At 62.6% G+C, this 48611-nt stretch carries 34 protein-coding genes; 18 read left to right on the top strand and 16 right to left on the bottom strand.

Translation table 11 applies throughout. The features are described 5' to 3' along the window. Window positions 1-138: 138 nt before the first annotated feature. On the bottom strand, window positions 139-1047 hold the full coding sequence (glsB, locus tag C9383_RS22510) for a glutaminase B (protein ID WP_090371624.1): 909 nt from the start codon (window positions 1045-1047) through the stop codon (window positions 139-141). A 110-nt stretch (window positions 1048-1157) separates the two neighbouring features. Further along, entirely contained in the window at window positions 1158-1568 is a 411-nt protein-coding gene (locus C9383_RS22505; protein ID WP_090371626.1) for a hypothetical protein, read from the bottom strand. Window positions 1569-1690: 122 nt separating this feature from the next. Here C9383_RS22505 and C9383_RS22500 point away from each other — a divergent pair, with 122 nt between their 5' ends. Further along, complete coding sequence (locus tag C9383_RS22500) at window positions 1691-2545, top strand: AraC family transcriptional regulator (RefSeq protein ID WP_090372439.1); 855 nt, start codon at window positions 1691-1693, stop codon at window positions 2543-2545. Window positions 2546-2719: 174 nt separating this feature from the next. Further along, window positions 2720-3796 (top strand): LLM class flavin-dependent oxidoreductase, encoded by a 1077-nt coding sequence (locus C9383_RS22495; protein WP_090371628.1) that lies wholly within the window; start codon window positions 2720-2722, stop codon window positions 3794-3796. A 120-nt stretch (window positions 3797-3916) separates the two neighbouring features. On the opposite strand, the gene C9383_RS22490 is transcribed toward C9383_RS22495, so the two are convergent. Together C9383_RS22490 and C9383_RS22485 are read right to left on the bottom strand one after the other, a co-directional pair. After that, entirely contained in the window at window positions 3917-4711 is a 795-nt protein-coding gene (locus C9383_RS22490; protein ID WP_090371630.1) for a class II aldolase/adducin family protein, read from the bottom strand. A 105-nt stretch (window positions 4712-4816) separates the two neighbouring features. Next, on the bottom strand, window positions 4817-5722 hold the full coding sequence (locus C9383_RS22485) for a LysR family transcriptional regulator (protein ID WP_060755301.1): 906 nt from the start codon (window positions 5720-5722) through the stop codon (window positions 4817-4819). Window positions 5723-5939: 217 nt separating this feature from the next. Here C9383_RS22485 and C9383_RS22480 point away from each other — a divergent pair, with 217 nt between their 5' ends. Beyond that, window positions 5940-6551, top strand: coding sequence for a cysteine dioxygenase family protein (locus tag C9383_RS22480; RefSeq protein WP_060755302.1), 612 nt, complete (start codon window positions 5940-5942; stop codon window positions 6549-6551). After that, window positions 6548-8131, top strand: a complete 1584-nt coding sequence (locus C9383_RS22475) for a rhodanese-related sulfurtransferase (RefSeq protein WP_090371632.1) — start codon at window positions 6548-6550, stop codon at window positions 8129-8131. The genes C9383_RS22480 and C9383_RS22475 overlap by 4 nt, the downstream gene beginning before the upstream one ends. A 7-nt stretch (window positions 8132-8138) precedes the next feature. On the opposite strand, the gene C9383_RS22470 is transcribed toward C9383_RS22475, so the two are convergent. Then, window positions 8139-8522, bottom strand: a complete 384-nt coding sequence (locus C9383_RS22470; protein ID WP_060755304.1) for a c-type cytochrome — start codon at window positions 8520-8522, stop codon at window positions 8139-8141. A 282-nt stretch (window positions 8523-8804) separates the two neighbouring features. On the opposite strand from C9383_RS22470, the gene C9383_RS22465 reads away from it, so the two are divergent. From C9383_RS22465 to C9383_RS22450, 4 genes are all read left to right on the top strand, one after another. Then, window positions 8805-9779 (top strand): ABC transporter substrate-binding protein, encoded by a 975-nt coding sequence (locus C9383_RS22465; protein ID WP_090371634.1) that lies wholly within the window; start codon window positions 8805-8807, stop codon window positions 9777-9779. A 14-nt stretch (window positions 9780-9793) separates the two neighbouring features. Further along, a complete protein-coding gene (locus C9383_RS22460; protein ID WP_090371636.1) occupies window positions 9794-11128 on the top strand; it encodes an LLM class flavin-dependent oxidoreductase in 1335 nt (444 codons plus the stop codon). A gap of 153 nt (window positions 11129-11281) precedes the next feature. Beyond that, window positions 11282-12451, top strand: a complete 1170-nt coding sequence (locus C9383_RS22455; protein WP_090371638.1) for an acyl-CoA dehydrogenase family protein — start codon at window positions 11282-11284, stop codon at window positions 12449-12451. After that, window positions 12448-13389 (top strand): D-isomer specific 2-hydroxyacid dehydrogenase family protein, encoded by a 942-nt coding sequence (locus C9383_RS22450; protein ID WP_090371640.1) that lies wholly within the window; start codon window positions 12448-12450, stop codon window positions 13387-13389. The genes C9383_RS22455 and C9383_RS22450 overlap by 4 nt, the downstream gene beginning before the upstream one ends. Here the strand turns inward: C9383_RS22450 and C9383_RS22445 are convergent. From C9383_RS22445 to C9383_RS22430, 4 genes are all read right to left on the bottom strand, one after another. Continuing rightward, window positions 13386-14273 carry a LysR family transcriptional regulator gene (locus C9383_RS22445; RefSeq protein WP_060755309.1) on the bottom strand — a complete coding sequence of 296 codons (888 nt, stop codon included), beginning with the start codon at window positions 14271-14273 and terminating at the stop codon, window positions 13386-13388. The genes C9383_RS22450 and C9383_RS22445 overlap by 4 nt on opposite strands. Window positions 14274-14441: 168 nt before the next feature. Continuing rightward, window positions 14442-15059 (bottom strand): isochorismate family cysteine hydrolase YcaC, encoded by a 618-nt coding sequence (gene ycaC, locus C9383_RS22440; RefSeq protein ID WP_060755310.1) that lies wholly within the window; start codon window positions 15057-15059, stop codon window positions 14442-14444. Between the two features lie 29 nt (window positions 15060-15088). Next, the gene (locus C9383_RS22435) at window positions 15089-16927 is read right to left on the bottom strand and encodes an amidohydrolase (RefSeq protein ID WP_090371642.1); all 1839 of its coding nucleotides are present in this window, start codon (window positions 16925-16927) and stop codon (window positions 15089-15091) included. After that, entirely contained in the window at window positions 16924-17514 is a 591-nt protein-coding gene (locus C9383_RS22430) for an antibiotic biosynthesis monooxygenase (protein ID WP_060755312.1), read from the bottom strand. The genes C9383_RS22435 and C9383_RS22430 overlap by 4 nt, the downstream gene beginning before the upstream one ends. Before the next feature lie 170 nt (window positions 17515-17684). Here C9383_RS22430 and C9383_RS22425 point away from each other — a divergent pair, with 170 nt between their 5' ends. The 3 genes from C9383_RS22425 to C9383_RS22415 all read left to right on the top strand — a co-directional run bounded on the left by C9383_RS22425 (window position 17685) and on the right by C9383_RS22415 (window position 19492). Further along, window positions 17685-18116, top strand: a complete 432-nt coding sequence (locus tag C9383_RS22425) for a helix-turn-helix domain-containing protein (protein WP_090371644.1) — start codon at window positions 17685-17687, stop codon at window positions 18114-18116. An 82-nt stretch (window positions 18117-18198) separates the two neighbouring features. Beyond that, window positions 18199-18921 (top strand): pirin family protein, encoded by a 723-nt coding sequence (locus tag C9383_RS22420; protein WP_090371646.1) that lies wholly within the window; start codon window positions 18199-18201, stop codon window positions 18919-18921. Between the two features lie 145 nt (window positions 18922-19066). Further along, window positions 19067-19492 carry a hypothetical protein gene (locus C9383_RS22415; RefSeq protein WP_090371648.1) on the top strand — a complete coding sequence of 142 codons (426 nt, stop codon included), beginning with the start codon at window positions 19067-19069 and terminating at the stop codon, window positions 19490-19492. Window positions 19493-19553: 61 nt separating this feature from the next. Here the strand turns inward: C9383_RS22415 and C9383_RS22410 are convergent, their stop codons facing one another. Continuing rightward, window positions 19554-20552 (bottom strand): quinone oxidoreductase family protein, encoded by a 999-nt coding sequence (locus tag C9383_RS22410; protein WP_090371650.1) that lies wholly within the window; start codon window positions 20550-20552, stop codon window positions 19554-19556. Between the two features lie 101 nt (window positions 20553-20653). On the opposite strand from C9383_RS22410, the gene C9383_RS22405 reads away from it, so the two are divergent. Further along, window positions 20654-21517, top strand: coding sequence for a LysR family transcriptional regulator (locus C9383_RS22405; protein WP_090371652.1), 864 nt, complete (start codon window positions 20654-20656; stop codon window positions 21515-21517). A 1-nt stretch (window position 21518) separates the two neighbouring features. Here the strand turns inward: C9383_RS22405 and C9383_RS22400 are convergent, their stop codons facing one another. Beyond that, window positions 21519-22478 carry a GlxA family transcriptional regulator gene (locus C9383_RS22400; RefSeq protein ID WP_090371654.1) on the bottom strand — a complete coding sequence of 320 codons (960 nt, stop codon included), beginning with the start codon at window positions 22476-22478 and terminating at the stop codon, window positions 21519-21521. A gap of 106 nt (window positions 22479-22584) precedes the next feature. Here C9383_RS22400 and C9383_RS22395 point away from each other — a divergent pair, with 106 nt between their 5' ends. Further along, a complete protein-coding gene (locus tag C9383_RS22395) occupies window positions 22585-23127 on the top strand; it encodes an acyl-CoA thioesterase (RefSeq protein ID WP_090371656.1) in 543 nt (180 codons plus the stop codon). 7 nt (window positions 23128-23134) lie between these two features. On the opposite strand, the gene C9383_RS22390 is transcribed toward C9383_RS22395, so the two are convergent. Together C9383_RS22390 and pvdP are read right to left on the bottom strand one after the other, a co-directional pair. Beyond that, window positions 23135-24487, bottom strand: coding sequence for a Fic family protein (locus tag C9383_RS22390; RefSeq protein WP_090371658.1), 1353 nt, complete (start codon window positions 24485-24487; stop codon window positions 23135-23137). 56 nt (window positions 24488-24543) lie between these two features. Continuing rightward, window positions 24544-26178, bottom strand: a complete 1635-nt coding sequence (gene pvdP / locus C9383_RS22385; RefSeq protein WP_090371660.1) for a pyoverdine maturation tyrosinase PvdP — start codon at window positions 26176-26178, stop codon at window positions 24544-24546. A 141-nt stretch (window positions 26179-26319) separates the two neighbouring features. On the opposite strand from pvdP, the gene pvdM reads away from it, so the two are divergent. From pvdM to pvdO, 3 genes are read left to right on the top strand one after another with little or no spacing between them, the layout of a single operon-like run. Continuing rightward, a complete protein-coding gene (gene pvdM / locus C9383_RS22380) occupies window positions 26320-27669 on the top strand; it encodes a pyoverdine-tailoring dipeptidase-like protein PvdM (RefSeq protein ID WP_090371662.1) in 1350 nt (449 codons plus the stop codon). Window positions 27670-27688: 19 nt separating this feature from the next. After that, on the top strand, window positions 27689-28957 hold the full coding sequence (gene pvdN / locus C9383_RS22375) for a pyoverdine-tailoring periplasmic protein PvdN (RefSeq protein ID WP_090371664.1): 1269 nt from the start codon (window positions 27689-27691) through the stop codon (window positions 28955-28957). Window positions 28958-28988: 31 nt separating this feature from the next. Next, a complete protein-coding gene (gene pvdO, locus C9383_RS22370; protein WP_090371665.1) occupies window positions 28989-29861 on the top strand; it encodes a dihydropyoverdine dehydrogenase in 873 nt (290 codons plus the stop codon). Between the two features lie 185 nt (window positions 29862-30046). Here the strand turns inward: pvdO and C9383_RS22365 are convergent, their stop codons facing one another. Beyond that, window positions 30047-30874, bottom strand: a complete 828-nt coding sequence (locus tag C9383_RS22365) for a formyl transferase (protein WP_090371667.1) — start codon at window positions 30872-30874, stop codon at window positions 30047-30049. A gap of 199 nt (window positions 30875-31073) precedes the next feature. Here C9383_RS22365 and C9383_RS22360 point away from each other — a divergent pair, with 199 nt between their 5' ends. Next, window positions 31074-32726 carry a cyclic peptide export ABC transporter gene (locus tag C9383_RS22360; RefSeq protein ID WP_060755324.1) on the top strand — a complete coding sequence of 551 codons (1653 nt, stop codon included), beginning with the start codon at window positions 31074-31076 and terminating at the stop codon, window positions 32724-32726. A gap of 110 nt (window positions 32727-32836) precedes the next feature. Beyond that, window positions 32837-35278, top strand: coding sequence for a TonB-dependent siderophore receptor (locus tag C9383_RS22355; RefSeq protein WP_090371669.1), 2442 nt, complete (start codon window positions 32837-32839; stop codon window positions 35276-35278). Window positions 35279-35513: 235 nt separating this feature from the next. On the opposite strand, the gene C9383_RS22350 is transcribed toward C9383_RS22355, so the two are convergent. Then, the gene (locus C9383_RS22350) at window positions 35514-47351 is read right to left on the bottom strand and encodes a non-ribosomal peptide synthetase (protein WP_090371671.1); all 11838 of its coding nucleotides are present in this window, start codon (window positions 47349-47351) and stop codon (window positions 35514-35516) included. Window positions 47352-47354: 3 nt separating this feature from the next. Then, on the bottom strand, window positions 47355-48611 hold a 1257-nt coding region (locus C9383_RS22345), incomplete at its 5' end, for an AMP-binding protein (RefSeq protein WP_146164718.1).

The following is a 48611-nucleotide window of genomic DNA, read 5'->3' as shown; positions in this document are numbered from 1 at the left end:
TCCCACGCTCTGCGTGGGAATGCCGCCTGGGACGCTCCGCGTCCCGTCGGTTAGTACGAGGTTCGAATCACGCGCAATGGTGACGCGGAGCGTCACGGGATGCGTTCCCACGCGGAGCGTGGGAACGCGCTCAACGACTCAAAACACCGACCACCCAATCCGCTCACTCAACAACTCCAGCGCCTTCATCCCCGCCAGCGAATTCCCCGCTGCATTCAACTCCGGCGACCATACGCACACCGTAAACTGCCCCGGCACGACGGCGACGATCCCGCCACCCACCCCGCTCTTGCCCGGCAAACCCACGCGATAAGCAAAGTTACCCGCCTCGTCATACAGCCCGCTGGTGGCCATGATCGAGTTGACCTGCTTGGTCTGGCGTGCGGTCAGGATCTGCTCGCCGCTGTGGGCACTAGTACCTTCGTTAGCCAGGAAGCTGAATGCCTTGGCCAAATCCAGGCAGCTCATCTGCAGCGCGCAATAGTTGAAGTAACTGTGCAGCACGGCGTCCACGTCGTTGTGGAAGTTGCCGAAGGATTTCATCAGGTAGGCCATGGCCGCGTTGCGGGCGCCGTGTTGGGCTTCGGAGTCGGCGACGATGCTGTTGACCAGGATCTGCGGGTTGCCCGACAGGCGTCGTACAAAGTCCCGCATCGACAGAATCGGCACGGCAAACCGCGATTGGTTGATGTCGCAGATCACCAGCGCACCCGCGTTGATGAAGGGGTTGCGTGGGCGGCCGCGTTCGAATTCCAGCTGTACCAGCGAGTTGAACGGTTGCCCGGAAGGCTCATGGCCCAGGCGTTCCCAGATGGTTTCACCACCGTGATCGATGGCTTGGACCAGGCTGAAGACCTTGGAAATGCTCTGTACCGAGAACAGGGTGTGGGCATCACCAGCGCAGTAGGCCGAGCCGTCGTTGCCGTATACCGCAATGCCGAGTTGGTTGGCGGGCACGTCGGCCAACGCGGGGATGTAGTCGGCGACTTTGCCGAGGCCGATCAGTGGGCGTACTTCGTCGAGAATCGACTCCAGCAGCGCCTGCATGTCTTGTCCTGTCATCTTTCTTGGAATCGGTGATAAGCGGGGCGCGGAGAATACCTGAAATGCCTGTGGCAAGGGAGCTACCCCCACGCCACAGGCCAGCCGGCACGCCCTCAAAAATGCGCCACATCCGACACCTCTTCATCCAGCACATCCCGCGCCAGCGCCCAGGCCCGGTCCCTGGATTCCACCACCAGCAACGGGTAACCCCAAGCCTTGCCGAATGTCACGGTAAACGGCTTGAGCGCCAGGCGCTTGGCCGCACTGGGTTCCACCTGGATCATGCCTCTGACGAACGCCTGCAGCGCCGGCTTGTTCTTCTTCATCCAGAGGGACGCGTGCTTGCGCTCTTCGTGGGAGTGCTCATAGTTGTTCTCGTCCACGGCTTTTTCGTGCAGCAGCAGGAACGGCTGCTGGCGGGCGAGCAGGCCTTCGAACACCAGGAAGGCATCCTCCGGCCCGCCATCGTTGGGGGCATCGAAAACGATTTTGACGATGGGGAATGTTGAACTGTCGAGTCGCATGGCATTGCTCCTTAAAACTCACCTTAATGAGAGTGACTCTCATCATAGAGCGCCAGGCACTGGACGGCATTGCACAGAATAGCCAAACTATTTCGCAATTCAGCCAATGTGCCAAGCCCACCATGAGACACCACCGCCTTGATATGCACGACCCTTCGATGTCCAGGGACGCCGACATTTTCCCTCGCGCCGTGGTGGGGGTGGGCGCCAGCAGCACCTCGGCCACCTGGGAACATCAGCAGCATGCCCACCGCAAAGGCCAGTTGATGTACACCTTGCGCGGGGTCATCCACTGCGAGATCGAAGCCGGTATCTGGATCGTGCCGCCGCAGTGCGCCCTGTGGATTCCCGGCGGCACCTTCCATGCGGCACGCGGGTCGGGTGAAGCGCAGATCTATTGCCTGTTGATCGACCCCGACGCCGCCCATGCCTTGCCTGAACAGTGCTGCACCCTGGCGGTGTCGCGGCTGTTGCACGAGCTGATCAGCAAGGCGGTGAGCTTCCCGCCGCTGTACGACGTCGACGGTGCCCAGGGGCGCCTGATCAATACATTGCTCGACGAACTGGCCGAAGCACCCATCGAAGACCTGCACCTGCCCATGCCCCAAGACGTTAGGCTGCGCCGCCTGGCCGACAGCCTGCTGGCGGATCCCGCTGACAAATCCAGCCTCGGCCAATGGGCCATCCGCATCGGCATGAGCGAGCGCAGCATGACGCGGTTGTTGCTGGAGGAACTGGGTTTGAGTTTTGGTCGCTGGCGCCGCCAGTTGCACGTGATCCTGTCCCTGCAACGCCTGGCCAAGGGCGACAGCGTGCAAACGGTGGCGCTGGACCTGGGTTATGAAAACGCCAGTGGCTTTATCACCATGTTCCGCAAGGCCGTGGGCCAACCGCCGGCGCGTTACCTGGCCGACCGCATGGGGGCCGGCGGCAATGTCGAGCAGCCGAGCATTGCGCTGGCGGATGCGCCTGCCTGACACCGATAAAATGCAAATTACTGATAAACACAATAAAGAGTAATTCTACTCTTTAATAATTAGGTTAGAACCAATCGGCATTTTACAAGGCGCGCTCCCCGCCCTACTTTTGACCCGGATAACCGACCCCTTGCCCGGTGGAGGTGTTGAACCCCAACCCAACAAGGAGTGACCATGAGCATCGAATTCATCGGCTATATCGGCGGCCATCACGCCTCCGAAATCCACCCGCGCAGCGGCCCGGTGCTGCAACCCGAGTATGTCGAAACCGTGGCCCGCGCCCACGAGGAGGCGAGTTTCGACCGCGCCCTGGTGGCCTTCCATTCCAACAGCCCGGACAGCACGCTGATTGCCTCCCATGCCGCCAGCGTCACTCGAAAGCTGCAGTTCCTCATCGCCCATCGCCCGGGCTTTGCCCAACCCACACTGGCCGCTCGCCAGTTCGCCACCCTGGATGTATTCAACGGCGGACGCACCGCCGTGCATATCATCACCGGCGGCGACGACCGCGAACTGCGTGCCGACGGCAGCCATATCGGCAAGGACGAGCGCTACGCGCGCACCGACGAATACCTGAGTGTGGTGCGCCAGGAATGGACGAGCGAAACACCCTTCGATTTCGCCGGCACCTACTATCAGGTCGAAGGCGCACACTCCTCGGTGAAGTCGCCGCAGCAGCCGCATATTCCGTTGTACTTTGGCGGCTCCTCTGCGGCGGCGATCGCGGTGGCGGGCAAACATGCCGACGTGTATGCGCTCTGGGGTGAAACCTACGAGCAGGTGCGCGAAACCGTGGCCCAGGTGCGTGCGGAAGCGGCCAGGCACGGGCGTACGATTCGCTTCAGTCTGTCGCTGCGGCCGATCCTCGCCGAAACCGAAGAGGCCGCCTGGGCACGTGCCGAAAGCATCTTGCAGCAGGCCACGGCACTGGCCGAGCAGACTGGCTTTGTGCGCCGCGACCCCCCGAATGAAGGCTCCCGTCGGTTGCTGGCGGCAGCGGCACAAGGGGCACGACTGGACAAGCGCTTGTGGACCGGGATCGCCGGCTTGCTGGGTGCGCAGGGCAACTCGACAGCGTTGGTGGGCACGCCTGAACAGGTCGCCGAAGCCTTGCTGGATTACTACGATCTGGGCATCACCACGTTCCTGATCCGTGGGTTTGATCCGCTCAATGATGCGATTGACTACGGCAAGCGCTTGATCCCCCTCACCCGTCAGTTGGTCGCACAACGAACGCAGCAAGTCGCCTAAGACATAAAGCCCGGAGGGGCTTGCTCCCGATGGTGGTGTATCAGTCAGCCAATGTATGACTGATACACCACCATCGGGAGCAAGCCCCCTCCCACATTTTGTTATCACTTAGCTTAAAGATCAGTTCTTGTAGTCGGTATCGCTGCGTTCCAACTGCCGGATCAACGCATTCCAATGCCGCGCCACGCCCGGGCCTTCACCGTTGCTGAACACCTTGGCCTGTTCCTCCACCTTGGCCACCACCTCTGCGGGCGGAAATATCAGTTCTTCATTCCCCGCCGCCTGCGCCGCGATCTGGATATTGCACGCACGCTCCAAGCTTTGCAGTTGCTGGAACGCATGCTCGACACTCACGCCAGCCGTCAGCAGCCCGTGATTACGCAAGATCATCACACTCTTGTCGCCCAGGTCCGCCACCAGCCGCTCGCGCTCGTCCAGGTCCAACGCCACGCCTTCATACCCGTGGTACGCCACGCGCCCGGAGAACGCGATGGAATGCTGGGAAATCGGCAGCAAGCCATTCTTTTGCGCCGACACCGCAATGCCGTCACGGGTGTGAGTGTGCAGCACCGCCTGCAAATCCGGCCGCGCGCCGTGGATCGCGCTATGGATCACGTAGCCGGCGTAGTTGATGCCCAGCCCCGTCGGGTCGTCGACAAGAGTGCCGTCGAGGTCGACCTTGACCAGGTTGGACGCGCTGATTTCATCGAACAGCAAACCGAAGGCATTGATCAGGAAATGCTCATCCGGCCCCGGCACGCGGGCGGAGAAATGCGTGTAGATGTGGTCGGTCCACTTGTACAGCGCCGCCAGGCGATAGGCCGCGGCCAACTTGATGCGTACCTCCCACTCTTCTGGAGTCACGCGTTGGCGAACCGTGTTGGACACGCTGGAGATAGAGGTGACGCTGCTCATGGCAAACTTCCTGGATGGCCTTAAGGACGTCCAGGCAGCCTAGGGGATGCCGAAAAATAATAAAAAGCACATTTTAATCTAAGCTAATTATTATTTTTTTTCATATCATGCCGCCGCTCGGATCTTCTGCAGCGAGGCCGCCACCCACTTGCCGAACGCATCCACCGGCCCCTGCAGGTTGCCCAGGAAGTGCGGATAGATTAGCCACAGATCCATCACCGGCTTGAAATCCTTGAGTGGCATCACCGCCAATTGCTCGCGGTGAGCGCTGCGCTCCAACAAGGGGCGCGGCACCAGGCCCAAGCCCAAGCCATCCGCCACCAGGCCCAGTTGCAGCTCGGTGCCGAAGGTTTCCAGGTTCACGCGCAACGCCAGGCCCTGGTCGGACAAGGTGCGCTGCAAACCGGCGCGAAAACCACAGCCATCAGGGTTGAGAATCCAGCCGCTCTGGTACACATCCGCCAACTTGCCCGGCTTTTTCGGCAGTTGGGCCTTGGCGCACACCACCACCAACTCCATCTTGCCGATGGACTCGCCGACGATGTTGTCAGGGAAGATCTTGCCCGCCGGAAACAACGCGGCCGCGGCATCCAGTTCGCCGCGCTCGATCTTGCCGACCAACTGGCTACCCCAGCCGGTGGCGACTTGGGCCCGCAGGTCGGGGTAGTCGCTGCGCAACTGCTTGAGCGCGTCCAGCAACACCACGTCGCCGAGGGTCTGCGGCACGCCCAGGCGCAACACGCCGGTGGGCGGTGCGTCGGTGGCCACCAGTTCGCGCAGGGCATCCATCTCGCGCAGGATCAACCGGCATTGTTCATAAACCCGGGTGCCGATCAGCGTAGGCTTGAGTGGCTTGGTGTTGCGGTCGAACAGCTCCACGCCCAGCGCCTGCTCAAAGTTCTGCACGCGGCGGGTGATGGCCGGCTGGGTCAGTTGCAACGACTCGGCGGCGTGGCTGATGGACTGGCAACGAATCACTTCGACAAAGGCATCGATATCGTCAATTTTCATTTGGGCCGCACATAGAGAAGCGTCATTAAGATGTGTGGGAAGCATAGTTGCAGGCGCGTTGCCTGGATAGCCCAGGCTGTAATCAATAACGTCTAACGCTATTCGGACCAGTTCTAAATTACCTTCAGCTATAAGCTAATCATTAATAAATAGCATATTAAGCGCAGATATTATGCTTATATAAAACCATCACCAGCGACCACAGGATGGAGTTGTCATGACCCAGGCCAAGCACCCCGAAAGACTCAGAGCCTTCATAGGCGCCCTGGCGGAATTGATCGACGGCCACCCTCGCGAAGGCGACTTGCTGCACCGGGGTGGCAAGCTTCTGGCATCCCTGGTCAGCCATGATGACTGGCTCCCTGATGACTTCGCGCAACCCGACCCCGAGCGCTATCAGCAGTTTTTGCTGCATGCCGATTCGCGCCAGCGCTTCAGCATCGTCAGCTTTGTATGGGGGCCGGGGCAAAGCACGCCGATTCATGACCATCGGGTGTGGGGGTTGATCGGTATGTTGCGCGGCGCTGAGTACTCCCAGGGGTTCGAACGCGCCGCCGATGGCAGCCTGAAGCCCGCAGGCAAGCCGATTCAATTGGTGCCAGGCCAGGTCGAGGCGGTGTCGCCCAAGGTCGGCGATATTCATCAGGTCAGCAACGCCTACCGTGACCAGGTGTCGATCAGCATTCACGTGTACGGCGCCAACATCGGTGCCGTGCGCCGCGCGGTGTACCAGCCCGACGGCAGCGAGAAACTGTTTATCTCCGGTTACTCCAACGCCTTCCTCCCGAACATCTGGGATTTGTCCAAAGAAAAGAGCCCTGCCCTATGAGCACCGTATCGACTGCAAGCTTCGCCCGGATTCGCCAGGCGCTGTTGGACCGTGAAGAAGTCGCCCTGATCGACGTGCGTGAAGAAGCGCCGTTTGCCCAAGCCCACCCGTTGTTCGCCGCGAATATCCCGTTGTCCAAACTGGAGCTGGAGGTGTATTCGCGTATTCCACGGCGCGATACCCCGGTCACCGTCTACGACAATGGCGAAGGCCTGGCCGCCCGCGCCGCCGAGCGCCTGGTTGCGCTGGGCTACACCCAGGTCAGCCTGCTCGACGGCGGCCTCGACGGTTGGCGCCGAGCCGGTGGCGAGTTGTTTATCGACGTGAACGTGCCCAGCAAAGCCTTTGGCGAACTGGTGGAAAGCGAACGCCATACGCCGTCGCTGGCCGCCGAAGACGTGCAGGCCCTGCTCGACAGCCAAGCCGATGTGGTGGTGCTCGACGCACGCCGCTTCGATGAATACCAGACCATGAGCATCCCCACCGGTATCAGCGTACCGGGTGCCGAACTGGTACTGCGCGCCCGCGAGTTGGCCCCCGATCCCGCCACCCGCATCATCGTCAACTGTGCCGGGCGCACCCGCAGCATTATCGGCACCCAGTCGCTGATCAATGCCGGCGTGGCCAACCCGGTCTCGGCGCTGCGTAATGGCACCATCGGCTGGACCCTGGCCGGGCAGAAGCTTGCCCATGGCCAGTCACGCCGCTTTGCGCCGACCAGCGAAGAGCATCGCCAGGCAGCAGCCCAGGCGGCACGCCGCGTCGCCGACAAGGCTCGCGTCGGCCGCGCCACCTTGGCAGACCTGCACCGCTGGCAGCAGCAACCCGCGCGCACCACTTACCTGTTCGATGTACGTACCCCGGAAGAATTCGAAGCCGGCCATCTACCGGGCGCACGCTCCACGCCGGGTGGCCAGTTGGTGCAGGAAACCGACCATGTCGCCAGCGTCCGCGGGGCGCGTTTGGTACTGGTGGATGACGATGGCGTGCGCGCCAATATGTCTGCATCCTGGCTCGCTCAAATGGGCTGGGAGGTGCATGTGCTGGATGATGTGCAAGCGTCCGATCTCAGCGAACAAGGTGCGTGGGTCGCCCCCGTACCTGCGCCGCCCCAGGCCGAATTGATCAGCCCTCACACCCTCGCCGACTGGTTGGACCAGGGCGATACCGTGGTACTGGATTTCACCGCCAGCGCCAACTACGTCAAACGCCACATTCCGAGGGCCTGGTGGGTGCTGCGCGCACAATTGCCCCAGGCCCTGGCCAAGGTCCCCAGTGCCCAACGCTACGTATTGACCTGTGGCAGCAGCCAATTGGCGCGCCTGGCAGTGGCTGAAGTCGAGGCCATCACCGGCAAGCAAGTGTTCCTGCTGCAAGACGGCACCGCTGGCTGGATCAATGCGCAACTGCCGCTGGAAGAAGGCGAAACCCACCTGGCCTCACCGCGTAGCGACCGCTATCGCCGACCGTATGAGGGCACCGACAACCCCAAGGAAGCCATGCAGGCGTACCTGGATTGGGAGTTCGGCCTGGTGGCGCAATTGGCGCGTGACGGTACCCATGGGTTCTATGTGATCTGAGCCCCCCTCACTGGGCTTTCGAAATCACATCCGTCATGTACTGATTCAAGTCGCGAAAGTCCTTAACGCCCCAAGCGAACGGCGCAATCTTGACGCCGTTCTCTCGCAAAGTCCTGGGAATCAGGTCGCCATTGGGTCGAAGGATGACCGACGCGACGATAACGCCCGGGTAATCACTGAGGCGCTTCTTGAAAGCGCGGGTGGTGAGATCGGGCGTGGGCGGCGTGCTTTTATTGGCCAGCGGCCCCGTTCCCTTGATATCGGCGCCATGGCACATGGCGCACCTCTGGAAATAGAGGTTCTTGCCATTGGCATTCTCCGCGCAGGCGAGTGATGTTTGCGCCAGCGCTAAAAGCCCCAGCGATGCGATGAATAGCGTGTTCAACGGCATGGATATCCTTGTTGTGCGAGTCCTTGGAAAGCTGCGGATTCTGCTTCGGGGCATCCTCGCATGCAAGGCTCACCTCCCTCCATGACACACCACGCGCGCTGAAAATAAATGCACATTAAGAATGTTTATAAGCTCAAATAATCACTTTTTTTAATAATTAACATATAACCAAAAAGAACTTCACAGCAGGTTTTTATGGGAATAACGTTAACTCCTCACCGACCCCTTCTCCAGGCGGAGGTAGCCGAACCCTTATTCTGATCTGCCTGGAGCCTGCATCCCATGGTCTTGACCCTCGTCTTCAAACGCCTGCTGCTGGGCACCGCCTTGACCCTGGGGCTGGCTGGCATCGTCGCCGCCGCCGACCTGCAACCCCTGCGTGTTGCCAACCAGAAATCCACGATCAAGGCGCTCCTGGAAGCCTCCGGCGAAACGCGCAATGTGCCCTACGCCATCCAATGGTCGGAGTTCCCGTCCGCCTCGCCTTTGGGTGAAGCGCTGAATGCCGGCGCCGTCGATGTGGGCGCGCTCGGCGATGCGCCGTATGTGTTCGCCCTGGGGGCCGGTGCGTCGCTCAAGGTGGTCAGCATCATCCACGCCGAAGGGCGTAACACCACTGCCCTGCTGGTGCCCAAAGACTCGCCGATCAAGACGGTGGCCGACCTCAAGGGCAAGAAGATCGTCACCGGGCGCGGCTCCATCGGCCATTACCTGGCGATCAAGGCCCTGGCCGGTGCTGGCCTGAGCACCCAGGATGTGCAGTTCATTTTCCTGCTGCCCAGTGAGTCCCGCCTGGTGCTGGATAACGGTACGGTCGACGCCTGGGCCACCTGGGACCCCTACACCACCGTGGTCACCTCGCAAAGCCAGGCCCGCGTGCTGGTCAGCGGCAATCGGTTGCTGAGCAATCACCTGTACTTCGCGGCGACCAGCCAGGCGATCGCCGACAAGCGTGTGCAACTGGACGACTTTGTCGCTCGCGTCGACCGCGCCTATGCCTGGGCCAACGCACACCCTGATGCATACGCCGCCGCCCAGGCCAAAATCACCGGCCTGCCGTTGGCCGTGCATGTGGAAGTGGCCAAAGACACGCACCTGAGCCCGGTCGCCATCGACGACTCGGTGATCAGTGGCCTGCAAGCCACGGCCGATACCTATCAGAAAGAGGGCCTGCTCCCCCGACGCATCGACGTATCCCAGGGGTTCGACAGGAGCTTCAACGCCACCCGTTTCCCCACTTCCCAAGCCTCGCGCTGAGCCAGGAGCCGCACATGAGCAAGCCACGTCAATTCAAGCCACGCCATTTGAAACTGGGCGCCATGGTCCATGGTGTCGGCCACGGCTGGGGCGAATGGCGCCACTCGCAGGCGCAACCCAATGCCAGTACGAATTTCGGCTTCTACCAGCAGCAGACCGCGCTGGCCGAACGTGCCAAGTTCGACTTTGTATTTATCGCCGACAGCCTGCACATTCATGCCAAATCCAGCCCGCATTACCTCAACCGTTTCGAGCCGCTGACCCTCCTCTCGGCACTGGCGGCACAGACCACCCATATCGGTTTGGTGGCGACGGTGACCGTCAGCTACACCGAGCCCTTCCAAGTGGCGCGCCAGTTTGCCTCCCTGGACCATATCAGCGGCGGCCGTGCCGGCTGGAACGTCGTCACCTCGTGGCTCAGCGGCACCGCCGACAACTTCGGCAAAGCCGAGCATCCGCCGCATGCCGTGCGCTACCGCATCGCCAAGGAACACCTCAACGTGGTCAAGGGTCTGTGGGACTCCTGGGAAGATGACGCCTTTGTCTATGACAAGCAGAGCGGCGAGTTTTTCACCCCAGGCAAGCTGCATGCGCTGAACCATAAAGGCGAGTTTTTCTCGGTCAAAGGCCCGCTGAACATCGCCCGCTCGAACCAGGGCCAGCCGGTGATTTTCCAGGCGGGCACCTCGGAAGACGGGCGTAACTTCGCCGCACAGCATGCCGATGCGATTTTTGTACATGTGGAGAGCCTCGAGGATGGCCTGGCCTATACCCAGGATCTGAAGCGGCGCGCCGAAAGCTTTGGCCGCGATGCCGACAGCCTGGCGATTCTGCCGGGCATCCGCCCGATCATCGGGCGCGATGCCGCCGAGGTGGAAAGCCGTTATCAGCAGGCTGTTGATCTGGTCAGCGTGGAAGACGCCATCGTCGCCCTCGGCCGCCCGTTCAACGACCACGATTTCAGCCAATACCCGCTGGACGCCGCCTTCCCGGAGCTCGGTGACCTGGGCTCCAACAGCCAGAAAGGCGGCTCCGACCGCATCAAGCAATGGGCCAGGGACGAGGGCCTGACCCTGCGCGAAGTGGCGCTGCGCTTCTCGCGGCCCAAGCGTGATTTCGTCGGCACCCCGGAGCAAGTTGCCGATGCGATCCAGACCTGGTTCGAGACCGGTGCCAGCGACGGTTTCATCATCAATTCGCTCCTGCCGGACGGCTTGCAATCCTTCACCGAATGGGTGGTGCCGGTGCTGCAACAGCGCGGGTTGTTCCGCACCGAGTACAGCGGCCATACGTTGCGCGACAACCTGGGCCTGCAAGTACCAACCAACCGCTACACCGAAGCCTCGTAGTGAGCGGGCTTGCCCCGCGCTGGGCGGCGTAGCCGCCCCAACAAGGACGCCGTGGTGTTTCAGGAATACCGAGGTGACCGGATTTAGGGCGGCTACGCCCCCCAGCGCGGGGCAAGCCCGCTCACTACAACCATTTCAAGCGAGTACAGACTCATGACTCAAGCGTCCTTGCGTTCCGTGGAAGTCGCCCATTTCGATGCCCTGCTCGAGCGTCTCAGCGCCAAGCTGGCCAGCACTGCGCATCGGTTTGATGAAAGCGGCGCCTTCCCCCACGCCAACTTCAAGCTATTGCACGAGCACGGCCTGGTCGCCCTCACCGTGCCCAAATCCCTGGGCGGTGGCGGCGCCAACCTGCCCCAGGCGCGCAAGGCCATCAGTGCGATTGCCAAGGGCGAGCCCTCCACCGCGTTGATTCTGGTGATGCAATACCTGCAACACACACGCCTGCAAGACAGCAAAACCTGGCCCCCGCACCTGCGTGTCCAAGTAGCAGAAGAGGCGGTGTGCAACGGCGCGCTGATCAATGCGTTGCGTGTAGAACCCGACCTGGGCACCCCGGCCCGTGGCGGTTTGCCGGCAACTACCGCAGTACGCACCGCTGAAGGTTGGCGCATCAGCGGGCGCAAGATTTACTCCACCGGCAGCCATGGCCTGAGCTGGTTCAGCGTGTGGGCGCGCAGTGACGATACCGACCCGTTGGTGGGCGCCTGGCTGGTGCCAAAAAACAGCCCCGGCGTGAGCATCATCGACACCTGGGACCACCTGGGCATGCGCGCCACCTGCAGCCATGAAGTGGTGTTCGACAACGTGCTGGTGCCGTTGGACCACGCGGTCAGCGTCAGCCCCTGGAGCGCGCCGCAACCCGAGCTGGATGGCGAAGGGTTCCGGTGGATGGCAGTGTTGTTGTCGTCGGTGTACGACGCCGTGGCCCAGGCCGCACGGGATTGGCTGGTTACCTGGCTGGAAGAACGCAAGCCATCCAACCTTGGGGCGGCGCTGGCCACCCTGCCACGGTTCCAGGAAACCGTCGGGCATATCGACACGTTGCTCTTCGCCAACCGCAGCCTGCTGGACGCTGCGGCCGAAGGGCACACCCCGGCCACTCACGCGGCGCAGTTGAAGTACCTGGTGACCCACAACGCAATCCGTGCGGTGGAGCTGGCCATCGAAGCCTCGGGCAACCCCGGCCTTTCACGTCATAGCCCGCTGCAACGGCACTATCGCGACGTGCTGTGCAGCCGCGTCCACACCCCGCAGAACGACGCCGTGCTGCAAGGCGTCGGCAAAGCCGTGTTCGCCCAACGTCAGAAGGAACGCACATGAGTCAGGTGATTATCGCCAGCCAACTGGACGAAGACTTCAACGCCGTGATCCGCCAGCGCCTGGTCACGCTGCACCCGCAAGCCCAGGTCATCGGTGTACCGGTCGGCGTGCCCAGCGACCTGCCGCCCCAGGCCAATGTCCTGCTGGTGCGCCCGATCAACGTGCGTGGCTACACCGCCCCCGACACCCCGCCGCCCGGCTGGCCTTACGGCGTTCAGTGGGTGCACCTGGTGTCCTCGGGTATCGACTTCTACCCCCAGTGGCTGTTCAACGGCCCGCCGGTGACCACCTCACGCGGCAGCGCCGCCGATAACCTCGCCGAGTTCGCCCTGGCGGCGATCTTTGCTGCGGCCAAACACTTGCCGGATATCTGGGTGAAGGATGCCCAGTGGCAGTTCACCGCACTGCGCCCTCTCAAGGGCACCACGTTGGGGATCCTGGGGTTTGGTGCGATTGGCGAGCGCCTGGCGCAAAAGGCGCTGGCCCTGGGGATCAACGTCGTGGCGCTACGTCAAAGCCAGGCACCGTTCAGTTCGGGCGTGGAAACCGCCAAGGATATCCATGACCTGTTCGCCCGCGCCGATCACCTGGTGGTAGCCGCACCGCTGACCGAGGCCACGCGGCATATCATCAACCGTGAGGTACTGGAGAGCGCCAAGCCGGGATTGCACCTGATCAACATCGCGCGGGGTGGTTTGCTGGATCAGGAGGCACTGCTCGAAGCGCTGGATAACGGTCAGATTGGGCTGGCATCACTGGATGTGACAGAACCGGAGCCGTTGCCGGAGGGTCATCCGCTGTACAGTCATCCGCGCGTGCGCTTATCGCCGCACACCTCGGCGATTTCCACGCGCAGCCAGCATGAGATCGCCGACGCGTTCCTGGCCAATCTGGAGCGTTACCTGGCTCAGCAAGCACTCCACAACCGGGCCAATTAACAACCGCCGGCGAGGCGCTCGCGTAGAAACTCCACCAGCGCCTGCACCGGCCGCGAACTTTGCCGGTGCTGCGGGTACACCGCCGACAGAGTCAGGGGGTCGGGGGCGTACTCATCCAGCAGCGTCACCAGCCGCCCGTCCTTCAAGGCATCGGCGACGATAAAGGTCGGCAGGTAGGTGACGCCCATTCCGGCGATGGCTGTGTCGCGCAGCAGCTCGCCATTATTGACGCGCATACGCCCGCTGACATTCAGCGACTGCAACTTGCCCTTGGCCTGGAAACGCCACTGCACCTGGCGGCCGTGGCCGTAGGGCAGGCAATCGTGGCCGGCCAGGTCTTCGGGCTTTTGCGGCGTACCGCGCACGGCCAGGTAGTCGGGGCTGGCGCAGTACACACGCTGCACGCTGGCGATGCGCCGAGCGATCAGGGTGGAATCCTCCAGGGTGCCGATGCGCAACACGAGGTCATAACCCTCGCCGATCAGGTCGACGGGGCGGTCGCTCAGGTCGACTTCCACCGAGACATGCGGGTGACGTTGCAGGAACAGCGGCAGCAGGCAACCCAGGTGGGCCATGGCAAATGACAAGGGCGCACTGAGGCGAATGGTGCCGCGTGGTTCACTGTTCTGGCCGGCGATGCCCTGCTCCACCTGCTCGACTTCACTGAGCAGGCGCAACGCGGATTCGTAGTAGCTCTGGCCCAGTGGCGTAACGTCGAGGCGGCGGGTGGAGCGGTTGAGCAGACGCACGCCGAGGCGGTCTTCGAGCTGGATCAGGCGGCGGCTGACAAATTGTTTGGACAGGCCCAATTGCTCGGCGGCGGCGGTGAAGCTGCCGGACTCCATGACCTGGCAGAACAGGCGCATGTCTTCGAAGGGGTTCATTGTCGCTTCTCGGTGGACATTTCCGGGTTTATAACACGCCCTGACTGATCATTCCCACGCGCTGCGTGGGAATGCAGCCCTTGGACGCTGCGCGTCGGCAATGCAGGTCGTGACGCGGAGCGACACGGGAGGCGTTCCCACGCGGAGCGTGGGAACGATGGGGATGGGTTACTTGGCGGTGAAGGCCGAGTAGCTGTTCATCAGGTTGCGGTAGTTGGGGATGCGTGGCGACAGCAGGTTGGCCAGGCCTTCCATGTCGTTGCGCCAGTCGCGCTGAAGCTCGCAGGCCACGGCGAACCAGTTGACCAGTTGGGCACCAGCGGCGGTCATACGTGCCCAGGCCGCTTGTTGCACGGTTTCGTTGAAGGTGCCGGAGGCATCGGTGACCACGAATACCTCAAAGCCTTCTTCCAGCGCGCACAGGGTCGGGAACGCTACGCACACGTCCGTCACCACACCGGCAATGATGATCTGCTTGCGGCCGGTCGCCTTCACTGCCTTGACGAAGTCTTCGTTGTCCCAGGCGTTGATCTGGCCAGGACGGGCGATGTACGGCGCGTCCGGGAACAGTTCTTTCAACTCTGGAACCAGCGGGCCGTTGGGGCCGCTTTCGAAGCTGGTGGTGAGGATGGTCGGCAACTTGAAGAACTTCGCCACATCGGCCAGGGCCAGTACGTTGTTCTTGAATTCGTTGGGCGAGAAATCCTGCACCAGCGAGATCAGGCCGGTCTGGTGATCGACCAACAGTACAACGGCGTCATCTTTGTTCAAACGAGGGCTAGCCATGGTTCAACTCCTTACGGGGGTTTGGGTAATCAGAATGCAAAGCACGAGCAGCCGAACGCACCCCAGAAACCCTGGAAGTCGCTGACCGGCACGCTGGAAAGGCGCGCTTTTTCGTGGCTGTGGGAATGCACGCCGCAGGGGCCGCTGCATTGGTGGACCTGGGCCTGCAACGGTGAATTCGGGCGCCAGTGGCCCGGCACCTTGACCACCGGCGACCAGTCCGGCAGCACCGGCACGCGCGGCGGTGCGTAATCTTCGAAGTCACCGGCGCCGTACACCACCTTGCCGCCGACGACGGTGAGCACCGATTCGATCCACTTGATGGCTTCTTCATCGACGCTGAAAAAGTCGGCGGACAACGCCGCGACGTCCGCCAATTGGCCGACCTTGATCTGCCCCTTCTTGCCTTGCTCGGACGAGAACCAGGCGCTGCCATGGGTGAACAGTTCCAACGCGGTCAGACGCGGCAGGCCCTCGGCATGCAGCGCCAGGCCACCGACGGTGCGGCCGCTGACCATCCAGTACAACGAGGTCCACGGGTTGTAGCTCGACACCCGCGTGGCGTCGGTGCCCGCGCCTACCGGTACGCCTTCGGCGAGCATGCGCTGGATCGGCGGCGTGGCTTCGGCGGCCTTGGCGCCGTAGCGCTCGACAAAATATTCGCCCTGGAACGCCATGCGGTCCTGGATGGCGATACCGCCACCCAAGGCACGTACACGTTCGATGTTCTGCGGCGTGATGGTTTCGGCATGGTCGAAGAACCACGGCAGGCCATTGAACGGAATATCGCGGTTGACCTTCTCGAAGACGTCGAGCATGCGCGAGATGGATTCGTTATAGGTCGCGTGCAGGCGGAACGGCCAGCGCTGCTCGACCAAGTGGCGCACCACCGGTTCCAGCTCCTGTTCCATGGTCTGCGGCAGGTCGGGACGCGGTTCGAGGAAGTCTTCGAAGTCGGCGGCCGAGAACACCAGCATCTCGCCGGCCCCGTTGTGGCGCAGGTAATCATCGCCCTGGTGCAACTTGACGCTGCCGGTCCAGTTCTTGAAGTCGCTGAGTTCTTCCTTGGGCTTCTGGGTGAACAGGTTGTAGGCGATGCGCACCGTCAACTGTTCGTCCTTGGCCAGTTGCTCGATCACCGCATAGTCATCGGGGTAATTCTGGAAACCGCCGCCCGCGTCAATGGCGCTGGTCAGGCCCAGGCGATTGAGTTCATGCATGAACTGGCGGGTGGAGTTGACCTGATATTCCAACGGCAGTTTCGGCCCCTTGGCCAGGGTCGCATACAGAATCATCGCATTGGGCCGGGCCACCAGCATCCCGGTTGGGTTGCCGTGGCTGTCGCGCACAATCTCGCCACCCGGTGGGTTGGGCGTGTCCTTGGTGTACCCGGCCACGCGCAATGCGGCACGGTTGAGCAAGGCGCGGTCGTACAGGTGCAGCACGAACACCGGCGTGTCCGGCGCGGCCTGGTTGAGTTCGTCCAGGGTCGGCATGCGCTTTTCGGCGAACTGGAATTCGTTCCAGCCACCGACCACGCGCACCCATTGCGGCGTGGGCGTACGGTCGGCCTGGTCCTTGAGCATGCGCAAGGCATCGGCCAGGGACGGCACACCTTCCCAGCGCAACTCGAGGTTGTAATTGAGCCCGCCACGAATCAAGTGCAGGTGCGAGTCGTTAAGCCCCGGAATGACTGTGCGGCCCTTGAGGTCGATGACCTGGGTGCCGCTGCCACGCAGGGCCATGGCTTCACCATCGGTGCCCACGGCGACGAAGCGCCCCTGGCTGATGGCAACGGCGGTGGCACGCGGTTTTTCACGATCCACGGTGTGGAACTGGCCATTGAACAAAATCAGATCGGCGTTCATAGGGTTTCCTTTACAGAGGCTTCAAGCCAGGGAGCGAACAGGCGGGTGGCCGCCGGCATCAGCAGGTAGACCACCAGCAGAACGATGGTCAGGGTGATCAGGAATGTGGCAACGACGTAGTTGGAGAGCAGCGGATGCAAGCGAAGCACCGGGCCCCAGATGATCGGCACCAGCAGGGTCAGCGGCAGGATCACACACAGGGTGACGACCGCCTGCTTCCAGCGCGGAGGCTTGGCGGCGGTGTCGGCCAGGGGGGAGAACCAGAACTCGTTGGCCGAGCCGACTTCGGTGCGGTCGCCGTCGGCGAGCATCGGTGCGGCCTGGTTGATCAGTTCCTGACGCTCGGGGGAGTCCAGCCAGTGCTTGAGGTCATCGGCCGAGCGATAGCGCAACACGCAGGTGAACAGCGCCAGGGCGTCCTGCTTGCTGCGCACCACGTCAACGCCGAGGTGGCCCGGGCGCTCACCGGCAATGCGCACAATGCGTCGCAGCCAGGCTTCGTAATCGGCTTCAAGCCCCTTTTTCACGCGGTGTTTGACCACCAGGGTCACGACCTCATCCGGCCCGCCTTGCGCTGTTGAGTCCATCGTGTTTTTCCTCTGGGTACTTGAATATTGGCAGTAGTGTGCAATGTGCCGATCCGCAAAAATTGCACGTATGTGCTCTGCGCAAGAGATGCTTGCAGCGCTCTACACGGGGGCTGCATTCACCGGTAAGGTAGGCAGGACCCCGCGCCCATCGACCACGGAGATCGATCATGGCTCAACCCGTTGCTGTCACCGGAATGCTGTGCCCACAGCGCGAACAGAGGGTCAAACAGTTGATCCTCGCCAATCTGTCCGGGACGCTGGACGTGACGGAACTGGCCCGCGCCTGTGAACTGTCGCGCAGCCATTTCTCCCGGGCCTTCAAGCGCACTACAGGTGTAGCCCCCCAGAAATGGATCCGCCAGCAACGCGTCAAGCAAGCCAAGCGGCTGATTGCCGTCTCCGGCCTGAGCCTGACGCAAATCAGCCAGGAATGCGGGTTCTTCGACCAGGCGCACTTCTGCCACCTGTTCAGCCGTATCGAAGGGGTGAACCCGATGACCTGGCGCAAACTTCAACTGCGCTATCGCGATTACCTCAGGGCGGCTCAGCGGGCAATCGTCAACTGTAGCGGGACAGTTATTCAAAATTCAGCTTCTTAATCAACCTATCGCTAACCAGTAACCTTCTCCTCACACCGAAGCCCTGCATCGTGCAGACCGCTTCTTTTGAGGAGAACATCCCATGCTGACCCTTCGCAAAGCCTCGGAACGCGGCGCCGCCAATCACGGTTGGTTGAAGTCGTTCCACACCTTCTCATTCGCCAATTACTGGAACCCCCAGGAGCAAGGTTTTTCCGACCTGCTGGTGATCAACGATGACCGCGTCGCCGCAGGCAAGGGCTTCGGCCAGCACCCGCACCGCGACATGGAGATTTTCTCCTATGTGCTCGAAGGCGCCCTGGAACACAAGGACACCCTGGGCACCGGTTCGGTGATCCGCCCGGGTGACGTGCAACTGATGAGCGCGGGCAGCGGCGTGGCCCACAGCGAGTTCAACCACAGCCAGAGCCGGGGCGTGCACTTCCTGCAGATCTGGATCGTGCCGGATGTGGTCGGCGCCAAGCCGCGCTATCAGCAAGAGCACTTCAGCGAGGCGCAGAAACGTGGGCGCTTGCAGTTGATCATCTCGCCGGATGGCGCCAAGGGTTCGCTCAACGTGCGCCAGGATGCCCGGGTCTATGCGGGCCTGTTCAACGGTGACGAAAGCGCAACCCTCGATCTGGCGCCGGACCGCTACGCGTACATCCATGTGGCACGTGGCAGCCTCGAGATCAATGGGCAGCGCCTGCAGGAAGGTGACGGCGCACGCATCCGTGATGAACGCCAGATTCGCCTGAGCCAAGGCAATAACGCCGAGGTGCTGGTGTTTGATCTGCGCCCTCAGGAACTGCCGCAGATGCCATGACCGGCCCTGCGATGGCCCGTGAGAACGGGCCATCGTTGGCATCGATAGTCACCATCAGCGCAATGAAGTTCTCTTGAAAAATCCAACGCGTAACATCAAACCCATACCCAGCAGCACCCAAACCCAATACTCGGAGCACACTCTCATGAAACGCCAAATCTTGCTTAGCCTCGCTTTCTCGGTACTCGCCGCCAATGCTTTTGCTCACCCCGTTGTCGCTGAAGGCGGCGCGGATCGCCTGATGGATAGCCGTGTAGCCGAAAGCGGTGCTGACCGCCTGCTGGAACGCCGCGTAGCTGAAGGCGGTGCTGACCGTCTGCAACAACGTGGTCTTGCTGAAGGCGGCGCGGATCGTCTGCAACAGCGTGGCCTGGCTGAAGGTGGCGCGGATCGTCTGCAACAACGTGGCCTGGCCGAAGGTGGCGCTGATCGTCTGCAAGAGCGTGGCCTGGCCGAAGGTGGCGCGGATCGTCTGCAGGAACGTGGTCTGGCCGAAGGTGGCGCTGATCGTCTGCAAGAGCGTGGCCTGGCCGAAGGTGGTGCCGACCGTCTGCACAGCAACAATGCCTGACCCCGCGCTGTTGGCGGGAACCCCAAACCGGCCTGATCAGCCGGTTTTTTTTCGTCTTCGATTAATGCAGGTTGCGCTCCAGCCACAGAACCGCCTTGCCGATCTGCTGCCGTGCTTCGATGCGTTCATGCACTTGCTTGACCGTTTCCAACGTGTAATGCCCTTCGATCTCCACCGTCAGCGAGCCCTCCAGCATTGCCGCGAACACCGCGTTCGCCCGTCGTTGCACGGTAGGACCATCGGCCATATGGTCGGCCAGCCGCGGTCGTGTCAAAAACAATGAACCGGCCTCCCCCAGCTCCATCGGATCAAGATCCGTCAACGAGCCCGAAACATTGCCGTAGTTGACGATCAAGCCACGGGTACGGCATGCCCTGAAACTGTCGCGCAAGGTGGTTTTACCCAGCGAATCAAATACCACGTCCACCCCGCGCCCATCGGTGGCCTCCAGCACCCGCTCGGCAAATCCGTCATAGGTCCAGGCGTGGTGGGCCCCCCGCTCCAGGGCAATCGCACATTTTTCAGCGGTGCTACCGGTCGTGAACACGGTCGCGCCGAGTCGACGCGCCATCTGCACCAGCCATTGACCGATGCTGCCGGATGCCGCGTGGATCAGGCAGGTATCACCGGCTTTCAGACGCGCCACATCCTCGATCAGGTAATGGGCGGTGCTCCCTTGAAACATCGCTGCAGCCGCCTGATCGAAAGGGATCGCGGTGGGAATCTGTGCCACTTTGTCGACAGGCACACAGGCGTACTCGGCATAGGCTCCCCAGGCGATACACCAGGCTACGCGGTCACCCACGTGCAAATGGCTGACGTCGGCCCCCACTTCTACCACCACACCCGCGCCTTCCATGCCCAGTGTGCAAGGCAGGCGCACCGGGTAGGTCGCTGACCTGGCGTATTTGCCCTGGCGGGTATGGATATCCATGAAATTGATGCCCGCACAGGCAACCTGCACCAACACATGCCCAGCGATGACCTGGGGTTTGGGTACGTCATGGCGCAGTTGGGCCACTTCAGGGCCGCCGTAGGTGTGCAGGGTGATGGCTTTCATGGGGAACAACTCCGTTTGCAGTAGGAAGTGCCCATGGTAAAAGGACGCTATCAGACTGAAAATTCCCCATCTATTCACAACCTCCGTGCGGAAATAACCCGATGTTCGACTGGCAGGATCTGTACTTCTTCACCGTATTGGCACGCACCCAGTCGCTGTCGGCGGCCGCGCGGGAGTTGCAGGTGGAACATGCTACCGTCGGGCGCCGCGTCGACGCGCTGGAAAAAGCCCTGGGCGTCAAGCTGGTAGACCGCTTGCCGCGTAGCCGGCCGCTCACTGCGCAGGGCCTGGCGTTGGCGAAACTGGCGGCCGGCATGGACGAAATGGCCACTGACGTCATGCGCCTGTCGCGGGTCGCCTCCATCGAAATGGTCGGTACGGTACGGGTCAGTTGCCCGCCGTCCATCGCCAACCATTGCATCGCCCCCCACATCGCCCGTTTGCGTGCGCAGTATCCCCAGTTGAATCTGGTGCTGATGCCGTCTACCCAGGTCGCGGCACTGGACAAGGGCGAGGCCGATATTGCCCTGCGCACCGTGCGGCCCGACGAGAACGCGCTGGTGCGGCGCAAGGTCGGCGTGGTGCGCTTCGGGCTGTATGGCTCGCCCGAACTGCAACAATTGCCAGCGCCGCAGTGGGGCTTCGTCGCCTATGACAGTAGCCGCGATCACCTGCCCCAACAGGCGTGGATGCACCAAGTGCGCGGCCAACGGCCGGTGGTGTTTGCCGCCAGTGAGCTGATTACCCAGCAAATGGCAGCCCGCGCCCGGGTCGGCGCCGTGGTATTGCCGACCCTGGTGGGCGACCACGATCCGTTACTGGTCAGGCTGCCAACGGCCAGCGAAGGTCCGGTGCGCGATATCTGGCTCACGGTGTACCCGGATATGCGCCGCTCACCCTCGGTGAAAGTGGTGATGGAGTTTCTGGTGACGTGTATCGAAGACGAGCCGCAATTGCGCCGTTGAATCACCGCACAACGCCGAGAAATTTCTTGCGATACGCCGCCGGCAACATCCCCACCCGTTGCTGGAACAGGCGGCGAAACGAATTGCTGTCTTCATACCCCACCGCGTAGGTGATGCTTTCGAGGGTCATGCGCGTCGATTCGAGCATCTGCTTGGCCCGCTCCAGGCGCAGGGCCTGCACGTAGGCAATCGGCGTATGGGCGGTCGCCTCCTTGAAGCGCCGCTTGAAATTGCGCACGCCAAACCCAAAGCGCCGCGCTACCTCGTCGATCACCAGCGGCTGGGCAAAGTGCTGCTCCAACCAGTGCTGTACCCGCAGAATTTCAACGTCGCCATGGCTCTTGGGCAGCGACCACATGGCATACACCGATTGTTCGGTGCGTACCGTATCGATCAGCAGGTATCGGCTGCACGTGTGGGCCAGTTCCGGCGAACCGAAACGGCGGATCAGGTGCAGCATCAAATCCATTGCCGCACTGGCGCCGCCACAGGTGATCATGCGGTTTTCTTCGCACAGGATCTGCGCGTCATCCAGGCGCACCGTGGCGTAGCGGCGCCGGAACAGCTCGGCGAACGCCCAGTGGGTAGTGGCGCGCAGGTCGCATAGCAAGCCGGTTTCGGCCAGCAGAAAAGCGCCGGTGCACATCGAGGCCAGCACTGCGCCACGCACATGCTGCTCACGTAGCCAGGGGCCGTAGCTTGGAAACGCCGGCAAGGCGTCTTTCAGGGTAAAGAGAAATCCCGGGATCAATACCAGGTCGGTCTGGGCCACTTGCGCCAGCGAACGGTCCACCAGCAAACGCTGCCCACCCCAGGCCGCCACAGGCTCGCCGTCGAGGGATGCAACAGTGAGCTCAAAGGGCGGCGTCTCGGCGAACAGGTTGGCGGCGCTGAGCATTTCCAGGGCCAGGGTGGCACTGGCGGCGGAGCATTGATCGGCCAGAAGCAAGGTGATGTGCATTGAGGGGCCTATTGCGCTTTTCGCATGTAATAAGTCATTTGCGCACCTACCTTAGCCGATCCGACACCTTTACAGTGCCCGCTCCGATCAACTGCCTGGCGTTTTTATGAATCTCTGGTTTCGCTTGTTCCGCATGCTGTGCCGCCGCCCCTGGCGTAACCCTGTGCATGGGCTGGACACCACCGTGGTGCGCATGCGGGTGTGGCCGTTGGACCTGGACCTCAACCGGCATGTCACCAATGGCCGGTATTTTTCCCTGGCGGACGTGGCACGCATGGATTTTGTACTGCGCACCGGCGCCTTTCGCGTGGCCCTGCGCCAAAAAGCCTTGCCGATCGTGGGCGATACCTGGGGCAAGTTCCGCCGCGAGTTGAAACTGTTCGAAGCGTTCGAAGTGCATACCCGCATGCTCGGCTGGGACCACAAGTGGAGCCTGATGGAGCACCGCTTCGTCAGCCAGGGCCGGGTGGTTGGCGTGGTGGTGATGCGCGGGCTGTTCCGCAACGCCAAGGGCACCCTGCCCCCGGCGGATTTCCTGCGCGAACTGGGCCTGGACGAGACCTCACCTGCGATGCCGCAGTGGTTAAGCGACTGGGCAGCCAGCTGTGACGCCATGAGCGTGCAGCTGCGGGGGGAGGAGCAGGTTTGAGCCTCACCTAACTCGCAGATGCCAGCGCCTTCAAGTTGGCTTGCCCATCCTCTCGTGCCACATACAGGAACGATTTACCTTCCTGGACCTTGAACAGCACTTTCATGCCCAGCAGTTTCTCAAGGTCCTTACGTGCGGTATTTTCCGAGATGTCATAGTCGTGGGTGAGTTCCTTGGGGGTGAATACACGTCCCGGATGCTGGAGCACTTTCTTCAAGAAATGAGCCTGGCGATAATTCAATCCCTCCTTCAACTCCAGCGTGTCCACCCACCCCATCAGTTCCAGGGCTTCTTGCCGTTTCCCTTCGAAGTAATCCATAAAATCATGGATGGCGCGCTCGATGATCCGCAATTGGTAGATGACGAAGTAAGTCAGATCAAACGCATCGGTTTCGGTGTAGATATAGGAACGGCCATATTGCATCGGGGCTTCTTTGAGCAGCGTACTGATGGAAATGTATTCAAACGGCCAATAGCCACTTTTGAGCATGAACCAGTAAAACAAAGAACGTGCGGTTCGCCCATTACCGTCCCTGAAGGGATGCTCATAACCGATCATGAAATGCAGGATGATGGCCTTCACGACTGGATGGATAAAGTGCGTGCCACCCTGACCGTCATGCCGCTCGTTCGCAAACCGGCAAAGCGCCTCAAGCCTGTCCGGCAGCAGCGCCGCCCTGGGGGGTTGATGGACCACTTCATCAGACGCCCCGCCGACAAAAATATCGTCATGGATCCTGATATGCCCCGGATGGACGTCTTCCTCGTCTATTCCCGCTGTAGCAATGCCGTGAAACTCGCAGATCAACGCAACAGAAAGCGGTTCGTCTTTGTTAAATTTGGCATGCCGCATCAGGTGATAGTTGTTAAGGATCATCCGCTCATCGTCGTTCTGTGGCGCACGCTCCTTAGCCAACATGTCCTTGGCGATTTTACGGGTCGTCGCCGCACCTTCCAGTTGAGCACTGGAAATCGCCTCCTCCATCATCAATGAGTCCACCAGATACTGGGTGTTGTCCCGATATTGGGGCGATGCCGCCGCCGCGCCTCCCAACCGGGACGTGATCGACTCAACAGCGTGAATCACCGCATCACAAAAATCAGTGTTGTATAAGAAAAAAGGGCTGTCGCACTCGCTGCGCAGCTCAAGCGTCTTGCTCCCACAGGCCCGAGCCATCTTGATGGCGGCCCATGCGGCGTCCTTGTCGACACCCGGTGACGGATAGCGGCGAAATTCATCCCAGTGCAAATACCGCCCTTTGCCGTCAACCGCCTTGTATTGGCGTGCCAGCTCAAAAATCTCCAGGCCGTATTGCTTTAACAACACCGCAAAGTCGGCTGGCTTATGGATTTTCGCCATCGCTGAAACTCAATTTTCAAAAATTGAGTTGATCCTTGCGCGCCGGCTGCCGGGTGTCAAGCCTGACCCTCGCGCTTGACCTTCAAATGCCGCGCATACCACGGCCGTTGCGGCACGCGCTTGAACCAGCCCTTGAGCAGGTCGTCATCGGTGCCGAAGGTGATGCGCAGGGCCAGCTTCATGGTTTCCGGGTCCATCTCCATTGAGCGGCCCATTTGCAGCCCTGGCGTGGTGCTGCAGCCGTGGGTATCGGGGCCCAGCCACGGGTCGTCGACTTCGACCCAACGACCTGGGGCAAACCAGGCCACGCCGTTGACTTCGCGGCGGCTCACTTCGCCCGGGTGGAAGCGTTCATGAGCACGGAACCAGTCTTCGATGCGGTCGTCGATCCAGCCGTGGAAATGCCAGAACACCGGGTTGACGTGGGAGGAGAACGGGTCGCCGAGGAAGTCGTTTTCGGGCGCATACCAGCGGGCGGCAAAGTCCGAGGGGTCGCGGGCGAAAGGCACCGGGGCACCATTGGACGGGTCGCGAGGTACCGAGGCCCAGCGCATGTGCAGCCAGTCATGCAGGCCCAGTTCCATTTCCGAGCCCAACTGGCCCAGGGTCAACTTGGCCAGGTAACGCGGGTCGCGGTACTGCGACTCCCACACCTGGAAGTTGCTGTGGTAAGTCTCGGCCGCCTTGATGTCACCGACCCATTGGGTGTAATCGGCATCGTCCGGGGCCGACCAGGCCGGCGGCAGCGCGAAGCCGTCGTGGTTGTCGAAGTAACGCAGGAAGCCCAGGCGGTCGCGTTCCAGCGCCGGTTGCGGTTCGGGGAATTGCGGCCATGACGGCAGGTCCTGCATGGAGCGCGCCGTGCCGAGCATATGCCGGTGCATGAAGAAGAAATCGATGCCCGAGCCGTTGCGGTCCTTGCGCTGGCCTCGCGCATCACGCTCCTGGCCACGCGGGCCGGGCTGCCAGCCGATGCCGCGCAGGGCGTCGCGTTTCTCCTCGGAGAGCTTGTGCCATTGGTCGCGGGTGGCGTGCCACAGCTGGTGAAACAGGCGATGCTCGGGCGAGATCAACCAGGCCAGCAACGTGGGATTGAGGCCGATACGCTGGCGGGCTTCGGGGAACAGTTGTTTGTGCGCGACAAAACGGTTGTCGCGTTCGGTCAGCGCCAATGGGCGATTGAGGTCGAGGATCTGCCCGGTCAGAGTACCGCTGCCGGCGTTGCCGAAATCGGCCCAGACTTCATCGAGGGTCATCTTGAATTCATAGGCGGGGACGCCGGCGGGCGAATCGCGGTCGATCAGCCGCCAATAGAGCAAGGCGCCCTCACCCGTCACCAGATCGCCCAGCACGCGGTAACGCGGCTCGCCTTCGGCGCGCAGGTTGTCGGCGGTGTCCAGGTAACCGCGCAGGCCACGGCCACGGGGGGCGATGTCCAGCAGCAGCGCCAGGCCTTGCGAAGGCAAACCCTTGAGGCCGGCATCGCGCCCTTCCAGGCGCAGGTTCCAGACGCCACGCAAGGTATTGGCCAAGTGCTGGCCTTGGGTATCGGCCAGGTCGACCGTGGCTTCGCCGGGGGTGATGGGGAACGCTTCTTCGCGCGTCAACTCACGATGGGCATAAAGGGCCGCCGGCACAGCCGCGCCGGTCAGCGCCAGGCCTGCGATGAACCCACGTCGAGAGATCGTCATTGTCTACCTTAGGAAACGGCTTAATCAGAGCTAGAACGTTTGCAGCCCGGCAAAATTTACCGGTGCATCGCTGGCTCTAAATTTCCCCCGCCATCGCTCGTTCCTCCCTGATAGCAAAGGCCGCAACTGACTGAGATGGCAATGACAAAACCACGTTCGAAAAAGGCGCTGTACATCGGCCTGCCGCTGGCACTGGCGATCGGTGCCGGGGCCGGTTTCCTGGCCTGGGATCACTGGTTCAAGGGCAATGCCGGTTACCCGCTGGAGGTGATCAAGCAGGCCAACGAGATGCAGGACCGTTTGTTGTCTTTCGACAGCCACATCACCGTCCCCCTGGATTTCGGCACCGCCGGCAACGAGGCCGACAAGGATGGCGGCGGCCAGTTCGACCTGGCCAAGGCGGCGCGTGGTCGCTTGTCCGGCGCGGCGCTGACCATTTTCGGCTGGCCGGAAATCTGGAACGGCCCCAACGCGCCTCACAAACCCACCGAGGGCTTTGTCGAAGAAGCCCGCCACGAGCAGGAGGTGCGCTACAAGATCATCTCCGGCATGGTGCGCGACTTCCCCAACCAGGTGGGCATCGCCTACACCCCGGATGATTTCCGGCGCCTGCATGGCGAGGGCAAGTTCGCGATTTTCATCAGCATGCTCAACGCCTACCCGCTGGGCAACGACCTGAACCAGCTGGACCTGTGGACCGCGCGCGGCATGCGCATGTTCGGCTTCAGTTACGTGGGCAACAACGATTGGTCCGACTCTTCGCGGCCACTGCCGTTTTTCAACGACTCGGTGGACGCCCTCGAGGGACTGTCGGAGATCGGCAAGCAAGCCGTCCACCGCCTGAATGACCTGGGCGTGATCATTGATGTGTCGCAGATGTCGACCAAAGCCCTGGAGCAAGTGGCACAGACGAGCCGCACGCCGCTGGTGGCCTCCCACTCGGCACCGCGGGCGTTCGTCGACATCCCGCGCAACCTCAGCGACAAAGAGCTGCAATTGATCAAGAACAGCGGCGGCGTGGTGCAGATCGTAGGCTTTTCCGCCTACCTGCGCCCGCTGAGCCAGCCAACCCAGGACAAGCTCAACGCCCTGCGCGCACGCTTCGACCTGCCGCCCCTGCCCAACCTGGCCGTGGCCTTGATGCCCGGCGACGCAATCATTGCCGCATGGCCCGAACAGCGCTTCGGCCAATACGCCAGTGCGCTGTACGCCATCCTCGACGAAGAACCCAAGGCCACCCTCAAGGACCTGGGCGACGCCATCGACTACACCGTGCGCAAGATCGGTATCGATCACGTCGGTCTCGCTTCGGACTTCAACGACGGCGGCGGCATCCAGGGCTGGGAGAACGTCGGCGAAGTGCGCAATGTCACCGCCGAACTGATCCAGCGCGGCTACTCCGAAGCCGATATCGCCAAGCTGTGGGGCGGTAACTTCCTGCGGGTCTGGGACCAGGTACAAAAAGCCGCCAAGCCTTTGGCCAACCGTTAATCACCGACGAAGTAAGTCCATGACCAACCGCCGTACTTTTCTCAAGCAGGCCGGCGTACTCGCCGCCGGCCTGCCGCTGCTGCCACAGGCACTGGCAGCACCAGCCACACCGCTGGCGAACGACCCATGGACGGGACTCAAGCAACTGTTCAACCAGGACCCGGATTACCTGCACTTTTCCAACTTCCTGGTAGCGTCACACCCCAAGCCCGTGCGCGACGCCATCGAGCGCTACCGCATGCAGATCGACCGCAACCCCGGGCTGGCAATGGACTGGGACCTGCAGGAAACCTGGAAGCGCGAAGGCCAGGTCCGTGAATGGGCCGGGCGCTACCTGAACGCCACACCGGCGCAGATCGCCCTGACCGGCAGCACGTCCGAAGGCTTGGCGATGATCTACGGCGGGATCAAGGTGCGTGCCGACCAGGAAATCCTGACGACGGTGCACGAGCATTACGCGACCCAGAACAGCCTGGATTTTCGCGTGCAGAAACAAGGCACCCAGGTGCGCCGCATCGCGCTGTTCGACAACCCCAGCCAGGTGTCCGCAGATGAAGTGCTGGGCAATATCCAGCGCAACCTGCGCCCCAACACCCGCGTACTCGGCATGACCTGGGTGCAATCGGGCAGCGGCGTGAAACTGCCGGTCGGCGAGATCGGCAAACTGGTGGCGGAACATAATCGCAACCGTGACGACCAGGACCGCATTCTGTATGTGATCGATGGCGTACACGGCTTCGGCGTGGAAAACCTCAACTTCCCGGACATGCACTGCGATTTCTTCATCGCCGGCACGCACAAATGGATGTTTGGCCCACGCGGTACCGGCCTGGTCTGCGCCCGCGAAACCGAGAACAAGTACGTCACGCCGATGGTGCCGACCTTCTCCGAAGACACCAACTTCGCCACCACCATGACGCCCGGCGGTTATCACGCCTTCGAGCATCGCTGGGCGGCCGACGAGGCGTTCAAGCTGCACCTGCAACTGGGCAAGGCGCCGGTGCAGGCGCGCATCCATGCCCTCAACAGCGAATTGAAGAACCAGCTGCTGGCTCACCCACAAATCGAGCTGGTCACACCGCGCAGCCCCGAGCTGTCGGCGGGGTTTACGTTCTTCCGGGTCAAGGGCCAGGACAGCGATGCGGTGGCCGCGCACATGATGAAAAACCGCGTGGTCATCGACGCGGTCGACCGTGATGTCGGCCCGGTGATCCGCACCTCCCCCGGCCTGCTGAACAGCTCGGATGAGATACACCGTTTCATGACCGTGCTGAGCCAGCGGTTGTGACTCCCATTCTTCCTTTGAACGAGGCGTCCCCATGATTGCATTGCGACTCAAACCCTTGACCACGCTGGCGCTGACCGCCCTGTGCAGCACCTTGCTGCCGGGGTTGGCCCAGGCCGCCGCCGCGCAACCCGGCAAAGTGTTCAAGGACTGCAAGGACTGCCCGGAAATGGTGGTACTGCCCGCCGGCACGTTCACCATGGGCACACCGGAAGACGAAGTCGGCCGCGAGCCCGATGAAGGCCCGATGCATGCAGTGACCTTTGCCAAGCCGTTCGCCATGAGCCGCTTCCAGGTCACAGCCGGCGAATGGGACAGCTACGTCCGCCAGACCGGCGTCAAGATCGCCAATGGTGACGACCGCCCTGGTCGTGAATGCATCGCCAGCAAACCGCGCTACCCCCAGGGGCCGCGCCAGCCGGCGGTGTGCATGGACATGGACGACATCAAGGCTTACGTGGCTTGGCTGTCGAAGAAAACCGGCCAGCAATACCACATGGTCAGCGAAGCCCAACGCGAATACGCGGCCCGCGCCGGCTCCACCGGGCCATTCCCCTTCCCGTTCGATGAAGGCAAGGGCTACAGCATCGCCCAGCATGCCAACACCTATGGCCCGGCGGACGGCTACAGCTATTCATCGCCGGTGGGCAGCTACCCGCCGAATGCGTTTGGTCTGTATGACATGCACGGCAACGTCTACGAACGGGTCGCCGATTGCGAACACCCCAACTACATCGGCGCCCCGACCGACGGCAGCGCCTGGATGGAGCCGAACTGCGAGTCCTACCAGATCCGCGGCAATGACTGGGGCGAAGCACCGGTATTCTCGCGCTCGGGCAACCGCAACAACATCTACCCGCAGACGCGGGGCGACTGGATCGGGTTTCGCGTAGTGCGTGATCTCTAGCGCACACTCTAATCCCCTGTGGGAGGGGGCTTGCTCCCGATGGCGGTGTATCAGTCACGGTTTCTGAACCTGATACACCGTCATCGGGAGCAAGCCCCCTCCCACAGGTTATCCATCGTCCGCTCTTTCGCTTAACTGACTGGCATTAGGGCAAGCCCCCTCCCACACTCGGATCACATGCACACTCAGCCCTTTTGGGCCAACAACTCCAGCCCTTCATGCAACGCCGGGAACAAGCTGTTGTTGAAGTTGTTCCAGCGCAGTTCAAGGATGGTGTCCTGCGGCGATATCTCGGTGTTGAGCACGTCGTGGAAGACTTCACCGGAGTCGATACCGTTGTCCACGTAGTGGAACGACGCACCAGTCAGGTACAGCGGCTCGCAAGGCTTGGTCTCTTTGGTCGCCCAATCCACCACCGCCTGGCCACGCGCTCCGTACAACGCATTCCAGGTGGCATAGGCGCCACGGCGCTCATAGGGCGACTCGAGGCGGGTAATGCCGGGGTGGATATTCATGATGCGTCGGGCAAACGGCGCGCCGGGGCGTACCAGCTCATCGAGGATCACCAGCAAACCGTCCAGCACCACGATATCGGCCTTCAACTCCACCAGCGTGTCGTGCAGGCGACGCTCGAAATCCTGCTTGCCGGCGATATGTTCCGCGCTGCCACGCGGCAAGCGACGGTAGGTGGACGGCACACTCAGCAGCAGGTCGTTGACCAGCGTGCCCTGCACCCGCAAGTCCGCCGGGTACAACCACTGGCGGCCAGGCTGGTAGGCAAAGCCATAGTCGCTGACCAGTTGCTGGTCCCGTGGGTTCTGCTCGTCATCGTCATATACCACGCCCACCAGGTTGTAGCGCTGGCCCAGCGGCGTGTCATTGAGGGATCCCACCAGAAACTCCAGCACCGACTTCATGTAGCGCTCGTGGTCCTTGTAGGCCACCGGCTGCCCGGCCTTGTCGGCGGCGGCATTTCTCAGGGACCACACATACACCAGGTTCTTTTTCGTCATTGTTTCGCTCTCGCTGAGGGGACTGCGCAGCGCGTGGATACACGTGCGCCTACAGCACAAGAACGAACCAGCGTCGCGGCAATTTATCCGGCGTGGCCGCCGCCCGGCGCGCCGAGCTAAATCCTTGCGCCGACGCTTCGTTTGTCAGGGGTAAGGGTCTGTGTGCCCAGCCCCTCTTTTCACTCTCCGGGATGTACTTATGACCGACCCCAAACGCGGCGCCTTCAATGGCCTGCTCGCCCTGCTCAGGCCCTTTCGTATGATCGTGACGGTCTCCGTCGCCCTCGGCATGGCGGGCGGCCTGGCCATTACCCTGCTGCTGGCCACCATCAACAATGCCCTGCACTCGGCCAACGGCATGACCCAGGGCGTGGTGCTGACCTTTGCGGCGCTGTGTGTTGTGGCGCTGGTCAGTTCGATCATCTCGGACATCGGCACCAACTACGTCGGGCAGCGCATCATTGCCGCCCTGCGCAAAGACCTCGGCGAGAAGGTGTTGTCGGCGCCCATCGGGCAGATCGAACGCTATCGTTCCCACCGCCTGATCCCGGTGCTGACCCACGATGTCGACACCATCAGCGACTTTTCCTTTGCATTCACCCCGCTGGCCATCGCCGCCACGGTCACCCTCGGTTGCCTGGGCTACCTGGCCTACTTGTCGGTGCCGATGTTCCTGATGATGGTGGTGGCGATCATCATCGGCAGCGCCGTGCAGTTCATTGCCGGCGGCAAAGGCATCCAGGGTTTCGACCTGGCGCGCAGCCATGAGGATGAATTGCAGCGTTACTACAACGCGATTGCCTCCGGCGCCAAGGAGTTGCGCATGCACCGCCCACGGCGTTTTCGCATGAACACCCACCGCATCCAGGAAACCGCCGACCGCATCAGCGACATCCAGGTGCGCTCGGTCAACATCTATATCCTGGCCAAGACCTTCGGCTCGATGCTGTTCTTCGTGGTCATCGGCCTGGCCCTGGCGATGCAGGCATACAACCCCAACCCGGACCCCACGGTGATCACCGGTTTCGTGTTGGTGCTGCTGTACATGAAAGGCCCCCTGGAACATCTGCTGGGTTACCTGCCGGTGGTGGGCAAGGCGAAGATCGCCTTTGGCCGTATCAGTGAATTGTCCGAGCGTTTCTCGTCGCCCGAGCCGCACCTGCTGATGGACGACAGCGAGGCGCCCAAGCCGATGGTCAACAGCCTGGAGCTGCGCAATGTGAGCTACAGCCCGCCGGCGGTCGAGGGTAGCGCGCCGTTCCACCTGGGGCCGATCAACCTGAGCATCAAGCAAGGCGACATCGTGTTTATCGTCGGCGAAAACGGCAGCGGCAAGACCACCCTGATCAAACTGCTGCTGGGTTTGTACACCCCGCAGTCGGGTGAAATCCGCCTCAATGACGAGACCGTGACCGACCCCGAGCGCGACGATTATCGCCAGCTGTTCACCACGATCTTCTCCGACTATTACCTGTTCGATGACCTGGTGCAGGGCAGCGCCACGCAGTCGCTGGACAGTGCCGCCAAATACCTGGAGCGCCTGGAAATCGCGCACAAGGTCAGCGTCAAGGATGGCGTGTTCAGCACCACCGACCTGTCCACCGGCCAGCGCAAGCGCCTGGCCCTGGTCAACGCCTGGCTGGAGGAGCGCCCGGTGCTGGTGTTCGACGAATGGGCCGCCGACCAGGACCCGGCGTTCCGCCGGATCTTCTACACCGAGCTGCTGCCGGACCTCAAGCGCCTGGGCAAAACCATCATCGTGATCAGCCACGACGACCGTTATTTCGATATCGCCGACCAGTTGGTGCGCTTGCGTGCCGGCCAGGTGGTGCACGCGCTGGAACCGGCGTGAATTTTGTTTTCCGGTTTTCTGAGGTAGGAACGTCTCACTAGTGGTAATGAGAACCAGCCTCAATTAACACCTAGAATTTGCCCACTTAAAACCTAGAAGAGAAAGCATCCATGCCAGCACGACTCGGCCTCAGCCCACTGAGCAAGGCGTTAACCATGCGCCGGGCCCTGAACATCAACCTTCTTCCAAGCGCCTTGGCCCTGGCAGTATCGTTGCCGATCGCAGGCTATGTGCAGGCTCAGGAGATCGAGTTGAATATTCCTGCCCAGGCGCTGGGGAGCGCACTCCAGGAATTCGGGCGCCAGGCCAACGTGCAGGTGTTGTACAGCCCCAGCGATGTGCAGGGCAAAAACAGCCGTGCGGTCAAGGGCAAGATGGCGCCACAGCAAGCCATTGACCAGTTGCTGGCGGGCACATCGACCACCCACAGCCTCAACGGTAATGCGTTGACCGTTGCTGCTGCCGGCGACACCACTGCCCTGGAGCTGAGCCCCACTCAGGTCAACGGTAACGTGCTGGGCAATATTACCGAGGGCTCCGGCTCCTACACCCCAGGCACCATCGCCACCGCGACGCGCCTGACCCTCACGCCACGCCAGACCCCACAGTCGATCACCGTGGTCACCCGCCAGCACATCGAAGACTTCGGCCTCAACAACGTCGATGACGTGATGCGCCACACCCCGGGCATCACCGTGTCGGCCTATGACACCGACCGCACCAACTACTACTCCCGGGGTTTCTCGGTCAACAGTTTCCAGTACGACGGTATTCCGTCCAGCGTGCGCAACGTCGGCTACTCGGCGGGCAATACCCTGAGCGACATGGCGATCTATGACCGTATCGAAATCCTCAAGGGCGCCACCGGCCTGCTCAACGGCGCAGGCTCCCTGGGCGCGACCATCAACCTGATCCGCAAGAAGCCCACCGCCGACTTCAAGGGCCATGTGACCGTGGGCGCAGGCTCGTGGGACAACTATCGCAGTGAAGTCGATGTCAGCGGCCCCTTGACCGAGAGCGGCAATGTGCGTGGCCGGGCGGTGGCGGCGTACCAGGACAAGAAGTCCTTCATGGACCACTACTCGCGCAAGACCGAAACCTACTACGGCATCACCGAATTCGACCTGTCCCCGGACACTATGCTGACCGTCGGCTTCGACTACCAGGACAACATTCCGAAAGGTTCCAGCTGGTCCGGCGCGTTCCCGCTGGTCAACTCCAACGGCAGCATCAACAAGATGCCGCGCTCCTACAACAACGGTACCACCTGGAGTTCATGGGAGCAGAACACCCGTACCGCCTTCGCCATGCTCGAGCATGACCTGGGTGACGGCTGGGTGACCAAACTGCAACTGGACCACAAGATCAACGGCTACCACGCTGACCTTGCATCGATTCAGTTCGTCCAGCCGGCCGCCGATGGCACCGCCGAGATCAACGGACAGAAATACACGGGTGAAACCAAAAGCACCTCGGCCGATCTTTATGCCACCGGGCCGTTCAGCCTCTTTGGTCGTGAACATGAATTGGTCGTGGGCGGCTCGATCGGTACTTCGCGCTGGCAAGGCAAAGGTTACTGGTCGCCGGAATGGCCGCAGGGCAACAAAGTCGATTTCTACAACTGGAACGGCAAGCTCGGCAGGCCAATCTACGGGCCGGTCCAGCAGTACATCGACGACACTATCCGCCAGAACGGCTACTACGTGACCACACGCTTGAACGTGATCGATGACCTGAACGTGATCCTCGGCGGTCGCGTGGCCAACTACCATGTCACCGGCAACAACCCTTCGTACAAGGAAACCGGGCGGTTCATCCCTTACGCCGGGGTGATCTACGACCTCAACGACAACTTCTCCGCGTACGCCAGCTACACCGATATTTTCCAGCCCCAGGAAAGCACCTATAAGGACCGCGACAGCAAACTGCTGGACCCGGACGAAGGGCAAAACTACGAGCTGGGCCTCAAGGGTGAGTTCTTCGACGGCCGCCTGAACACCAGCATCGCCTACTTCGAAGTGCACGAGACCAACCGGCCGATCTCGGACGACGCCTACAACAACCAGACGCCAACCCCGAACAACTACGCGTTCAAGAGCTCCAAGGCGGTCACCAAGGGTTATGAGGCAGAGATTTCCGGTGAGCTGAGCCCGGGCTGGCAAGTCCAGGGCGGCTACACCCACAAGATCGTGCGTGACGACGACGGTAAGAAAATCTCCACCTTCGAACCCGAGCACCAGGTCAACCTGAACACCACCTACAAGCTCAAGGGTGACCTCGACAAGTTCACCATCGGCGGCGGCGTGCGCTGGCAGACCAAGGGCTGGCAAGAGGTCTGGAACCAACCCCTCAACCAGAACCAGGACATTACCCAGGAATCCTACTGGCTGGTGGACCTGATGACCCGCTACCAGGTCACCAAGAACCTGTCGGCAACCGTCAACTTCAACAACATCTTCGACAAGTCCTACTACACCAACGTGGGCTTCTATAACTCGGCCGCCTACGGTGAGCCGCGCAACGTGATGGTCAGCACCCGCTGGGACTTCTGACCTGAGCCCTTGACCACGCCAGCGTGGTCGAACAAACGCCCGATGAGAGCCCTGCTTTCATCGGGCGTTTTTTTATACCTTGTCCCCTTGCGACCGAACCTTGTGCGGGCTGGCCCTACTGCCAATCAGTTAAGCGATAGAACGAACGATGGACAACCTGTGGGAGGGGGCTTGCTCCCTCCCACAGTAACCGCGTTAAGCCTTAACTGACTGGCATTTGGGCTTACCCCGCTCGCTACATGGCGGCCACCAGGCTGCTGATGAACGCGGCGCTGTCGATGATGCCGTCATGGTCGGTATCGATCATCACCGAACGCTCGATGCGCCCCTGGCCGATCACCGTCGCCATGTTCTGCTCGATCAGGTCCTTGAAGCGCCCTGCCCGGCTCATGGACGCCCACCAGCAACTCACGGGGGCCTTGATCGGCTTGAAGTCGGATGCCGTCATGCGTTCGCTCAGGGCCCGGTCAACCTCCCAGGAGATCTGCGCCTCATTGCCACGCAGCAACTCCTCCTTGATCGCCGTGAAGGCTTCGCCCAGGGTCTGTTCGGCCCAGGCGACGAACACCGACCACTGCTGGTCCTCAGCCTCGCGCTGACACGCCTGCCAGGCGTCCTGGATCTGTTCGGCAAAGGCCGGGAACATCACCCCGAGCAAGGCCGCACGTCGCTCGTTGGCCGAGACCTCGCGATCATCCTGGGTTACCACCGCATCCCAATACGGCTTGAGCCATTGCGGCGGTGCCGAGTCGATCCAGCCGACAAACTCAACCTCGCGCCCGGCCTGCTCCAGGCCATAGGCGACTTCCATCGCCAGGTTGCCACCCAGCGACCAGCCTGCCAGGCGGAAGGCGCCCTGGGGCTGCGCCGCCAACAGTTGCGCCGTGTAATCCTCGACCATCGCCTGCCACGGCGGCACCGGCGTACCGGCTTCGGCGAGTGCGCGGCAGATCACCCCGAACACCGGACGCTGCTCCCTGAGTGCCAGGGCGATCGCGGTGTAGCAATGCACCGAGCCAAAGCTTGGGTGGAACATGAACAGCGGTGTGCCTTGCGTCTGGCTGTTGAGCTTGACGATCAGCGAGCGACGCGTGTCGCCCTGCAAGCAGTTGACCTGGCCGCGCACGGTCGGGTTGAGCATCAATTGGCTGATGGACAAATCGACCTCGCTGAGCTTGCGGATCCGCTCCTTGAGCATCAGCACCAATAACGAATGGCCGCCCAGCTCGAAGAAGTTGTCGTTCAGCCCTACCCGCTCCACACCCAGCACGTAGCTCCAGATCGCCGCCACCTGCTGCTCCAGCTCGGTCTGGGGCGCCTGATAGCGCTCGGCGCCCTGAGCCTGGGGCTTGGGCAAGGCCTTGCGATCCAGCTTGCCGTTGGGACTCAACGGCATCTGGCTCAGGACCACCCACTGCGCCGGCACCATATAGTCCGGCAACTGCGCGCCCAGATGGGCCATGACCGCGCCCTTCCAGTCGTCCTCTGGCTGTTGCAGCACCACATAACCCACCAGGTACGCCGCATCCACCGCCAGCACCGCCGCTTCACGAATACTCGCGTGCTCCAGCAGGCGCGCCTCGATTTCTCCCAGCTCGATACGCAAGCCGCGCAGCTTCACCTGGTGGTCGATGCGCCCGGCGTACTCGATCACGCCGTCGTCGCGATAACGCGCCAGGTCGCCGGTGCGATACAGCCGCTCGCCGCTGCCGAACGGGTCAGTCACAAAGCGCTCGGCGGTCAATGCCGGACGGCGGTGATAACCCCGCGCCAGGCCCCTGCCGCCCAGGTACAACTCGCCCAACACGCCCACCGGCGCCGGCTCCAGGTTGCCGTCCAGCACGTAGCAAGCGAGGTTGGCGATCGGTCGACCAATCGGGACGGCATCGCGACCCTCCTCCACACAGGTCCAGTGGGTCACGTCGATAGCCGCCTCGGTGGGGCCATACAGGTTGTACAACGCTGCATCCGGCAGCTTGGCAAACACTTGCTGCTGGGCATCCGCAGGCAAGGCTTCACCACTGCACACAATGCGTTGCAGGCTATGGCACGAGGTAACCGCCGCATCCTGCAGGAATGCCTGCAACATCGACGGTACGAAGTGCAGCGTGGTGATGGTCTCGGCGTTGATCAACTTGACCAGCCGGGCCGGGTCACGATGATCTCCCGGCGCTGCCACGACCAGGCGCGCGCCGGTCATCAACGGCCAGAAGAACTCCCACACCGACACGTCGAAGCTGAACGGGGTTTTCTGCAGCACACTGTCACTGGCATCCAGGCCATAGGCTTGCTGCATCCAGCACAACCGGTTGGTCAGGGCGTTGTGGCGATTGCCGGCGCCCTTGGGTTGACCGGTGGAACCCGAGGTGTAGATGACATAGGCAAGGTTTTCGCCATCGACCGCAATGCCTGGGTTGTGCTCGGCATGGCCCGCCAGCCACGCATCCCCCGGTTCCAGCACCAGGTGTTGGACGCCCTGGGGGATCGGCAGTTGCGCCAGCAGGTGACCCTGGGTCAACAACAAGGCAACGCCGCTGTCTTCGAGCATGTAGGCCAGCCGGTCACGCGGGTATTCCGGGTCCAGCGGGACGTAAGCGCCGCCGGCCTTGAGCACCGCCAACAGGCCCACCACCATTTCCAGCGAACGCTCCAGCGCCAGCCCGACCAGCACGTCCGGCCCGACACCCTCTGCGATCAAGCGATGGGCCAGGCGGTTGGCCCGCGCATTCAATTCGGCGTAGCTCAGGCACTGCCCGCCAAACACCACGGCCGGCGCCTGCGGCGTACGCACCACCTGTGCTTCGATCCATTGATGCACCGCCTGATCCAGCGGATACGTCTCGGCCGTCGCGTTCCATCCCAGCAGCACCTGCTCTCGCTCGTCGCGGGCCAGTGAAGGTAATGCACCAAGGCGCTGCGAGGCATCGCCGGCCAGTGCTTGCAGCAATTGCTGGAAGTGCTCGGCCAGGCGTTGAATATGCGGTGCGCTGAAGTACTGGCGGTTGTAATTGAACTCCAGGCCCAAGGTATCGCCAATCGCCAGCAGCACGGTCAGTGGATAGTGGGTCTGCTCCAGGCTGTGCACCGCACCAAAGCTCAGGCCCGACGGCGCGCTCTGCTCCAGCGCCTCGGACACCGGGTAGTTTTCGAACACCAGGATGCTGTCGAACAACGCCTCGCCGCCCAACCCGGCCCAGCGCTGGATGTCGAACAACGGCGTGTGCTCCTGCTCACGCAAGCGCACGTTCTGTGCCTGCACCTGTTGCAGCCACTGGCTGACCGTCCATTGCGCGTCCGGCGTCGCCACCACCGGCAGGGTGTTGATGAACAAGCCGACCTGCTGCTCGATGCCACGCAGTTCCGCCGGGCGCCCGGCCACGGTGGCACCGAAGGCGACCGTGGCCTGCCCGGTGTGATGCTGCAGCAGCAATAGCCAGGCGCCTTGCACCAAGGTATTGAGCGTCACTTTGTTGCGCTGGGCGAAGGCTTTCAGCTGTTCGGTTTGCGCGGCATCCAGGCTCAGGCGGTATTCGCCGTTGGCCCCAGGTTGCGCGTCGCGCACCTCACGGGCCAGGCGGGTCGGCTCACGCAGGTTTGCCAGCTGGTCCTTCCAGAACGCTTCGCTGACCGCCTTGTCCTGTGCCTGCAACCAGGCGATGTAGTCGCGGTAACGCCCGGTCGGCGCCGGCAACGCTTCACCGGCGTACTGCTGCAACACTTCGCCGAACAGCTGCGAACCGCTCCAGCCGTCCATCAGCATATGGTGGTTGGTGTAGATCAGGTGATAACTCGACGCTGCGGTACGCACCACCGACAAGCTCAACAACGGCGCCTGCTCCAGCACAAAACCCTGGGTCCTGGCGGCCTGCGCCCTGTCATCCAGCGCCTGGGCGCTATCTGCCCGCTCGCGCCAATCGAGTTCGGCAAACGGCAGGCGGGCCTGTTTGTAGACCACCTGCAAGGGTTGCTCAAGCTCGGTCTGCCAGAGGAAACCACTGCGCAGGATCTCGTGACGGTCGACCGCCGCCTGCCACGCCTGGCGAAAACGCGGGACGTCCAGGCCCTGCACATCGATACGCATCTGGTTGATGTAATCCCCAGACCCTGCGCCATACAACGACTGGAACAACATGCCTTGCTGCATGGGCGACAGCGGATACAGGTCTTCGACCTCACCGACATTCAGCGGCAAGGCATCCAGTTGCGCTTGCGACAACCGCGCCAAGGGGAAGTCCGATGGCGTCACGCCCTGGCTGGCCGGCTCACAGCAGTGATCAATCAGCGCCTTGAGTTGCGCGGCGTAATCGTCGGCCAGCTGCTGCACGGTCGCTTCGTCAAACATGGCCTGGCTGAAACTCCAGTTCAACTTCAGCTCGCCGCCGTACACCTGGCCGTTGATCTCCAGCCAGTTGCCCAGGGGTGCATCGGGGCTCTGCTCGGCACCGCTGGCGTCACCGGAGGGCGCGAACAGCCCCTCTTGCTCGCCGCTGTCGAAACTGGCGTCGAACTGCCCCAGGTAGTTGAAGGTAATGCGTGGGCGCGGCAAGGCGGCCAACGCCTGTTGTGCCTCGGGATTACCCAGGTAGCGCAGCGCGCCAAACCCCAGGCCCTTGTCGGGCACCGCGCGCAGTTGCTCCTTGATCTGTTTGAGGGACGCGGCCAGGGAGTCCGCCGGCACCAGTTGCAGCGGATAGAGGCTGGTGAACCAACCGACCGTACGGGTCAGGTCGATCTCGTCGAACAGGTCTTCGCGCCCATGGCCCTCCAGGCGGATCAACATCGACGCCTCACCCGTCCAGCGCACGATGACTCGGGCCAGCGCCGTCAGCAGCAGGTCGTTGATCTGGGTACGGTAGGCACTCGGTGCGTCTTGCAACAAACGACGGGTATCGCTCGCGTCCAGTTGGGTGCTCACGCTCAGCGCCAGGCGGTTGCTCAAGCTGGCGTGCGGGTCGGCCACCGGCAAATCGGTCGGGCTGCCCTGCAACTGCGTTTGCCACCAGCTCAATTCCTGCTCCAGCGCCGCGCTGCGCGCATAGGTTTGCAGGCGTTCGGCCCAGGCGCGGGTGGCGCTGGTCTTGGCCGGCAAGACCACTGGGGCACCTTGGGCGAGCTGCTGATAGGCGCGTTGCAGGTCTTCCAGCAGGATGCGCCAGGACACGCCGTCCACCACCAAATGGTGGATCACCAGCAGCAAACGCTGGGAGCCGTCGGGCAATTGCGCCAGCACCGCACGCAGCAAGGGGCCGGCCGCCAGATCAAGGCTGCGCTGGGCTTCGTCGCCCAGGGCGTCGAGCTCCTCGACCTGGTTCAGCGACGTCTGCCACAACAGCTGATCCGCCTGATGCAGCTGCGGCTCGCGATACGTCGCGTTCCAGCCCGCCGCGCCCTCGACGAATGCCGTGCGCAGGGCATCGTGGTGCACGATCAGCGCTTGTAAGGCCGCGACCAGCAGCGACGCCTGCAATGGCTGGTGGGGTTGCAGCACCACCGACTGGTTCCAGTGGTGACGCTGGGGAATCTCATCGGCAAAAAACGCCTGCTGCACCGGCAGCAGCAACAACGCGCCGGTCTGCGCCGACTGGTCCAACTGCACCGCGCCCTCGCCTTCACGGGCCACGGCAGCCAGGCTCTGCACGGTCTGGTGCTGGAACAGGTCCTTGGGCGTGAACCGCACACCGGCCTGGCGCGCGCGGCTGACCACCTGGATCGAAATGATCGAGTCACCGCCCAGTTCGAAGAAGTTGTCGTGCAGCCCCACCTGCGGCAAACGCAGCACATCGGCCCAGATCGCGGCGATCTGCTGCTCCAGCTTGCTCTGGGGCGCCACATATACCTGCTGCAACTGGCTCACATCCGGCTTCGGCAAGCCCTTGCGGTCGAGCTTGCCGTTAGGTGTCAGCGGCATGCGTTCGAGGAACAGCAGATGCGTGGGCACCATGTAGTCCGGCAGGCGGGTTTTCAAGGCGCGACGCAGGGCTTCGCGGCCGTTGGACTGGGCCACGGCGTCGTCCAGCAGGGTCGGGTCCAGGGGCACCACATAGGCCACCAGTTGCTTGCCGGTCGGGCCGTCCTGCGCCACCACCACGGTTTCACCCACGCTGTCCTGCTCGCGCAGGCGCGCTTCGATTTCACCCAGTTCGATGCGGAAACCACGGATCTTCACCTGATGGTCAACACGCCCCAGGTAATCCACCACGCCGTCCGGGCGGCCACGGGTCAGGTCGCCGCTGCGGTACACGCGGCTGCCGGGCTTGCCGAACGGGTCCGGCACAAAACGCTCGGCGGTCAACGCCGGACGCTCCAGGTAACCCCGCGCTACGCCCTCGCCGCCCAGGTACAACTCACCGGCCACGCCGATGGGTTGCAGGTTCAACTGCGCATCGAGCACGTAACCGCTGCGGTTGCCCAGCAGCGTGCCGATCGGCGCATACACCGCCCCGCACGGGTCGCCTTTGCGGGCTTTCCACAGCAGCGGCGTGACCACGGTTTCCGTCGGGCCATACCCGTTGAACAGGTAGGTCGGGCGCAGTGCGCGCCAGGCCAGGTCATAGCTCGCCTGGGCCACCGCATCACCGCCGAAGCAATACACGCGCACGGCCGGAGGGTTGCCGTCTCGTTCGGCATGCTCGGCCAGTTGTTGCAGGTACACCGGAGGGAACACCGCCATGGTCACCTTGTGACGGTGCATCTGCTCGTAGGTGTATTCCGGCAGCCACAGGCTGTCGTCGCGGATCAGCACGCTGGCGCCGTTGATCAGCGGGTGCATCCAGCCTTCGTGGGAGCCGTCGAAAGCGAAGGACATGAAGTGCAATTCGCAATCGGTCGGCCCGGTTTCATAGCGCTCGCCGGTGGCGATGATGTGCGCCACCAACGGCCCATGGGACACCGCCACGCCCTTGGGCAGGCCGGTGGAACCGGAGGTGTAGATCACGTAGGCCAGGTTGTCGCCGTATAGCGTCACTTGCGGCGCACTGTCGCTGTAATCTGCCCACACCGACACCTCGTCGATTGCCAGGGCTTGCAAACCGTCGGGAATCGGCAACCGATGCTGCACCGCCGAATGGGTCAGCAACAGCTGGGAGCGGCTGTCCTGCATCATGTACAGCAGGCGATCGCGTGGGTACTCGATATCCAGCGGCACGTACACGCCACCGGCCTTGAGCACCGCCAGGAAGGCCACCATGATTTCGGCACTGCGCGGCATGGCGATGGCCACACGCACTTCCGGCCCCACGCCACGGGCGATCAGCGCATGGGCCAGGCGGTTGGCCTGGCGGTCAAGCTCGCCATAACTCAGGGTGTGCGTATCGAACTTCACTGCAACGGCGTCGGGGTTCTCTCGGGCGCGGTCGGCGAACAGTTCATGCACCAGGCGCTCGGCCGAGAAGCCGGAATCGGTGCAGTTCCAGCGTTCGAGAATCTGCTGTTGCTCGGCAGCATCCAGCAACGGCAGTTGGCTCAGGGGTTGTGCAGGGTTGGCGACCATGCCTTGCAACAGGTTCTGCCAATGCCGGGCCATGCGTTGCACGGTGGCGGCTTCGAACAGGTCCTGGGCGTACCCCAAGGTCGCCCAGATACCTTCGGTAGACTCCTGGATATCCAAGTCCAGATCAAAGTGGGCGGTCTTGCTTTCCCACTCCAGGCCTTCAACCCGCAGGCGTGGCAGTTGCCGCTGCACCTGCGCCTGGCCGACATCGGTCTGGTGGTTGAACATCACCTGGAACAGCGGGTTGTGGCTAAGGCTGCGCTCCGGCTGCAGGGCTTCGACCAGTTGCTCGAACGGCAAATCCTGATGCGACTGAGCCTCCAGCGCCCGCTGGCGGGTATGTTGCAGCAACTGCTCGACACTCATCTGGCCGTGCAGATCGGCCTTGAGCACCTGGGTGTTGACGAAGAAACCGATCAGGCGTTCGGTCTCGCTGCGGTTGCGGTTGGCGATCGGTACGCCGACGCGAATCTCTTCCTGGCCACTGTAGCGGTGCAACAGGGTCTGGAACGACGCCAGCAAGAGCATGAACAGCGTGACGCCTTGTTGCTGGGCCAACGCCTTGAGCTCAACCGTCAAAGCCGGCGCCAGCTCAATGGCCAGGCGCGCACCGCGATGGCTTTGCACGGCCGGGCGCGGGTGGTCGAACGGCAACTCCAGCACGCTTTGCTCACCGCCGAGCACGTCGCGCCAGTACGCCAACTGACGCGCTTTCTCGCCGGCTTCCATCCACTGGCGCTGCCACACGGCATAGTCGGCGTACTGGATCGGCAACGCCGGCAGCTGCAAGTCCTGGCCCTGGCTGTAAGCGGCATACAACTGCACCAGTTCCTCGACCATCAACTGCATCGACCAGCCATCGGAGACGATGTGATGCTGCACCAGCACCAGGACATGTTCGTCCGCAGCCAGGCGCAACAAGGTCACGCGCAACAACGGGCCTTGTTGCAGATCGAACGGCTGGGCGATCTCTGCCTCGACCCGCGCCTTGAGCTGGGTTTCATCGATATCCACCTGGGTGATGGGCAACCTCGCAAACGCCTCGATCACCTGCACCGCGCCTGCATGCTCCTGGCGGATATGGGTACGCAGGCTTTCATGACGGGCCAGCAGCGTGTCAAAGCTGCGTTGCAGCGCGGCATGGTCCAACTGCCCGTGCAAACGCAGTGCGCTGGGGATGTGATAGGCCGCGCTGTGGGGCTCCAATTGCCAGAGAAACCACTGCCGTTCCTGGGCGTACGACAGCGGCAACGGCTGTTCGCGACCGGCCGGCAACAAGGCCGGAGCCGTTGGCGCGCTGTTGTCCTGGACCTGCATCGCGGCCACGAAGGCTTCCAGGCGCGGGTGTTCGAAGAGCGCCTTGAGCGGCACTTCCAGGCCCAGCGCCTGGCGAATACGCGATACCACCTGCATTGCCAGCAGCGAATGCCCGCCCAGCTCAAAGAAGTGCTGGTTCAAACCGACCCGCTCGACACCCAGGATATCCGCCCAGATTGCCGCGACTTGCTGCTGCAACGCGCTGACCGGCGCCAGCCATGCCTGCTGCAGCGGGCTGCCGTCCGGCTTGGGCAGCGCCTGGCGGTCCAGCTTGCCGTTGGGGTTGAGGGGCATGCGGTCAAGGAAGATCAGGTGCGCGGGCACCATGTAGTCCGGCAGATGCTCACGCAGGGTCTGCATCAATAGCTCGCCCGCCGCTACGCGCTCGGCTTCGGACAATGGCTGCGTCGGCACCAGATAGGCCAACAATTGGTTGTCGGCCGCCAGCAACAGCGCTTCGCGCACGCTGTCCTGGGCCAGCAGCAAGGCTTCGATCTCCCCCAGTTCAATGCGGAAACCGCGGATTTTCACTTGGTGGTCGACACGCCCGACGTACTCGACCACACCGTCGGCGCGATAACGCGCCAGGTCGCCGCTGCGATACAGACGCTCGCCGGCGGCGCTGAACGGGTCGGCGACAAAGCGCTCGGCGGTCAGGCCCGGGCGCTGCAAATAGGCGCGGGCCAAACCGCTGACGCTGGCGATATACAGCTCGCCCACGGCCCCGGTCGGCAACAGGTTCAGGTCTCCGTCCAGCACATACAAGCCGCGCCCAGGCAGTGCACGGCCAATCGGGCTGGCCGTGACGCCGACCACGCTGGCGGGGTCGGTGCAATCGAGCACGCTGGACACCACCGTGGCTTCGGTCGGCCCGTAGGTGTTGAGCAGGCGCACATGGCCCAGTCCCGCCCGCTGCCACAACATCGGCCCATCCAGCGGCATGGCTTCGCCGCCGATATGGATCTGGCGCAACGCCCCATAGCTGCGTGGCCCGGCGGCCAGGCAATCGTGCAGGAACAGCTTCCAGTAGGCGGTCGGCAAGTCGGCCAGGGTGATGCCCTGGGCGATGATCTGCCGGTACAACTCGGCGCCGTCCCACAGCTGCGGCCCGCGCAGAATCACGCTGGCACCCAGGGTCAGCGCCGGGTACAGCTGCTCGACGAAACCATCGAAGTTCAGGGTCGCGAACTGCAACACCCGGTCACTCGGGACCAGCCGTGAATAATGCGCCGCGATACCGGCGAACTCACTCAAGGCGGCATGGTTGATGGCAACGCCCTTGGGTTTGCCGGTGGAGCCGGAGGTGTAGATCACATAGGCCAGGCTTTGCGGTTCAAAAGCCCGTTGCGGATTCTCGTCGCTGTACTGCGCCAATGCGCTGTCGGCAAGGTCAAGGTCCAATGCCGCCAGCCCCGCCGGCAACGGCAGGCGCGAGCGCAAGTGGGATTGGGTGAGCACCCATTGCGCGGCGCTGTCTTCGAGCATGTGCACCAGGCGTTCGCGGGGATACTGCGGATCAAGTGGCACATAGGCCCCCCCGGCCTTGAGCACCGCCAGCAGGCTGACCACCATCGCAAAGGAGCGCTCGACGGCAACGCCCACCAACACCTCCGGGCCGACGCCCTGGTCGATCAGGTAGTGCGCGAGACGGTTGGCCTGCCGGTTCAATTCGCCATAGCTGATGACCTGATCATCCAGCACCAGCGCCGGATGCTCGGGTTGAGCCTGGGCCTGGGCCTCGAACCGATGATGCACCGCCTCGGGTTCGGCGGCCGTCGCCGGGGCATTCCAGTCGTGCAGCAGCGCGTGGGTTTGCGCGGTGCTCAGCATGGCCAGTTCGGCGAGACGGCGCTGAGGCGTGCTGACGATCGCCGCCAGCAGGTTCTGCCAATGCTCGGCCAGACGCGTGATCGTCGCAGCGTCGAACAAGTCGGTGGCATAGGTCAGCGCCGCCCAGAACCCTTCGGCGGACTCATGAGTGTCCAGGCTCAGGTCGAAGTGGGTGGTGTGGTTGTCCCAGTCCAGCTCCACCACACGCAGGCCCGGCAGTTGCTGGCCGTCGCGACCGCCCTGGGCGTCGGTCTGATGGTTGAACATCACCTGGAACAACGGGTTATGGCTCAGGCTGCGTTCCGGCTGCAAGGCCACCACCAGTTGCTCGAATGGCAGGTCCTGGTGGGCCTGGGCTTCGAGGGCGCGGCGTTTAGTCTGTTGCAGCAGTTCGGCGAAGGTCATCTGCCCGTCAAGGTCGGCCTTGAGCACTTGGGTATTGACGAAAAAGCCGATCAGCCGCTCGGTCTCGACGCGGTTACGGTTGGCAATCGGCACGCCGATACGGATATCCGACTGCCCGCTGTAGCGATAGAGCAAGGTCTGGAACGACGCCAGCAACAACATGAACGGCGTCACGCCCTCTTGCTGCGCCAGGCGTTTGAGACCCGCGACCAGCGCTGCGGGCAAGTCCACTTGCAGGCTCGCACCGCGATGGCTTTGCTGGGCCGGGCGCGGGCGGTCCAGGGGCAGTTCCAGCACCGGTTGTTCGCCGCCCAACAGAGTTTGCCAGTACTCCAATTGACGCGCGCGCTCCCCCGCCTCCATCCAGCCGCGTTGCCACAGGGCGTAGTCGGCGTACTGGATCGGCAGCGCCGGCAATTGCCGCTCAGCGCCCTGGCTGAAGGCCGCGTAGAGTTGCACCAGCTCCTCGACCATCACCTGCATCGACCACCCATCGGAGACGATATGATGCTGCACCATCACCAGCACGTGTTCGTCTTCAGCCAGCTGCAACAGGGTCACCCGCAACAGCGGCGCCTGGTGCAGATCGAACGGCCGCGCGACTTCCGCTTCCACGAAGGCCAGCAACTGCGCTTCTTCAATGCACGCCTGATGGATCTCGACCTGCGCCTCGGGCAGCACCGTTTGCAGCACCTGTTCGCCCTGCTCGACCAAACGGGTGCGCAGGCTTTCGTGGCGGGCCAGCAGGCTGTCGAAGCTGCGCTGCAGTGCCGTCAGGTCCAGGCGCCCCTGCAAACGCAGGGCACCGGGGATGTGGTAGGTGGCGCTCTCTGGGTCCAGTTGCCAGAGAAACCATTGGCGTTCCTGGGCGTAAGACAACGGCAGTGCCTCGGCATCGTGCCGCGTGGGGGCAATCGGCAGTTGAGCGAAACTCATGCCACGGCTTTGCAAGCGCTGGTAGAACTGCTGGCGCTGCTCCAGAGGCAAGCGAAGAAAGCGCGACACCAGGTCGATATTGGGGTTGGAAAGCATGGTTCAAATCGCCTCTAGTTCGCTCAAAAAGTCACGTAGATCATCAAAATCTTCCGCGCTGCCGGCGCGGAAGGTGGCTGCAGCCTGCACGTAGCTGCGCAGCGATTCGGTCTGGAACAGTTCCACCAGCGGCACCTCGAGGCCCAGTTCGGCCTGGACCCTCGAAGTGATCTGGATCGCCAGCAAGGAGTGGCCGCCGACTTCGAAGAAGTTGTCGTTCAAGCCCACCTGCGGCAGGCGCAGTACCTCGGCCCAGATCGCGGCGATCTGTTGCTCCAGTTCGCTCTCAGGTGCCACGTACTGCTGTTGCAGCAGGCTTGCGTCCGGCTCGGGCAGGCCCTTGCGGTCGAGCTTGCCGTTGGGCGTCAGCGGCATCTGGGCCAGGAACATGAAGTGCGCAGGCACCATGTAATCCGGCAGGCGGGCTTTCAGGGCGCGGCGCAAGGCGTCACGGAACTCGGCCTGATTGCTCAGGCCGGCATCGGCCGGCACGACGTACGCCACCAACTGCTTGCCGGTCGGGCTGTCCTGGGCCACCACCACGGTTTCACCCACGCTGTCCTGCTCGCGCAGGCGCGCTTCGATTTCGCCCAGTTCGATGCGGAAACCGCGAATTTTCACCTGATGGTCGACACGCCCCAGGTAATCCACCACGCCGTCCGGACGCCCACGGGTCAAGTCGCCGCTGCGGTACACACGGCTGCCGGGCTGGCCGAACGGGTCCGGCACAAAACGCTCGGCGGTCAGCGCCGGACGCTCCAGGTAACCCCGCGCCACGCCCTCGCCGCCCAGGTACAACTCACCGGCCACGCCGATGGGTTGCAGGTTCAACTGCGCATCGAGCACGTAGCCGCTGCGGTTGCCCAGCAGCGTGCCGATCGGCGCATACACCGCCCCGCATGGGTCGCCCTGGCGGGCTTTCCACAACAGCGGGGTGACCACGGTTTCGGTCGGGCCATACCCGTTGAACAGGTAGGTCGGGCGCAGTGCGCGCCAGGCCAGGTCATAGCTCGCCTGCGCCACCGCATCACCGCCGAAGCAATACACACGCACGGCCGGCGGGTTGCCGTCACGTTCGGCATGCTCGGCCAGTTGTTGCAGGTACACCGGCGGGAATACCGCCATGGTCACCTTGTGACGGTGCATCTGTTCGTAGGTGTATTCCGGCAGCCATAGGCTGTCGTCGCGGATCAGCACGCTGGCGCCGTTGATCAGCGGGTGCATCCAGCCTTCGTGGGAGCCGTCGAAAGCGAAGGACAT

This window comes from Pseudomonas palleroniana, assembly GCF_003031675.1.
Taxonomy (GTDB): Bacteria; Pseudomonadota; Gammaproteobacteria; order Pseudomonadales; family Pseudomonadaceae; genus Aquipseudomonas; species Aquipseudomonas palleroniana.
Note: the sequence above shows the minus strand (reverse complement) of the source record. Positions and strands in the feature narration are given on the sequence as shown.

Coding starts and splice junctions, on each gene's coding strand:
- glsB (WP_090371624.1), bottom strand. CDS start 1,047: ATGCAGGCGCTGCTGGAGTCGATTCTCGACGAAGTACGCCCACTGATC.
- C9383_RS22505 (WP_090371626.1), bottom strand. CDS start 1,568: ATGCGACTCGACAGTTCAACATTCCCCATCGTCAAAATCGTTTTCGAT.
- C9383_RS22500 (WP_090372439.1), top strand. CDS start 1,691: ATGAGACACCACCGCCTTGATATGCACGACCCTTCGATGTCCAGGGAC.
- C9383_RS22495 (WP_090371628.1), top strand. CDS start 2,720: ATGAGCATCGAATTCATCGGCTATATCGGCGGCCATCACGCCTCCGAA.
- C9383_RS22490 (WP_090371630.1), bottom strand. CDS start 4,711: ATGAGCAGCGTCACCTCTATCTCCAGCGTGTCCAACACGGTTCGCCAA.
- C9383_RS22485 (WP_060755301.1), bottom strand. CDS start 5,722: ATGAAAATTGACGATATCGATGCCTTTGTCGAAGTGATTCGTTGCCAG.
- C9383_RS22480 (WP_060755302.1), top strand. CDS start 5,940: ATGACCCAGGCCAAGCACCCCGAAAGACTCAGAGCCTTCATAGGCGCC.
- C9383_RS22475 (WP_090371632.1), top strand. CDS start 6,548: ATGAGCACCGTATCGACTGCAAGCTTCGCCCGGATTCGCCAGGCGCTG.
- C9383_RS22470 (WP_060755304.1), bottom strand. CDS start 8,522: ATGCCGTTGAACACGCTATTCATCGCATCGCTGGGGCTTTTAGCGCTG.
- C9383_RS22465 (WP_090371634.1), top strand. CDS start 8,805: ATGGTCTTGACCCTCGTCTTCAAACGCCTGCTGCTGGGCACCGCCTTG.
- C9383_RS22460 (WP_090371636.1), top strand. CDS start 9,794: ATGAGCAAGCCACGTCAATTCAAGCCACGCCATTTGAAACTGGGCGCC.
- C9383_RS22455 (WP_090371638.1), top strand. CDS start 11,282: ATGACTCAAGCGTCCTTGCGTTCCGTGGAAGTCGCCCATTTCGATGCC.
- C9383_RS22450 (WP_090371640.1), top strand. CDS start 12,448: ATGAGTCAGGTGATTATCGCCAGCCAACTGGACGAAGACTTCAACGCC.
- C9383_RS22445 (WP_060755309.1), bottom strand. CDS start 14,273: ATGAACCCCTTCGAAGACATGCGCCTGTTCTGCCAGGTCATGGAGTCC.
- ycaC (WP_060755310.1), bottom strand. CDS start 15,059: ATGGCTAGCCCTCGTTTGAACAAAGATGACGCCGTTGTACTGTTGGTC.
- C9383_RS22435 (WP_090371642.1), bottom strand. CDS start 16,927: ATGAACGCCGATCTGATTTTGTTCAATGGCCAGTTCCACACCGTGGAT.
- C9383_RS22430 (WP_060755312.1), bottom strand. CDS start 17,514: ATGGACTCAACAGCGCAAGGCGGGCCGGATGAGGTCGTGACCCTGGTG.
- C9383_RS22425 (WP_090371644.1), top strand. CDS start 17,685: ATGGCTCAACCCGTTGCTGTCACCGGAATGCTGTGCCCACAGCGCGAA.
- C9383_RS22420 (WP_090371646.1), top strand. CDS start 18,199: ATGCTGACCCTTCGCAAAGCCTCGGAACGCGGCGCCGCCAATCACGGT.
- C9383_RS22415 (WP_090371648.1), top strand. CDS start 19,067: ATGAAACGCCAAATCTTGCTTAGCCTCGCTTTCTCGGTACTCGCCGCC.
- C9383_RS22410 (WP_090371650.1), bottom strand. CDS start 20,552: ATGAAAGCCATCACCCTGCACACCTACGGCGGCCCTGAAGTGGCCCAA.
- C9383_RS22405 (WP_090371652.1), top strand. CDS start 20,654: ATGTTCGACTGGCAGGATCTGTACTTCTTCACCGTATTGGCACGCACC.
- C9383_RS22400 (WP_090371654.1), bottom strand. CDS start 22,478: ATGCACATCACCTTGCTTCTGGCCGATCAATGCTCCGCCGCCAGTGCC.
- C9383_RS22395 (WP_090371656.1), top strand. CDS start 22,585: ATGAATCTCTGGTTTCGCTTGTTCCGCATGCTGTGCCGCCGCCCCTGG.
- C9383_RS22390 (WP_090371658.1), bottom strand. CDS start 24,487: ATGGCGAAAATCCATAAGCCAGCCGACTTTGCGGTGTTGTTAAAGCAA.
- pvdP (WP_090371660.1), bottom strand. CDS start 26,178: ATGACGATCTCTCGACGTGGGTTCATCGCAGGCCTGGCGCTGACCGGC.
- pvdM (WP_090371662.1), top strand. CDS start 26,320: ATGACAAAACCACGTTCGAAAAAGGCGCTGTACATCGGCCTGCCGCTG.
- pvdN (WP_090371664.1), top strand. CDS start 27,689: ATGACCAACCGCCGTACTTTTCTCAAGCAGGCCGGCGTACTCGCCGCC.
- pvdO (WP_090371665.1), top strand. CDS start 28,989: ATGATTGCATTGCGACTCAAACCCTTGACCACGCTGGCGCTGACCGCC.
- C9383_RS22365 (WP_090371667.1), bottom strand. CDS start 30,874: ATGACGAAAAAGAACCTGGTGTATGTGTGGTCCCTGAGAAATGCCGCC.
- C9383_RS22360 (WP_060755324.1), top strand. CDS start 31,074: ATGACCGACCCCAAACGCGGCGCCTTCAATGGCCTGCTCGCCCTGCTC.
- C9383_RS22355 (WP_090371669.1), top strand. CDS start 32,837: ATGCCAGCACGACTCGGCCTCAGCCCACTGAGCAAGGCGTTAACCATG.
- C9383_RS22350 (WP_090371671.1), bottom strand. CDS start 47,351: ATGCTTTCCAACCCCAATATCGACCTGGTGTCGCGCTTTCTTCGCTTG.